37 protein-coding genes (1 of these 37 running past the window's edge) are annotated in these 57,671 nt (G+C 73.1%); 15 read left to right on the top strand and 22 right to left on the bottom strand.

Translation table 11 applies throughout. The annotated features are described in order from the left end of the window. The 5 genes in view from Q8791_RS25875 to Q8791_RS25855 are tightly spaced (each overlapping or abutting the next) and all read right to left on the bottom strand, a layout consistent with a single transcriptional unit that may run on beyond the window. A protein-coding gene (locus Q8791_RS25875) for a mannitol dehydrogenase family protein (protein WP_330094414.1) crosses the window boundary here: on the bottom strand, window positions 1–190 show its beginning. 1,268 nt of this gene lie to the left of the window's left edge; 190 of the gene's 1,458 nt are visible here — the first part of the coding sequence; it begins with the start codon at window positions 188–190; the stop codon falls past the left edge of the window. After that, complete coding sequence (locus Q8791_RS25870) at window positions 187–1,128, bottom strand: PfkB family carbohydrate kinase (RefSeq protein ID WP_330094413.1); 942 nt, start codon at window positions 1,126–1,128, stop codon at window positions 187–189. Before Q8791_RS25870 ends, Q8791_RS25875 begins: the two co-directional genes overlap by 4 nt. Beyond that, window positions 1,125–2,336, bottom strand: a complete 1,212-nt coding sequence (gene manD / locus Q8791_RS25865) for a D-mannonate dehydratase ManD (RefSeq protein WP_330094412.1) — start codon at window positions 2,334–2,336, stop codon at window positions 1,125–1,127. The genes Q8791_RS25870 and manD overlap by 4 nt, the downstream gene beginning before the upstream one ends. Then, entirely contained in the window at window positions 2,333–3,397 is a 1,065-nt protein-coding gene (locus Q8791_RS25860; protein WP_330094411.1) for an L-idonate 5-dehydrogenase, read from the bottom strand. Before Q8791_RS25860 ends, manD begins: the two co-directional genes overlap by 4 nt. Further along, window positions 3,394–4,779, bottom strand: coding sequence for an MFS transporter (locus tag Q8791_RS25855; RefSeq protein ID WP_330094410.1), 1,386 nt, complete (start codon window positions 4,777–4,779; stop codon window positions 3,394–3,396). The genes Q8791_RS25860 and Q8791_RS25855 overlap by 4 nt, the downstream gene beginning before the upstream one ends. Before the next feature lie 127 nt (window positions 4,780–4,906). On the opposite strand from Q8791_RS25855, the gene Q8791_RS25850 reads away from it, so the two are divergent. From Q8791_RS25850 to Q8791_RS25840, 3 genes are all read left to right on the top strand, one after another. Then, window positions 4,907–5,638 carry a GntR family transcriptional regulator gene (locus Q8791_RS25850; protein WP_330094409.1) on the top strand — a complete coding sequence of 244 codons (732 nt, stop codon included), beginning with the start codon at window positions 4,907–4,909 and terminating at the stop codon, window positions 5,636–5,638. A gap of 352 nt (window positions 5,639–5,990) precedes the next feature. Further along, window positions 5,991–6,920 carry an alpha/beta hydrolase gene (locus tag Q8791_RS25845; RefSeq protein ID WP_330094408.1) on the top strand — a complete coding sequence of 310 codons (930 nt, stop codon included), beginning with the start codon at window positions 5,991–5,993 and terminating at the stop codon, window positions 6,918–6,920. A 316-nt stretch (window positions 6,921–7,236) separates the two neighbouring features. Further along, entirely contained in the window at window positions 7,237–8,106 is an 870-nt protein-coding gene (locus Q8791_RS25840) for an NmrA family NAD(P)-binding protein (protein ID WP_330094407.1), read from the top strand. A 206-nt stretch (window positions 8,107–8,312) separates the two neighbouring features. Here Q8791_RS25840 and Q8791_RS25835 read toward each other — a convergent pair whose 3' ends face one another. Further along, a complete protein-coding gene (locus tag Q8791_RS25835; protein WP_330094406.1) occupies window positions 8,313–8,906 on the bottom strand; it encodes a GNAT family N-acetyltransferase in 594 nt (197 codons plus the stop codon). 215 nt (window positions 8,907–9,121) lie between these two features. Between Q8791_RS25835 and Q8791_RS25830 the strand changes: the two genes are divergently transcribed. Both Q8791_RS25830 and Q8791_RS25825 read left to right on the top strand, forming a co-directional pair. Beyond that, window positions 9,122–10,054 carry an AEC family transporter gene (locus Q8791_RS25830; RefSeq protein ID WP_330094405.1) on the top strand — a complete coding sequence of 311 codons (933 nt, stop codon included), beginning with the start codon at window positions 9,122–9,124 and terminating at the stop codon, window positions 10,052–10,054. Between the two features lie 115 nt (window positions 10,055–10,169). Further along, entirely contained in the window at window positions 10,170–10,775 is a 606-nt protein-coding gene (locus Q8791_RS25825) for a hypothetical protein (protein WP_330094404.1), read from the top strand. Window positions 10,776–10,872: 97 nt separating this feature from the next. Here the strand turns inward: Q8791_RS25825 and Q8791_RS25820 are convergent, their stop codons facing one another. Next, window positions 10,873–12,822 (bottom strand): FAD/NAD(P)-binding protein, encoded by a 1,950-nt coding sequence (locus tag Q8791_RS25820; RefSeq protein ID WP_330094403.1) that lies wholly within the window; start codon window positions 12,820–12,822, stop codon window positions 10,873–10,875. Between the two features lie 109 nt (window positions 12,823–12,931). Beyond that, the gene (locus Q8791_RS25815; protein WP_330094402.1) at window positions 12,932–14,248 is read right to left on the bottom strand and encodes a winged helix-turn-helix domain-containing protein; all 1,317 of its coding nucleotides are present in this window, start codon (window positions 14,246–14,248) and stop codon (window positions 12,932–12,934) included. 232 nt (window positions 14,249–14,480) lie between these two features. On the opposite strand from Q8791_RS25815, the gene Q8791_RS25810 reads away from it, so the two are divergent. Beyond that, complete coding sequence (locus tag Q8791_RS25810) at window positions 14,481–15,224, top strand: SDR family oxidoreductase (protein ID WP_330094401.1); 744 nt, start codon at window positions 14,481–14,483, stop codon at window positions 15,222–15,224. Here the strand turns inward: Q8791_RS25810 and Q8791_RS25805 are convergent. Both Q8791_RS25805 and Q8791_RS25800 read right to left on the bottom strand, forming a co-directional pair. Next, window positions 15,197–16,120: an RNA polymerase sigma-70 factor gene (locus tag Q8791_RS25805; RefSeq protein WP_330094400.1), complete on the bottom strand. Its 924-nt coding sequence runs from the start codon at window positions 16,118–16,120 to the stop codon at window positions 15,197–15,199. The two genes, Q8791_RS25810 and Q8791_RS25805, sit on opposite strands and share 28 nt — an antisense overlap. Window positions 16,121–16,185: 65 nt before the next feature. Further along, window positions 16,186–17,115, bottom strand: a complete 930-nt coding sequence (locus Q8791_RS25800; protein ID WP_330094399.1) for a LysR family transcriptional regulator — start codon at window positions 17,113–17,115, stop codon at window positions 16,186–16,188. Window positions 17,116–17,331: 216 nt separating this feature from the next. On the opposite strand from Q8791_RS25800, the gene Q8791_RS25795 reads away from it, so the two are divergent. The 8 genes from Q8791_RS25795 to Q8791_RS25760 all read left to right on the top strand — a co-directional run bounded on the left by Q8791_RS25795 (window position 17,332) and on the right by Q8791_RS25760 (window position 26,044). Beyond that, complete coding sequence (locus Q8791_RS25795) at window positions 17,332–18,120, top strand: enoyl-CoA hydratase/isomerase family protein (protein ID WP_330094398.1); 789 nt, start codon at window positions 17,332–17,334, stop codon at window positions 18,118–18,120. Window positions 18,121–18,171: 51 nt separating this feature from the next. Continuing rightward, window positions 18,172–19,923, top strand: coding sequence for an acyl-CoA synthetase (locus Q8791_RS25790; protein WP_330094397.1), 1,752 nt, complete (start codon window positions 18,172–18,174; stop codon window positions 19,921–19,923). A gap of 134 nt (window positions 19,924–20,057) precedes the next feature. Further along, entirely contained in the window at window positions 20,058–21,380 is a 1,323-nt protein-coding gene (locus Q8791_RS25785) for an MFS transporter (RefSeq protein WP_330094396.1), read from the top strand. Between the two features lie 101 nt (window positions 21,381–21,481). Then, a complete protein-coding gene (locus Q8791_RS25780) occupies window positions 21,482–22,246 on the top strand; it encodes a maleylpyruvate isomerase family mycothiol-dependent enzyme (RefSeq protein WP_330094395.1) in 765 nt (254 codons plus the stop codon). Between the two features lie 171 nt (window positions 22,247–22,417). Continuing rightward, complete coding sequence (locus Q8791_RS25775; protein WP_330094394.1) at window positions 22,418–23,593, top strand: sensor histidine kinase; 1,176 nt, start codon at window positions 22,418–22,420, stop codon at window positions 23,591–23,593. After that, the gene (locus tag Q8791_RS25770) at window positions 23,590–24,267 is read left to right on the top strand and encodes a response regulator transcription factor (protein WP_330094393.1); all 678 of its coding nucleotides are present in this window, start codon (window positions 23,590–23,592) and stop codon (window positions 24,265–24,267) included. Before Q8791_RS25775 ends, Q8791_RS25770 begins: the two co-directional genes overlap by 4 nt. A gap of 129 nt (window positions 24,268–24,396) precedes the next feature. Beyond that, entirely contained in the window at window positions 24,397–25,257 is an 861-nt protein-coding gene (locus Q8791_RS25765; RefSeq protein ID WP_330094392.1) for a CPBP family intramembrane glutamic endopeptidase, read from the top strand. 214 nt (window positions 25,258–25,471) lie between these two features. After that, entirely contained in the window at window positions 25,472–26,044 is a 573-nt protein-coding gene (locus Q8791_RS25760) for a suppressor of fused domain protein (RefSeq protein ID WP_330094391.1), read from the top strand. A gap of 210 nt (window positions 26,045–26,254) precedes the next feature. Here Q8791_RS25760 and Q8791_RS25755 read toward each other — a convergent pair whose 3' ends face one another. The 10 genes from Q8791_RS25755 to eccD all read right to left on the bottom strand — a co-directional run bounded on the left by Q8791_RS25755 (window position 26,255) and on the right by eccD (window position 41,414). Continuing rightward, window positions 26,255–29,566, bottom strand: coding sequence for a right-handed parallel beta-helix repeat-containing protein (locus Q8791_RS25755; RefSeq protein ID WP_330094390.1), 3,312 nt, complete (start codon window positions 29,564–29,566; stop codon window positions 26,255–26,257). Window positions 29,567–29,635: 69 nt separating this feature from the next. Beyond that, the gene (locus Q8791_RS25750; protein ID WP_330094389.1) at window positions 29,636–31,279 is read right to left on the bottom strand and encodes a hypothetical protein; all 1,644 of its coding nucleotides are present in this window, start codon (window positions 31,277–31,279) and stop codon (window positions 29,636–29,638) included. A gap of 74 nt (window positions 31,280–31,353) precedes the next feature. Further along, window positions 31,354–31,710 carry a hypothetical protein gene (locus tag Q8791_RS25745; RefSeq protein ID WP_330094388.1) on the bottom strand — a complete coding sequence of 119 codons (357 nt, stop codon included), beginning with the start codon at window positions 31,708–31,710 and terminating at the stop codon, window positions 31,354–31,356. A gap of 44 nt (window positions 31,711–31,754) precedes the next feature. After that, on the bottom strand, window positions 31,755–32,093 hold the full coding sequence (locus Q8791_RS25740; protein WP_407942058.1) for a YbaB/EbfC family nucleoid-associated protein: 339 nt from the start codon (window positions 32,091–32,093) through the stop codon (window positions 31,755–31,757). Further along, window positions 31,984–35,079 carry a YML083C domain-containing protein gene (locus Q8791_RS25735; RefSeq protein ID WP_330094387.1) on the bottom strand — a complete coding sequence of 1,032 codons (3,096 nt, stop codon included), beginning with the start codon at window positions 35,077–35,079 and terminating at the stop codon, window positions 31,984–31,986. Before Q8791_RS25735 ends, Q8791_RS25740 begins: the two co-directional genes overlap by 110 nt. Before the next feature lie 32 nt (window positions 35,080–35,111). After that, on the bottom strand, window positions 35,112–37,730 hold the full coding sequence (locus Q8791_RS25730) for an AAA family ATPase (RefSeq protein ID WP_330094386.1): 2,619 nt from the start codon (window positions 37,728–37,730) through the stop codon (window positions 35,112–35,114). Between the two features lie 114 nt (window positions 37,731–37,844). Then, a complete protein-coding gene (locus Q8791_RS25725) occupies window positions 37,845–38,147 on the bottom strand; it encodes a WXG100 family type VII secretion target (protein WP_330094385.1) in 303 nt (100 codons plus the stop codon). A gap of 52 nt (window positions 38,148–38,199) precedes the next feature. Beyond that, a complete protein-coding gene (locus Q8791_RS25720; protein ID WP_330094384.1) occupies window positions 38,200–38,526 on the bottom strand; it encodes a WXG100 family type VII secretion target in 327 nt (108 codons plus the stop codon). Between the two features lie 22 nt (window positions 38,527–38,548). Then, the gene (gene eccB / locus Q8791_RS25715; RefSeq protein ID WP_330094383.1) at window positions 38,549–39,994 is read right to left on the bottom strand and encodes a type VII secretion protein EccB; all 1,446 of its coding nucleotides are present in this window, start codon (window positions 39,992–39,994) and stop codon (window positions 38,549–38,551) included. Window position 39,995: 1 nt separating this feature from the next. Continuing rightward, window positions 39,996–41,414, bottom strand: coding sequence for a type VII secretion integral membrane protein EccD (gene eccD, locus Q8791_RS25710; protein ID WP_330094382.1), 1,419 nt, complete (start codon window positions 41,412–41,414; stop codon window positions 39,996–39,998). Window positions 41,415–41,631: 217 nt separating this feature from the next. On the opposite strand from eccD, the gene eccCa reads away from it, so the two are divergent. Further along, the gene (eccCa, locus tag Q8791_RS25705; protein WP_330094381.1) at window positions 41,632–45,609 is read left to right on the top strand and encodes a type VII secretion protein EccCa; all 3,978 of its coding nucleotides are present in this window, start codon (window positions 41,632–41,634) and stop codon (window positions 45,607–45,609) included. Between the two features lie 70 nt (window positions 45,610–45,679). Here eccCa and Q8791_RS25700 read toward each other — a convergent pair whose 3' ends face one another. Further along, entirely contained in the window at window positions 45,680–46,933 is a 1,254-nt protein-coding gene (locus Q8791_RS25700) for a S8 family serine peptidase (RefSeq protein ID WP_330094380.1), read from the bottom strand. 472 nt (window positions 46,934–47,405) lie between these two features. Continuing rightward, on the bottom strand, window positions 47,406–57,671 hold a 10,266-nt coding region (locus Q8791_RS25695; protein WP_330094379.1), incomplete at its 5' end, for a hypothetical protein.

Raw genomic sequence — 57,671 nt, 5'->3', positions numbered from 1 at the left:
GACCGGTCACCGCGCCGATCCCCCACGAGGTGTCCCCGGTGGCCAGCATGGCGTCCTCGGTGTACACGGCGGTGTGGGCGCGGAAGAACGCCCCCGCGCCGAGGTGGACCACCCCCGTGCGCAGAGCGTCCCGGTCCAGGGCGGGGGAGCGTCCCGAGCGGCCGAGGGAGGCCGGGTCCAGTCTGTTCATCGTTCCGCTCCCGTCCGCGCCGCGTGGGCGCGCGCCTGTTCCAGGGTGGGCAGCAGCCCCGTCCCGCCGCGTCCACCGACGTTGAGGCTGGCGACCGCGGCGGCGAGCCGGGCCGCCTGCTCGAATCCGTCCCCCAGGACCATGCGGGCGCTCAGGGTCCCCAGGAACGCGTCCCCCGCGCCCGTCTGGTCCACGACCAGGGGAGCCGGGACCGCGTCGACCCAGGTGCTCCCCTCGGCCGTGGCGAGGTGGACGCCGCGGGACCCGCACGTCACCGCGACGTGCCGGGCGCCCCCGTCCAGGAGGCGCTGTGCGGCCTCCGGCGGTGACGCGCTCCGGAGGAGGGACGAGGTCTCTCCAGGGTGGGAGGGGGTGACGAGGTGGGCGAGGGGCGCGAACTCGGCCAGGACCGCGGCCGCGGCCTCCCGCGTGGTCAGAGCCGGCCGGTGGTTGGGGTCGAACACGAACCTCCGGGCCAGGCGGGCCGCCGCCCTGACCGCCTCGTGCGCGCTCGCGGAGACGGCGCAGGCGATGCCCGACGCCACGACAGCGTTGGCGGCGGACAGGGCCTGCTCGTCCAGGTCGGTGGGGCACAGCGTCGATCCGACGCTCCCGCTGCGGGCGTAGGAGAACGCCCGCTCCCCCTCGGGGTCGCTGTGGACCAGGTAGACGCCCTGCTGCCCGGGGCGGAAGCGCAGCAGTGCCGTGGAGACGCCCAGTTCGGCGACGCGGTCGGCGATCGCCCGGCCCAGGGAGTCGTCGGTCAGGACCGCGGCCAGGCCGACCCGGGCGCCCGCCCGGGCAGCCGCCGCGGCGACGTTGAGGGCGTCGCCGGACACCCCGAGGCGGGCGGGAACCCCGTGGGCCACCGGTTCGTCGGTGGCCACCTCCAGGAGGACCTCGCCCAGGACGACGACGTCGAGTTCGTGAGCGGTCACCAGTCGTGCACCGTTCCGTCCAGGCGCCGGTTGACCGGCAGGTAGCGGGGGTCGTAGGGGTGGCGGGAGGCCGCCTCCTCGTCGAACTCCACGCCGAGGCCCGGCGCCTCGCCCGGGTGCATGTACCCGTCGGAGAAGGTGTAGCCGGTGCGGAACACCTCGTCGAAGGGGCCCGTGTGGCCCATGTACTCCTGGATGCCGAAGTTGGGGATGCTCAGGTCGACGTGCAGGGCCGCCGCCATGGCGATCGGGGACAGGTCCCCGGCACCGTGGGAGCCGGACCGCACCCCGTACAGGTCGGCGAGGGAGAACACGCGGCGCAGGTGGGTGATACCCCCGGTGTGGGACACCGACGTGCGGATGTAGTCGATGAGCCGTTCGGTGATCAGCTGCTGGCAGTCCCAGATCGAGTTGAACACCTCGCCCACCGCGACGGGGGTGGTGGTGTGCTGCCGGATCAGGCGGAAGGCCGACTGGTCCTCCGCCGGGGTCGGGTCCTCCATCCAGAACGGCCGGTAGGGTTCGAGCGCCGCGCCCAGGCGGCCCGCCTCGATCGGGCTGAGCCGGTGGTGGACGTCGTGGAGCACGTGCACGCCGTAGCCGAACTCCTCGCGGACGTGCCGGAGCATGGTCGGCGCGAAGTCGAGGTAGAGCGAGGTCTCCCAGGCGTCCTCCTGGGGACGGTTGCCGCTGGCGGGCTCGTACACCCGGCCGCCGGCGCCCGCGATGCCGTAGGTCTTGTCCAGGCCGGGCACCGCCGCCTGGACGCGGATCGCCTTGTACCCGAGGTCGAGGTGGCGCTGGAAGTCCGCGCCCAGGTCGTCGAGCGAGGAGCCGCTGGCATGCCCGTAGACCATGACGCCGTCCCGGGCGGCGCCGCCCAGCAGCTGGTAGACGGGCATCCCCGCGGCCTTGCCCTTGATGTCCCACAGGGCCACGTCCACGGCCGCGATCGCGGTCATCGTCACCGGGCCGCGGCGCCAGTACGCGCCCTTGTAGAGGTACTGCCAGGTGTCCTCGATACGGCGCGCGTCCCGGCCGATGAGGAGCGGGCACAGGTGGTCGCGCAGGTAGGAGGCGACCGACAGCTCGCGCCCGTTCAGCGTGGCGTCGCCGACGCCGGTGACGCCGTCCTCGGTCTCGATGACCAGGGTGACGTAGTTGCGGCCGGGGGACGAGACGACGACACGTGCGTCCGTGATCTTCACAGGGTGCCCTTTCCGGGGAGTACGGGGTGGTCGGGGGGACCGAACCGCAGCATGACCTTGCTGCTGCCCGAGGCGGGGTCGGCGGCCACGCGCATCGCCTCCTCGGCACGGTCCAGGGGGAAAGTGTGGGTCATCAGCGGGCCGACGTCGAGACCCTCGGCCATCGCGGTGAGGGCGCCGTCGATCTCGTCGACGAAGCGGTAGGAGCCCTTCCAGACGATCTCCCGGGTCACGAGGTCGCCCAGGACCGCGGCGGCCTCCGTCCCGGGGAGGTTGCCCACCTGCACGACGGTCCCTCCCCGGGCGGTCGAGCGCAGGACGGCGCCGAGCGCCCCCGGAGCGCCGGACGCCTCGATGACGATCTCGGCGTCCTCGGGCAGGGGCTCGCCCCGGGAGACGTCGCGGAGCTCGTCCGCGCCCATGGCCCCGGCGACCGCCAGCGACGCCGCGTCGATGTCGGCGACGGTGACCCGCCCGGCCCCGGCGTGTTTGAGGGCGGCCGCCACGAGCGAGCCGATGGGGCCGGCCCCGTTGACGGTCACGTCCCGGCCGGTGACGTCCCCGGCGCGGGACACGGCGTGCAGGGCCACGGCCAGCGGCTCCGCCAACGCGCCCTCGCGCGTGCCGACCCCGTCGGGGAGGGGGCGGAGCTGTTCGGCGCGCACGGCCCTGAACTCGCTGAAACCGCCGTCGGTGTGCGGGTGGAACGCCGCCGACCCGAAGTACCGCACCCGCGGGTACAGGTTGGTGCGCCCCGCCAGCCTCTCGGGCATGCGCCCGTCCCCGACCAGCTCCGCCGGGTGGACGGTGACGGGCAGGCCCTCCTCGACCCCGCTCACACCGGGGCCGACCCGGACGACGCGTCCGGCGATCTCGTGCCCCAGGACCAGGGGGTCGCGCAGGACGGCGGTGCCGGAGCGCCCGTGGCGCCAGTAGGCGATGTCGGATCCGCAGATGCCGCCCCACTCCACTGCGAGGACCACCTGCCCCTCGCCGGGCTCGGGTGCGGGGCGCTCGTCGACCCTCAGGTCTCCGGCCCCGTGTACGGTGACGGCCCTCATACGGCGTCCTCCAGTCGAACCAGGTCGCGTCCGCGCACCTCGGGCATGAAGTACGTGGAGACGAGGGTGATCAGGGAGTAGGTGATGATCATGGCGGCCAGGGGCCACCAGGACCCGGTCACCGCGGTGAGCGTCGCGGCCAGCACCGGGCCGATGGCGGTGGCGAGGACGCCCCCGATCTCCTTGGCCAGTGCCAGCTGGGTGAAGCGGGTGCGCGCCCCGAACAGCTCGGCCATGGTGACGCTCTCCACCGAGAACAGGCCGAGGACCGAGAGGTTGAGGCCGACGACCATCGCGACGGTCACGAGGACGACGTCGCCGGAGTTGATCATCAGCATCATGGGCACGGCGAAGAGCATGCTCGCGACCGTCAGGCAGAAGTAGAGGGGGCGGCGGCCGAAGCGGTCGCCGAGCACGCCGACGAGGGGCACGGTGACGAAGCCGAGCAGGGAGCCGTACACGATGGCGGACGTGCCGACCGAGCCGTCCATCAGCAGGGTGGCGCTGAGGTAGCCGACCAGGAACGTCTGGACGATGCCGGAGTTGCCCGCCTGGCCGAAGCGCAGGCCCAGGGCGATGAGGAAGGCGCGGCCCTTGCGCTGGTGGAGGGCGGCCTCCAGGGTGCTCGTGTCCTTCTCCACGGCGGTCGCGGCGAGCTCCTCGCGGGACATGGCCACACCGTCGACGATGTCCTCGCGCTGCTCGAAGACCGGGCTTTCCTTGACGGAGTGGCGGATCCACAGGGCCAGGAGCAGGAGCAGGGCGCTGGCCAGGAACGGGATGCGCCAGCCCCAGGCCAGCAGTTCGGCCTCGGAGAGGGCGAACACCAGGACCGCCCAGATCGCCGAGGCGCCCAGGGTCCCGGAGTTGGTCCCCAGGCACACCAGGGAGGCGATGAACCCGCGCCGCCTGGCGGGGGCGTACTCCGCCAGCATGACCGTGGCGCCCGCGATCTCGGCGCCCGCCCCGAAGCCCTGTGCCAGGCGCAGGCCCACGAGCATGATCGGGGCGAGGAGCCCCACCTGCTGGTAGGTCGGCAGGGCGCCGATCAGCGTGGTGGAGACGCCCATGAGCGCGACGGTGATGAACAGGACCTTCTTCGGCCCGAGCCGGTCGCCCATGCGGCCGAAGTAGACCGCTCCGGCGAGGCGGGCGACGTAGCCGACACCGTAGGTGCCCATCGCCGCGATCAGGCCGATCGCCGGGTTGAGGTCGGGGAAGAAGATCTGGTTGAAGACCAGGGCGGCGGCCAGGGAGTAGAGCTGGAAGTCCATGAACTCCATGGCGGTTCCGAGCCACCCGGAGACCGAGGCCTTCGTGAGGTCCCGTGTGCTGCGTTCGCCCTGTCCCGCGGGGGTCGGTGGTGGCGCCTGTTCGGTCATGGGAGGTTCCTTTGTCGGACGGCTTCTACCTGCGGTGACATCCCCGGGAAACCGGGTGTGAACGTCACGGCAACTGGTATACAAGCACTGGTATACCAGTGGCGTCAATGGCGGTAGACTTCCTGGTATGGCTGACGACACCCGCTCCGGGGGACCCCTGCTGTCCGCACGGGACCGCACCTTGGACACCATCCGTCGCGCGGTCATCACCCTGGAGCTCAAACCCGGGGCGCCGCTCTCCGAGAACGAACTCGCCGCGGAGCTCGCGGTGAGCCGCACCCCCGTGCGCGAGAGCCTCATCCTCCTGCGGGAGGAGGGGCTCGTGGAGGTCTACCCGCAGGTCGGGAGTTTCGTCTCCCTCGTGGACCCCGAGCGCGTGGGCCAGGCGCAGTTCATCCGGGAGGCGGTCGAGTGCACCTCCCTCGCCCAGGCCGAGCCCCCGTTCTCCCCCGCGCACGTGGCCGACCTGAGGGACAACCTCCGGGCGCAGCACGACGCCGAGGCCGCGGGGGACCACGACCGGTTCTTCGCGCTGGACGAGGAGTTCCACCGGGCCCTCCTGGCCCTGGCCGGGCACGAGAGCGCCTGGCGGACCGTCAACGCGGCCAAGGCCCACCTGGACCGCGCGCGGCGGCTGAGCCTGATCGACACGCGGCCGATGCGGGAGCTCGCCGAGCAGCACACGCAGGTGGTGGACGCGATCGAGGCGGGAGACCTCGACGACGCGGTCCGAGCGCTCCGCTCGCACCTGCGCGCCGTGTTCGAGGACGTGGAACGCATCCGGGCGGTCTCGCCCGAGTACTTCTCCGACGGGCAGCGGCGCCGCCCCGTCCGGCGGACCGTGACCTCGCTCAAGTAGGGCAGGGGTCCGCCCGCGCGGCGCCGAGGATCCCCACCGCCGCGTCCGCTCGCGCCGACGGCCCGCAGGCGTCCGGGGACGGCGGGCGACCGCCGCGAGGGCGGCCCGGCGCCGGCAGGGGAGCGTGCGCGCCGGGGGCCGCCCCCTCGGTCGGGGGCGGGCGCGAACCGGCCGCGTTCCGCCGGACGCCGCCGCCGTCGTGCCGCCGACCCCACCCGGGCGTGCCGACCCGCGCGCGACCCTGACCGGTCTCCGGTACGGGGCGACCGGTCGCGGGCCGGGCGGTCGCGGGCAGTAGGTTGGCGATGACGAGGCGGGGCCGTGCGAGGGCGGCCGTCGACAGGAGCGGACCATGGAACTGACGAGGGTGCACCCCGAACTGCGCCAGGCGGTGCGGAGGGTTCCCGTCCTGCCGCTGCACCGGCCGCGCGTGCGGCGGATGCTGAGAGCCGCCCAGCGCGGTCTCAGCAAGGACGCCGTGGTCGACGGCGTCCTGTTCCGCGACCTGTCCGAGGACGGCGTCGCCGTGCGCGTCTACGAGCCCGAGTCGGGTGCGTCCGGGGCCGGGCTGCTGTGGGTGCACGGCGGCGGCCTGGTCATCGGCCAGCCCTCGCAGGACGACCGCTTCTGCTCCACCGTGGCGCGCGACCTGGGCCTCGTCGTGGTCTCGGTCGACTACCGGCTCGCGCCGGAGGAGCCGTTCCCGGCCGCGGTCGACGACTGCGTCGCCGCCTGGGACTGGTTCCAGAGCTCGTGCGAACGGCTCGGGGTGGACCCCGCCCGGATCGTCGTCGGGGGGCAGAGCGCGGGCGGAGGCCTCGCCGCGTGCCTGGTGCACCGCATCCACGACCGCGGCGGGGTCCAACCCCGCGCGCAGCTCCTCGGCTGTCCCATGCTCGACGACCGGACGGCGGCCCGGACCGAGCTGGACGAAGAGCGGCACTGGGTCTGGAACAACCGCCTCAACCGGTTCGGCTGGAGCGCCTACCTGGGGCGGGAACCGGGCGGCGAGACCGAGCCCTACGCGGTGGCCGCCCGGCGCGACGACCTGCGCGGGCTGCCCCCGGCGTGGATCGGGGTGGGCGACATCGACCTGTTCTTCGACGAGGCCACCGGCTACGCGCGGCGACTGCGCGAGGCCGGAGTGGACTGCGAGCTGGAGATCGCGCCCGGCGCGCCCCACGGCTTCGAGGCGTGGGCGCCCGAAGCGCCCGTGGCGGAGGACTTCTCGCGCCGGAGCCGCGGGTGGCTCGCGCGGGCGGTCGCCTCCCCGGACGCCTAGGGAGTGTTTCAGGAGGCTTCCGGGTCGGCGAGCGGCCGTCCGGGCGATCTCTCGCACGACGATGTGCGACGTTCGGCCCGGTAGGGCTTGACGAGCGCAGAGGCGCGGCGAGAGGAAGCCTGGCGGACGCGAGCCCGGAAGGATGCGAAGAACACGACCTCGGACGCCCCTCCGCCTCCTCGGGCCGCACCGCGGGGACAGCCCTTCCGTCTCCGTCGGCGGACCGCTCCGTGTTGTGGCCGGAATCCGGCCACAACCCCTCGTAGCGTGCGAGACGAGCCGCCACGGAGCGGAACACGAACACGAGGAGACACCGATGCGCATCGCCGTGACCACCCCCACCGGCAACGTGGGCCGCCACGTCGTCACCGGCCTGATCCGGGCGGGTGTGCGCCCGCTGGTGCTCGTGCGCGACCCGGCGAGGCTCGACCCGGCGATCGCCGGCCTGGTGGACGCCGTCGCCGTCGACCAGGGCGACGGCGACGCGGTCGTGGCCGCGACCGCGGGTGTCGATTCCCTGTTCTGGGTCGACCCGCCGACCCCGTCCGACGACCCGGTCGCCGAGTACGCCCGGTTCGGCGCACACGCCGCCCGTGCCGTCACCGCCAACGGCATCCGCCGCGTCGTCTTCCTGAGCAGCGTCGGGGCGGAGCGCCGCTCCGGAGCCGGGGAGATCGACGGGCTGGCCCGCACCGAGCAGCTGCTCGACGACACCGGCGCGGACGTGGTGCACCTGCGCTGCGGGTTCTTCTTCAGCAACCTGGTGATGGAGCTGGACGCCATCCGCTCCGGCACCGTCCGGGTCGTGCTGCCGGTGGACCACCCGATGCCGTGGGTCGCGCCGCGCGACATCGCCGACACCGCCGTGGGACGCCTCCTCAACCAGGACTGGACCGGCAGGGTCGTCCAGGCCGTGCACGGCCCCGCCGACCTGACCTGGGAGCAGGCCGCGGCGGTCGTCTCGGACGTCACCGGCCACTCCGTGCGGGCCGAGCGCGTCCCCGACGAGCGGATGCGGGACGCCCTCGCGGGCGCGGGACTGGGGGCCGGGCTCGTCGAGGCGGTCATGGGCATGTCCACGGGGCTCCGGGACGGGTTCACCCCGGAGCAGTCCCGGACCGCGGAGACCACGACGCCGACCACCCTGGCCGCCTGGTGCCAGGACGAGCTGCGCCCCCTGCTCTGACGGGGCCGGGTGCGCCCCGAGGGCGGCCGGGGCGCGCCGACGTTCAGGACAGCGCGGCGCGCACGCGTCCTGGTCACGGAGGAACCGGCGCGGGGCGGGGTGCCGGGCGTGGGCGGAGAAGGCGCGGCGGGTTCCGTGCGGGTGCTCCTCCGTGCCCCGGAGCGTCCCGGGCCTGTGAGGGAGGAGCGTCGCGGGGCCGCCGGGCCTCAGCCCGCGGACGCCCAGCGCACCTCCCCGTCCTCGTCCACGCCCGGGGCGGGTGTCAGGCCCAGCCTCCTCGCGACCCCCGCCGAGGCGTCGTGCAGGGGGTGGATCGACGCCCTGAAGGCGCGGACGCCGTGGGCGGCCAGCCAGTCGCGCATCCCCAGCGCGGCCTCGGTGGCCAGCCCCCGGCCCTGGTGGGGCACACCGACCACCCATGCCAGGTCAGCGACCGGACCCGCGGGTCCGTGATCCACCGTGGCCTGCACGAACCCCGCGGGCAGGCCCTCGCCCCGCACGTACAGGATCCAGTTGAACCACGACCGGTCCCGGTCGGGGGACCCGGCCGACTGGAGCGTGTAGCGGCGCCTGAGCCCGTCCGGTGTCGGGGGCTCGCCTCCGGTGAACGCGTAGAGCGCCGGATCGCCCAGCACGGGGAGCATCGGCCCCGCGTGCCCGGGGGTGAGGGGTTCCAGCACCATCCGCGCGGTCGCGATCTCCTCCGGTTCGGGCCGGTCCCACGGTGAGGGCCCCCTCGTCCCGGCCCCGGTGCCCTCCGGCGGGCGGGGCGGGCCCGCCTCCGGTCGTGTCTCCGCCATGTCCGTCCTCCTGTCCGCGGCCCCCCGCGAGGCCGGCCGGGGATCCCCGACCGTGGGGGAGCTTCGTCCCCCGGGGCGGCCCCGGTCAACCCGCCCCGGGCGGGGGCACGGGCCGCCGCGCACGACGCCGTCGGTGTGACGTGGGCCGTGGCCGATGCGGACGACCTTCGATAGCGTGGCCCGTCTTCGGCCGCACGGTAGTTCGGGGGCGCACCTTGTCCGGGGTCATCGTGGGGTTCGGGGTCATCCTCAGTGTGGTCCTCACCGGCTACGTGCTCGGGCGGTTCTCCCTCCTGGGGGCGGGGGGCATGGAGGTCCTCAACAAGCTGGCGTTCTACGTGGCCAACCCCGCGCTGCTGTTCACCATCCTGTCCCGCACGGACATGTCCGTCCTGTTGTCGCCGCTGGCCGTGGTGAGTGTCCTGAGCGTGCTGCTCATGGCGCTGGTCTTCGTCGCGGTCGGACTCGTCCGGGGCTGGGGTGCGGGACGTACGACGATGGGGGCGCTCGGGTCCTCCTTCGTCAACGCGGGCAACCTCGGCATCCCCATCTCCGCCTACGTCCTCGGTGACGCCTCGCTGGTCGCCTCGATCATGCTGTTCCAGATGCTGGTGCTGACCCCGGTCTCCTTGACCGTGCTGGATCTGAGCAACGGGCGGGTGCGCGGGTTCTGGCCGGTTCTGCGCCGATCCGTGGGAACTCCGGTGCGCAACCCGGTGGTGATCGCGTCCCTGGCCGGGGTGGCGTCGTCGGTCTCGGGCCTGGTTCTGCCCGGACCGCTGATGGAGCCGTTCGACCTGGTCGCCGGGATGGCGGTCCCGGCGATGCTGCTGGCGTTCGGCATCTCCCTGTACGGCAGCCCGCTGCCCGGACGGGCCGGCCCCGATCAGGCGCCGGTGCTGGTGGCGGTGGCGTTGAAGTCGGTCGGCCACCCGCTGGCCGCCTGGGCGTTGGGAGCCCTGGTGTTCGGCATGGAGGGATCGGCCCTGTTCGCGGTGGTGGTGCTGGCCGCCCTGCCCACCGCCCAGAACGTGTTCAACTACGCCGCCCACTACCGGACCGGTGAGGTGCTCGCCCGTGAGGCGGTCATGCTGACCACCGCCCTGACCGTCCCGGTCCTGGTCACCGTCGCGTTCCTGCTCGGCTGACACGGCCCCGGCGCACTGGACCGGGTCTGGTCCGCGGGAGCGGCCGGTGCGGAACGGACTTTGGCGTCACTGTGTCACAATCTCGGTGAGAACTGAAGAAAGGGCGGTGGCCCCCGTGAGCCATGTGCAGGACGCACTCGTACTGAACCCCAGCCGTCGCAGGGTCTGGACCAGGCTGGCCTTCGCCTCGGTGCCCGCCGTGGTGGCGACCGTCGGCATCTGGGTGAGGCTCGCGCCCATGGCGGGCCTGATCACGGGCGCACTGTTCGCCGTCATGATCTCGCTGATGCTGTGGCACGCGCACCGTTCCAGCATCGTCCTGACCCCGTACGAGATCGTCGAGAAGGGGCTGGGCTTCCAACGGCGCCGGCCCAGGGTGCACATCGCCCGCCTGGTCCGAGCGGTCGTCGTCGTGCCCCGCGCGGGTTCCAACGAGACCCTGTACGTGCTCGACGCGAAGAACGACGTGATCATCAGGCTGTACGGCGCGAACTACACGACCCAGGACATGGACCTCCTGGTGGACGCACTCGCCGTGCCGTGCGAGGGACCCGACCGGCCGGTCACCTATGGCGAGTTGGCGCAGACCCACCCGCATGTCCTGTCGTGGACCGAGCGGCACCCCGTCCTGCTGGCCCTGGCGATCCTCGGCGTCCTGGTCCTGCTCGTCGCGGTGGCCGCCCTGCTCGTCGTCCTGCTGGACGCGCTGGGGTACCTGTAGGAGCCGCCCCGCGCGGGGACGTCCCCGCGCGGGCTCACGGCCGGTCGCACCCGGCGCCGGACCCGGCCCACCGCGCGCGGGGCGCGGGCCCGAGGCGTCACGGCCGGAGGCTGCCCAGGAGGGTGCGGGCGAGAGCGTCGTTCTGGCGGAAGAACCCCGCGTTGGTGTGCGGACGGGAGAACCCGCCCGCGCCCACGCCCCCCGCGACCAGCACGCCCGCGCCGAACCGCGAGGGGTGCGGCGTCCCGTCGGCCCGTGACAGCCGCTGGTCGGCCGGGTCGGCGTCGATGAGCCCGGTGCGGGGCCGTTCCCGGATCTCCCCGCGCGAGCGCAGGGCCAGCAGCAGCGGATCGGTGGTCCGCTCCAGCGACGGCGCGGGAAGCCTGGCCTCCAGCAGAGTCCTGGCCGCGACCGTCGCGTCCGTGCTGGACGACCTCGCGAGGAAGAAGCCCTCCGGGGTGTCGACCTCCATGTCGGCGCCGACGAACCGCAGTACCCCGGCCCGGGCGAGGGCCAGGACCTCCTCCAGGCGCGGGCCGGGCGGACCGCTGGCCAGGTAGCTGAAGAAGCCGGTGAACCCGGGCAGGTCCCGTGCCGCGGACTCCTGGGAGATCCGTTCGGCGCCGACCGCATCGGCGATCACCGCGAACACCGACAGCAGCGCGAAGAACACCGCCAGGTCCATGCTGTGCGCCGGGTCGCGCCGGCGCTCCAGGTCGGCGGAGACGTAGCCGTCCAGCCACGCGCCGAGCGCGTCGTGGTCGGCGAACCGGAGCCCCGCCAGGGGCCGGTCGATCCGCTCGACGTCGAACCGGTCCCCGTCCTCGCGCACCGCCTCGGCGACCAGCTCCTTGAGCTGGGCACCCGCCCAGTCCAGGGAGTCCAGCCGTTCGACGAACTCGTCCGCGCCGATCGCCAGCCGTTCGGGGTGCGACAGCGCCAGCTCCCGGTAGTGGGCGTGGGACAGCTCGCGCACGACCAGTGGCCACACGTCGTCCCGCAGGTCCAGGGGGTCGGGCCCGAGCGCGTCCAGGGCGTGCGCGCTCACGTGCCGGGGCAGCTCCGGGCGCGGTCCGGGCAGGTCGTAGTGGAGTTTGGAGTGGTAGGGCACCCCGCGCCGCGAACCGGCGTACAGGAGGGGTTCGTCCCCGGACGGGGAGTAGCGCAGGGTCCCGTCCGGGGTGCGGTGGAAGGTGCCGCCCCGACCGGAGGTCAGGAGCACGACGGTGTCCACGAACGCGAGCCCCATGCCCCGCAGGAGGGCGGGCTCGCCGGGCGGCACCGCGTCGAGGGAGATGTCGGCGGTGGAGGCGGTCGGCACGTGGACGAGGCCGTGCGCGGCGGCGTGCCGGGCGAGCCGACGCTCCTCGTCCGTGGGGTCGGTGCCGGTGCTGCCCTGCGCCAGCACGACGACGTCCGCGTCCAGGGTGTCCGCCCGGCCGGGTGCGGATCGGCCGTCCGGGTGTTCCGTGTCGGCGGCCCCCGGGTCCGGCGCAGGACCCCGGTCGAGGAACAGGCGCTGGCGCCCGTCGGGCAGGTCGCGCAGGTCCACCACGCGGGCGGTCACCGGGCGGACGGCCATCCGCGCCGGGGAGCGCTCCGCCACGTGGTGGAACACCCAGGACAGGTACCGGCTCTGGAACCTGCGGGTGGCGAACCAGCCGGGGTGAACCCGGCGTGCCTCGGCGAGGTCGGCCTCGTCCGACGTGAACCCGGGCGGTCTGCTCAGGCGGTCCGCGGCGAGGTCCCGGGCCCACTCGGTCAGGGTGGGGCCCGGGGCCAGCGGGCCCGCGCACACCACCGACGCGTCGGTGAACATCGTGCAGTCGTTCGCCGTCGTGTTCATCCACAGCCACGGCGACTGCGCGTGCCGCCAGATCCGGCCTCCGCCGGGCGGGTGCGGATCGACGACGAAGACCTCCAGGTCGTCGTCGGGGAGGAGTTCGGGGATGTTGGCGGCGATCCGTTCCAGGAGGGAGGTGGCCCGGGGACCGGCGCCGACGAGCGCGATGCGGAGCGGACGCCGGGGGCACGCTGTGGTGGTCACCCCACGAGGCTAATGCATACTAAATCGGTAGTAAATATCGGGAAAGAGGAAGGGGCGGCCCGCCGCCCCCGACCTGGGCGGACCCGGTCGGGGAAGGGGCGGGTGCGGCTCAGGGGACGGGCGCGGCCTCGACCCGCCGCAGCGCCTCACGCCAGGGCGCGGGCACCGCGCCGGAACAGGTGACCCTCCCCGCCCCCAGGAACCCGGCCAGGTCGGCGACCGCGCCCGCGACGCCCTCCGCGGCGTCCGCGACCTCCTCGGCGGCGGCCCCGGCCGGCGCGGGCACGGTCCCGCCCGTCCCCGTCCCCGTTCCCGGGGCGGAGCCGGGCTCGGCGTACACGTTCTCCAGGTCCAGGACGCCGCTCCGCCGGTCGAACCTGGCCGCGATCCGGCCGACCAGCAGGTCGCCGTGCAGGACGGGCAGCACGTAGTAGCCGAACTCCCTCCTGGCCCTGGGCACGTACATCTCGGTGCGGAAGCGGAAACCCCACAGCAGCTCGGTCCGCTCCCGGTCGCAGAGCAGGTTGTCGAACGGCGACAGCAGGACCGTCCTGGGCCCCCAGGAACCGCCGTCGACCGCCTCCAGCAGGGGCAGGACGTCCGCGTGCACGAACCACGGCTCCTCCGGATCGGCGCCCTCCACCCGGGCCCGCACCACCCGGCCGTCCGCCTCCAACCGGTCGAGCACCTCCGCCAGGCCGTCGTACCGGCCCCGGACGAAGTGCCTCACGACGTCCCTCGCGCGTCCGGCTCCCAGGGCCCGCAGGGCGTGCTCGGCCGACAGCGACACGATGTCCGCGTCGGCCAACTCGGTCCGGTCGGTCCACGCGGGCAGGCACCGGTCGGCCAGGTCCCACAGGCGTCTGCGTCCCTCGCGGCCGGCCACCATCACCCGTCCCTGGGTCCACAACAGGTCGAGCATGCGCTCCACGTTGCGCCCCCCGGTCCATCCGCTGGACTCCCAGGCGAGGGCGGAGCGGTCCTCGAACCCGCCGACGGGCAGGGGACCCTCGTCCTCCAGGCGCTGGAGGACGTGCTCCCGCAGTTCCGCGTTGGCCTCGGTCCAGGCCACCAGGCGCCGACCGTACGGGGAGGCGCCCGCCGGGTAGCGGCGCATCAGCCCCCGGTGCAGCGCGCGGTCCTCGGTCAGCACGATCGACGCCGCGTGGGCCCAGTACTCGAACAGCCACCGCTCGTCCCACATCAGCGTGTCCAGGTCGGCCTCGTCGAAGTGCCCCACCCTGCTCCACAGCACCAGGAGGTGGCTCCGGGCGACCACGCCGACGGGGTCCAGCTGGAGGCAGCGCAGGGCGCGCAGGACCTCCCGCAGCCCGTCGGGGCCGGCGGTCGGACGGGGCCCGGCCAGGCGCTGGCGGGTGACCGCCAGGCGGCGGACGGTTCGGCGGTCCAGGTCGAGGGGGCGCACGGTGACTCCTGGGGCAGGCGCGGGTGCGGGGGCAGGGGCACACAGGGCGGGTGGGCGACACATCCGCCCCAGCGAACCGCGCGCCGCCGACGTTCCGCCGCCCGGCACCGGGCGCGGCCTGTCACGGACCGGGGGCCGCGCGCGGTCCTCGGTGCAGACACGTCCGCACGGGCCGTGTCGCGGAGCGGGCGCCCTCGGGCGCACCCCGCGGGGCCACGACGAGAGGAACCACATGACCGGCTACCTGGTGACCGGAGCGACCGGGCAACTGGGCCGACCCACCGCAGCCGCCCTGCGCGCGGACGGGCACGACGTGCGCGGGCTGACGAGCAGCGGAAGGGAGGGCACGGCGGCCGCGGACCTGGTCACGGGAGAGGGCGTGGACACCGCCCTCGAAGGGATCGACACCGTCGTCCACCTCGCCACGGCGAACGGCCGGCGGGACCTGGAGATGGCCCGCACCCTCGCCCGCGCGGCACGGCGCTCGGGGGTCGGACACCTGGTGCTGGTGTCCATCGTCGGTGTCGACCGCATACCGCTGTCGTTCTACCGGGACCGCCTGCGGATCGAGGAGATCGTCGCGGGCTCCGGGGTCCCGTCGACGGTCCAGCGCGCGACGCAGTTCCACTCCCTCGTGGCGGGACTGTTCGCCGCACAGCGGTTCGTCCCGGCGGTCGTGGCGCCCGCCTGGAGGTTCCAGCCGGTGGCGGCCGAGGAGGTCGCCGTCCGCCTCGCCGAGCTCGCGGTCGGGGAACCGAGGGGACGGGTCCCCGACATCGGCGGCCCGGAACAGCGCGACCTCCGCGACCTGCACGCGGCGTGGAAGCGGGCCTCGGGCGACCGGCGCCCGCTCCTGCCCGTCCGGCTCCCCGGGAAGCTGTTCGCCGCCTACGAGGGGGGAGCCGCCCTGGTGCGGGGCGAGCCCTTCGGGAGGCGTGTCTTCGAGGACTACCTGCGGGAGCGGTACGGCGCCTGAGCCGGTCCGGGCCCCGGGTGGAACCGGGTCAGCTTGGCCGGGTTCACGACCATGAACACCCGCTCCACCCCGGCGGGGGAGGCGTCGACCGTGCACAGGGCGATCGCCTCCCCGCCACGGACCAGCAGGGCGGCGTCGCGGTTGTTCGACTCCACGAACCGCACCGTGAGGTCCTGGCCGAACCGCGTGGACACCCCGGCCAGGAACCGGGCCACGCGGGAGCGGCCGAACACCGGAACCCGCGCGGAGCCGACGGCCCCGCCGCCGTCGGAGTAGGAGACCGCGCCCTCGGTGAGCAGGCCCTCCAGCCGGGAGAGGTCCCCGGCACGGGCCGCGGCCAGGAACGCGCGCAGCAGGCGCCCGTGCTCCTCGCGGCCCACCGGGGCGGGGCGCTCCTCGGTGACGTGGGCGCGGGCGCGCCGCGCGATCTGGCGGGCGTTGGCCTCCGACACCTCCAAGACCTCGGCGATCCGCCGGTACGGGTAGTCGAAGGCCTCGCGCAGCACGTAGACGGCGCGTTCGTTCGGCGTCAGGCGCTCCAGCAGCAGGAGGACCGCCAGCTCCACCGCCTCTCCCCGTTCGGCACCCAGGGCGGGGTCGGCGGAGAGGTCGACCGGCTCTGGCAGCCACGGACCCGGGTAGGTCTCCCGGCGGGCCCTGGCCGAGGTGGCGGTGGTGAGGGCGAGCCGGGTGGCCGTGGTCGCGAGGAACGCCCTCGGGTCGCGGACCACCGACCGGTCGGTGCGCTGCCAGCGGATCCACGCCTCCTGGACGACGTCCTCGGCGTCGGCGACCGCGCCGAGCATCCGGTAGGCGATGCCGAAGAGGACGGGGCGCACCCCGTCGAACGTCGCCGCGGCCTCCGCGAGCTCGGGACCGCCCTCGGGATCAGTCATCCGCCGTCCGGTTCCGTCGCGGGTCGGGTGGGGGCGGAACCGCGCCCGGTCCGCCGCCGGCCACCCTACCGCGCGGCGTTCCCCGGTTCCGGGTGGGGCTGGACCACGTGGCCGGCCGCCTCCAGCCCCGCCGTGGCGGCCGCGACGAACACCGGCACGCTCGCGTGGCGGCGCCGGGGCGGCCACACCACCGACGTGCGCCAGGCCAGCGGATTCCCCTCCAGCGGCGACCACACCAGCCCCTCGGGCAGCCCGCCCAGGGGCCTCTCGTTGAAGTGCACGCCCCTCCCGGCCAGCACCAGCCCGTTGACGAACAGCGGGTTGCGCGCGTGCCGGATCGCCCCCGGCCGGAACCCCTCCGAACTGCACGCGGACATGACCTGGTCGTAGAGCATCGGCGCCATCGCCCGGGGGAAGACCACCAGCGGCATCCCGTTGAGGTCGCGCAGGCGCACCGGGCCGCCTGCCGACAGCGGGTGCTCGGCGGGAAGCAGGACCCCCAGGGGCCGGTGGGCCACCGGGCCCGACTCCAGGCCCGTGGTGTCCGAGGGATGGCGGACCACCCCGACGTCCAGGTCCCCCTCGCGCAGCGCCCGCAGCTGCTCGTCCGTGGTGAGCTCGTGCAGGTCCACCAGCACGTCCGGGGCGTTCGCCGACAGCTCCGCGACCAGGGTGCGCAGTGTGACCGGCATGGTGTCCGGCGGGATGCCGGCCCGCAGGATCCCGCTCTCCCCGGGGCGGATGCGGCGCATGGCCTCCAGCGCCGACTCGGTGCTCTCCAGCACCGGACGGGCGTGCTCCAGCAGCAGGGCCCCGGCCTCGGTCAGCCGCACCTGGTTGCGGCCGCGGTCGAACAGCCGCACGCCCAGTTCGCGCTCCAGGTCGCGGATGCGCTGGGACAGCGGCGGCTGGGCCATGTGCAGGCGGGCGGCGGCCCGGCCGAAGTGCAGCTCCTCGGCCAGCACCGTGAAGTAGCGCAGGTGGCGCAGTTCCATGCGGTGACCCTATCGGCCATATCACTGCGATATCGCGTGAGGTCGCAACTGGTGTTGGACGCCCGCGGCGGTGAGCTGTTGTGATGGCGTTCATAGGGCGGAGGGTCCGGGGTCGACCGGAGTCCACCGGGGCGTACCGACCCCCGCCCGACCATCCGGCGTGCACGAAGGCGTCCGCCGCGCACCCCTGCTTGTGAACTCGTGAAAGGCATCGGCATGTCACCGAACGACGACCTCGTCCTGGCGCACCGCGAACCCCTCGCCGAGGGGCACGCCACCGTCATCACCCTCAACCGCCCCCGCAAGCTCAACGCGTGGACCAGCGCCATGCGCACCCGCCTGGTCGAGCTGTTCGAGGAGGCGGGCGCCGACGCCGACTGCCGCGCCGTCGTGCTGACCGGCGCCGGCGACGCCTTCTGCGCCGGACAGGACCTCGCCGAGACCCAGGCCATCGACCCGACCGACCACGTCGCCGCCGAGGCCTGGATCGACGACTTCGACGTGCTCTACCGGGCGCTGCGGGGCATCGACAAGCCCACCATCGCGGCCGTCAACGGCGTCGCCGCCGGATCCGGGTTCCAGTTCGCGCTCCTCGCGGACCTGCGCGTCGGCCACCCCGGCGTCCGCATGGGCCAGCCCGAGGTCCGCTCCGGCATCCCCAGCGTCACCGGCATCTGGGCGATGTGGGACATCCTCGGCAAGGCCCGCACCATCGAGTTCACCCTCACCGGCGACCTGGTCGACGGCGACGAGGCCCACCGGCTCGGCCTGCTCACCCGCATCGTCCCCGACCAGGAGGGTGTGCTCCCCGCCGCCCTCGCCCTCGCGGGCTCCCTCGCCTCCCTGCCCCCCGGCGCCGTCGCCCTCACCAAGGCCCGCCTGCGCGAGATCGACGACGACGCGCTCACCGACTCCATCACCGCCGCCAAGAGGGTCCACACCCAGGCCTACGCCAGCGGTGAGCCCCAGCGCGAGATGGAGCGGTTCCTGGCCAAGCGCCGCTGAACCGCCCGTTCCACCACCGACGCCACAGCTGGAAACAGGGGAGACCACCCGATGACCACCACCGGAACCGAGGACGGCACGCACTCCGGAGCCGGGGCCACCGCCCCCGACCCGGGCACCGCCCCGGACGCCGCCGCGCACCCGGCCCTCGCCGTCCCCACCCCGGACGCGCTCGCCGAGGGGGACCGCCTCTACCGGCTCCTGTGCGACGAACAGGGCTGGGAGGTGCCCGAGCGCTACAACATGGCGGTCGACGTCGCCGACCACCACCCCGGCGACCGCGTCGCCCTCGTCTTCGAGGACCACAGCGGCCACCGCGAGGAGGTCACCTGGGACCGGATCCGCGACCGGGCGGCCCGCGTCGCCGCCCACCTGCACGCCCTGGGCGTGCGCCAGGGGGACCGGGTGGCCGTCCTGCTGCCCCAGCGGCCCGACACCCCCGCCACCTACCTGGGCGTCCTGCGCACCGGCGCCGTCCTGGTCACGATGTCCCCGCTGTGGGCCGACGACCCCATCGCCTACCGGCTCGCCGACTCCGGCAGCACCGTCCTCGTCACCGAGAACGCCTCCCTGGGGCGGGCGGCCGACGCCGTCGCGGCGATCGCCTCGGTCGACACCGGCACGGTTCCCGGCGGGCAGGGTGACGGGGCCCGACCCGCCCCGGCCGACGTGCGGATCGTGGACGTGGACGACCCGGCGATCGCCGCACGCGAACCCCGGCACGAGGCGGCCGACACCGCCGCCGACGACCCGGCGCTCATCTTCTACACCTCCGGGACGACCGGCCCCGCCAAGGGCATCGTGCACGCCCACCGCACGCTCCTCGGCCACAACGAGTTCCGGTACTGCCACGACCTGCGCCCCGGCGACGTGTTCTACGGGGCGGGCGACTGGGCGTGGTCCATGGCCAAGCTCATGGGCCCCCTGCGCGCCGGAGCCACCCACCTGGTCTACCGCCCGCGGGCGGGGTTCGACCCCGAGGGCCTGCTCGCCGCCATGTCCCGCAACCGGGTGACCACCGCCCTGGTCAACCCCACCCTCCTGCGCAAGCTCCGCGCCGACGTCCCCGACGCCGGACGGCGCCACCCCCAGGCCCTGCGCGTGGTGTGCTGCTCCAACGAGCCCCTCACCACCGACCTCATCGCCTGGTTCCGGGAGCAGTTCGGAGTGACCCCGCTCGACTACTACGGGTCCACCGAGTCCTACCCGCTGCTGGGCAACCTGCCCGGCGTACCCGTCAAGCCGGGCTCCGTGGGCCGCCCCCTCCCCGGATGGGAGGTCGCCCTCCTCGACGACGAGGGCAACGAGGTCCCCGACGGGGAACCCGGGGAGATCTGCCTGCGCACCCGCAGCAACCCCCAGTTCCCCCTCGGGTACTGGAAGCGGCCCGACGCCTCCGCCGAGAGCTTCGGCGGCGCCTGGTACCGCACCAAGGACCAGGCCACCCGCGACGCCGACGGCTACTACTGGTTCCTGGGCCGCACCGACGACGTCATCAAGACCTCCGGGTACCGGGTCGGCCCCTACGAGGTCGAGGCCGCCCTGCGCGAACACCCGGCGGTCGCCGACGCGGGGGTGGTCGGACTGCCCGACCCGCTGCGCGGACAGGTCGTCAAGGCGTGGATCGAACTCGCCGACGGGCACCGCCCCGGCGACGACCTCGCCGACGAGATCCGCGCCTTCGCCCGCGAACACTACTCGCGCTTCGCCTACCCGCGCCTGATCGCCTTCGAGGAACGCCTTCCCCGTTCCGCCACAGGCAAGGTCCAGCGCGCCGAGCTGCGACGACGCGACACGGTCTGAGACCGGTGCGGCGGCGGCCCCCGCCGCCGCACCCGGCCGCGCCAGGCCACCCCGGCGGGCCGCCCCGTCTCTTGTCCCCCCTAACATCGATCCCGGGCCAGGCCCGGGCAATGAGAACGAGGAGTTCGGGTACGGTGCTGAACGATCAGGAAGTCCCCGCGACGCCACCCCAGGACATGGGCCGCGTCCGCCGCCGCGTCACCGTGGCCACCGCCATCGGCAACTTCGTGGAGTGGTTCGACTCCGGCGCCTACGCCGTCATGTCGGCCACCATCGCGGTGCTGTTCTTCCCCAACTACGACCCCGCCGCGGCGCTGCTCGCGACCTGGGCGATCTTCGCCGCCGGGTTCATCGCCCGGCCGCTGGGCGCCCTGTTCTTCGGCCACTACGGCGACCGCATCGGCCGCAACCGCGCCCTCGCCCTGAGCGTGCTGTGCATGAGCGGCGCCACGCTCGCGATCGGCCTGCTGCCCACCTACGCGGCGATCGGCCTGGGAGCCCCGCTCCTGCTCCTGCTCATGCGCACCGTCCAGGGCTTCTCCACCGGCGGCGAGTACACCGGCGCGTCCTCCTTCATCATGGAGTACGCCCCCGAGGGGAGCCGCGCTCGTTACGCCAGCGCCGTCCCCATCACCGTCGGCGTGGCCGCGGTCGTCGGTTCCGGTGTGGGCGTGCTGCTCACCGGCACCCTCAGCGAGGAGGCCCTGATGTCGTGGGGCTGGAGGATCCCGTTCCTGATCGCGGGTCCGCTCGGCGCCATCGGCCTGTACCTGCGCTCCCGCCTCGACGACACCCCGGTCTTCCGCGAGATGGCCAAGCAGGAGAACACCACGAAGAGCCCGCTGCGTCAGGCCTTCAAGGTCTCCGGCCGACAGATGTTCACGCTGTTCGGCTACAGCATCACGAACGCGGTCGGCTACTACTTCATGAGCTCCTACATGATCAGCTACATGTCGGAGTCGCTGGACTACACCAAGACGCAGGCGCTCATGACCAGCGTGGTGGCGATGCTCGCGTACACGGCCGCGTGTCCGTTCATGGCGAGGGCCAGCGACCGCTTCGGCCGACGACCCATGCTGATGATCGCCTGCGGCGGGTTCGTCCTGCTCACGTACCCCGCGTTCCAGCTGATGTCCACGGGCCTGGCCGGGGCGCTGGTGGGGACCTCGGCCCTGGCCGTGCTGGTCTCCGTGATCGGCACGTCCAACGTCCCGATGATGGTGGAGATGTTCCCCGCGCAGCTGCGCGCCAGCGGCTCGGCGGTCGGCTACACCGCCGCGTACGTGCTGTTCGGCGGTACCGCCCCGTTCGTGGCGACCTGGCTGGTCAACAGCACGGGCAGCGCCCTCACCCCGGCGTTCTACCTGGTCGGGGTGGCCGCGATCAGCCTCCTGGTGGTGCTGACCCTGGTGCGGGAGACCAAGGACCTCTCCCTCACCCGCACCACGCTGCGCTGACGGCGGGCCGCGCGGTCGGCGGCCCACGGCCCGTGAGACCCCGAGGTTCGTCCGCTCGAATGCGTGTGCGAATACTCGGGGTCCCGTGTAGCGTCCTCGGCATGGAGACCCCCGACCACATCGCCGTCCTGCGCGGGAGCGGAGCCGTCCTCGCCGACGCGGCCCGGGGCCACCTCGACCGCCCGGTCCCCGCCTGTCCGGACTGGACGGTCGCCGACCTCGTCCGGCACGTCGGCGTGACCCACCACTTCTGGCGGAGCATCGTCACCGGCGAGGCCGCCGGCCCCCGGGACCACGCCGCCCCCCGGCCCCCGGACGGCGACGCCCTCCTCACCTGGTACCGGGAGGGGCTGGCGGAGACCGTGCGGATCCTGGCCGACGCCGACCCCGCCGAGCCCCGCTGGACGTGGGCGCCGCGCAAGGACGTCGCCTTCATCCGGCGGCGGGTGGCCCAGGAGACGCTCGTGCACGCCTGGGACGCCCAGGACTCCCGGGGCGGCCCCGAGGACCTGCCGTCCGGGGCGGCGGCCGACGGGATCGACGAGTTCCTGGAGGTCATCCTGCCCCTGGGCGGCGCCCCGCGGGGCGCGCCGGGGGAGGAGCGGACGACGCTGCGCCTGCGCGCCGTCGACACCGGCGACGTGTGGACGGTCGGCCGGGGCGCGGGCGCCTGGCGGGTGCGCCGCTCCGTGTCGGAGGGAGGATGGACGGTGTCCCCGGACCCGTCGCCCGACACGGTCGCGGTGGAGGGCTTCGCCTCCGACCTGCTGCTCGTGCTCTGGCGCAGGGCGGACACCTTCCCGACGCGGGTCGCCGGGGACCGGGAGGCGTTCGCGCGCTTCCTGGAGGAGGCGGAGACGGCGTAGGCCTGGCCCGGACCCCGGACCCCGGTCCCCGCCTGTCCGTCTCCGGTGGGGTGCGGTGCCAGGACCGGGGCAGCGGCCCCACGGTGCGAGGACGCCGCCCCGGCACCGGTTCGCGACCACCGAGCGACGCGCTCCGACCGCCACCGCGGCGGCGCGGGATAGTCTGCTCGGGTGTTCGAGACAACAGCGTGGACGGAGCGCATGCTCCGCCCCCTGCGAAGAGCGGGAGCCACCGACGCCCTGCTCCCCGCGGCCCTCGTGGCCCTGTCCTTCGTCCCGGGAATCGCTCAGCAGGGACTCGACCTCGCGGAACTGCCGGACGACCGGACCCTGGACGGCCTGGGCCTGGTCCTCATCGGCGCCCAGGCCGCGCCTCTCGCCCTGCGGCGTCGGTTCCCCGTCACCTGCCTGATCGCGGTCGCCGCCGCGTTCACCGCCTTCCAACTGCTGCGCTACCCCAACGCCTTCGCCTCCCTCGCGCTGGTCGTGGCCCTGTACACCGTCGGCGCACACCCGCCGCGCCGTCCCGTGTGGGTGGCCGCGGGGGCCGTCGCCGCCTACGCACTCGTCTGCTGCTCCCTTCACCTCGCGGGCTCCCGTGCCACCGTGGCCGACTACCTCACCTTCGGCCTCGTCCTGGCTGTGTTCTGCGCCCTCGGCGGGTGGGTGCGTGCCCGGGCCCTGGACGCCGAGGAGCGGCGCCGCCGCGCGGAGGCGGACGCCGCTGCCGCCGAACGGGCCCGTCTCGCCCGCGACCTGCACGACGTCGTCACACACCACGTCACCTCGATGGTGGTCCAGGCCGACACGGCGGGTTATCTTCTGGAGCGGTCCGACCGGGTGGGAACCACCCTGACCAGCATCGGGGAGACCGGTCGGCGCGCCCTGGACGACCTCAGACACCTGCTCGGCGTCCTGGACGGACGCGGGGACCGGACCGGTCCCTCGCTCGGAGAACTCGCCGACCTCGTCGACCGCTCCCGAGACGCTGGGCAGAGCGTGGACCTGGTCGAGGCCGGCGAGCCCCGACCGATGCGCCCCCAGGAGGAGGAAGCCCTGTACCGCGTCGTCCAGGAGTCCGTCACGAACGCGCTCAAGCACGCGCCCGACAGGCACGTCGTCGTCCGCATCGACCACGGGAACGAGGCGGTCGGCGCCCGGATCACGACCGGGGGCGGCGCGCCTCCGGACCAGGGGGCCAGCTCGCCCCGGCCCCGCCTCGGCGGCGGTCGCGGCCTGACGGGCCTGCGGGAGAGGGTCGGCGCCGTCGGTGGGGAGCTGCGCGCAGGCCCCTCCGACGACGGGGGATTCACGGTGCACGCCAGTATCCCCAGGGGGAAGACGTGAACGGCTCGCCCATCCGAGTCGTGGTCTGCGAGGACGACGAGCTGGTGCGCGCCGGGTACGCCGCGGTGCTCGACGCCCAGCCGGACATGGTGGTGGTGGGGCAGGCCGGCGACGGCGCCGAGGCCTTGAGCGTCATCCGCGACCTGCGGCCCGACGTCGCGGTGATGGACATCCACATGCCCCGTCTGAGCGGCATCGAGGTGACCGCCCGCCTGGCGGAGCCGACGGACCCCCACCCGGTGCGGGTCCTGGTGGTGACGACCTTCCATCTGGACGAATACGTCTACGATGCGCTGCGGGCCGGAGCGAGCGGGTTCCTGTTGAAGGACGCCCCGTTGCACGAGCTGATCGCGGGCGTGCGCACGGTCGCCCGGGGAGAGGCCCTGCTGGCGCCGGCGGTGACCCGGCGGCTCATCGGCGAGTACGCCCTGCGGATCCGCCCCGCCGATCCCACCCCTCCCGCAGTTCACCCCGAGCCGCTGACCGAGCGCGAGCACGAGGTACTGCTCCTCATGGCGGAGGGGCTGTCCAACGGGGAGATCGCCGAGCGGATGACGATCGCGCACGAGACCGTCAAGACCCACGTGTCGCGGATCCTCGCCAAACTCCGATTGCGCGACCGGGTCCAGGCTGTCGTCTTCGCCTACCGCTCGGGGCTGGTGCGGCAGGGGTGAGAGCCGGGTCCCCCTCGAGAGCTACTCAAGTGCGCTCGCGCGGGTGATGTGGCCGACAGGGCCCCTTTCCTAGCCTGGGAACCGGTCGGAGCGCCCCCCGCGCCCCGCGTTCCAGGAAGTGGTCCCGACATGCCCCACGACGGCGCACCCGCGTCCACCCCCCGCAGGTCCCGGCGCACGGCCGCGCGCTCGGCGCTCCTCCTGCTCCTGTTCGGCGCCCTGGCCGCGCTCCTCCCGGGCGTGACGGGCGCGGTGGGCGCGTCGGTGTGGGCCCTGCCCCTCGGCGTCGCGGCGGCGGCCCTCGGCCTGTGGGCCTACCGGCTCGCGATCCGCCGGATCGAGGGGAGGGAGCCGCTGGAACTCTCCCGCGAGGGGGCGGCCCGCGGCCTCGGGTGGGGCACATCGGCCGGGATCGGTGTGTTCACCGTGACCATCACCGCCATCGCCCTTCTCGGAGGCTACCGAGTCACCGGCTGGGGGTCGTTCGAGGCGTTCCTGGCCGTGTGCGGACTGATGTGCGCGGTCGCGGTCGCCGAGGAGCTCCTGTTCCGCGGGGTCCTCTTCCGAATCGTGGAAGAGGTCGTCGGAACCTGGGGCGCGCTCGCCGTCAGTTCCGCGCTCTTCGGTGGGCTGCACCTGGTGAACCCGAACGCGACCCTGTGGGGTGCGCTGGCCATTGCCCTGGAGGCCGGTCTCATGCTCGGCGCCGCCTACGCGGCCACGCGATCCCTGTGGCTGCCGATCGGCCTGCACCTGGGCTGGAACACGGCGCAGGCCGGGATCTTCGGCACCGCCGTCTCCGGCAGTGAGGAGGCGTTCGCCGGGCTGTTGACCGGGGAGACGAGCGGGCCCGCGGCGATCAGTGGGGGCGCCTTCGGCCCCGAGGGCAGCGTCTTCGCGGTGCTGTTCTGCGGCGCGGTCACGGTGTGCCTGCTGCGCGTGGCCCACCGCAGGGGCCACATCGTCCCCCGCGCCGCCCGTCGGGCCTGAGCGGGACGCCGGTCGGAGCGCACGAGGGACCGGAACGCCGTAGGCGCGTTATCCAAGGATCACCGCCTCGATCCGCCGGCGCGACCACGGACCGGCGGCCCCCGGTCCCGGCCGTGGAGGGGAGGTCGTAGTCTGGCCGTTCCACATGTCCGTATGGCGGCCGTTTCGGGGCATTGTCCCCGGCGGCCGGAGGCACAGCGGGGGGTCGGGTTCCTTGGCGACCGGGGAGGACGCGCGGATCTTCGCGCTCGAACGGCATGTGCGGGAGTTCTGGCAGGGGCACGCCGTGGAGCCCACCACCTGGGAACACGCCCCGCTCCTGGACCGGGTCCCGGGTTTCGCCACCTACCGGGTGGCGCCCAGGAACGCGGGCGAGGGCTGGGTCCACGTCACGGTCGGCTCCTCCGTCCACGAGGAGCGGGGCGGCACCGAGTTCTTCCTCATGGCGCCGACAGGGGCGCAGGCCCACGCCGAGACCCTGGCCATGGTCAGCCACCTGCACTCCTTCGAGGAGTACCGGATCGGCGCCGGTTCGGTGATCGACGTGGGCGGCCCGTGGACGGAGGGCTCGCGCATGGACCACCTCCTGGTGAGCCCGCCCTACCCCTACGGCCCCGCACTGGAGTGGGCGCCCGCCGAGACCGGGGGAGCGAGGTTCCTGTGGCTGCTCCCGGTCCACCGGAGCGAGGCCGCCTTCGTCGCGGCCGAGTCGCTCGACGCCTTCGAGGAGGTCCTGGAGGCGGAGGGCGTCAACGTCCTGGACACCGACCGGGCCCCTCTGGTGTGAGTGCCTCGGCGCTGCCCCGGACGTCCGCGAACTCTCCGTCGCCTCCTGCCCTCCCGGGACCGGCCCCTCCCGGAGGACGCCGTGAGGGCCGTCCTCCGGGAGGGGCCTCACGGCCGTACCGCCGCACGGGACGTCCACCGAGCGGCACGCACCGCCGGGGCCGCACACCGCCTGCCCCGCACCGCCGCCCGCTCGGGCCGGGGCCGGCCGTCAGCGGGCCGGGATGTCCTCGGGCAGCAGGGTGGTGAAGTCCTCCCTGGTGGCGTTCTGGACGCCGTTGACCAGGCGGCCCGCCTGCCGGGTGATCATCCGCTCCAGTACCTGGCGCGCGTAGCGGGCGTTGCCGAAGTTCACGTCGCGGACCACCCCCGAGAAGTGCTCGTGCAGGGCAGCCGTCGTCTGCTCACCGCAGGTGTACCCCGATCCCTTCGCCATGCGCTCGACGATGGTGACCAGCTCGTCGTCGCTGTAGTCGGGGAACTCCACCTGGTGGTTGAACCGGGAGGCCAGACCGGGGTTGGAGTCGAGGAAGCGCTGCATCTCGTTGGTGTACCCGGCGACGATGACCACCGCCTCGTCGCGGTGGTCCTCCATGAGCTTGACCAGGGTGTCGATGGCCTCCTGGCCGAAGTCGTTGCCCGACCCCCGAGGCGCCAGCGAGTAGGCCTCGTCCACGAACAGCACGCCGCCCTTGGCCCGCTCGAACACCTCGGCGGTCAGCTGGGCGGTGTGCCCGACGTAGCGCCCCACCAGGTCGGAGCGCGCCGCCTCCACCACGTGGTCGCCGCGCAGCACCCCCAGCGCGTGCAGGAGCTTGCCGTACAGGCGGGCCACGGTCGTCTTACCGGTACCGGGGGGACCGGCGAACACCAGGTGGTGGCTCATCGCCGCCACCTGGAGCCCCATGGCGCGCCGCTGCTGCGACATCAGCAGGAGGTTGGCCAGGTCGTTGACCGTCTCCTTGACGCTCGCCAGGCCCACCATCGCGTCGAGCTCCTCGCGCAGGGCCGCGATCCCGTCCGCCGTGCCGCCGAGCTGCTCCTCCTCGGCCGCCTCCCCGAGGTCCTCGGGCAGCAGGAGGGTGAGCGAGTCCGGGCTGTCGGGGATGGTCCCGCCCAGCCGGAACGCCTGGCGGTCGATCATCTCCTCGAAGAGCTTGCGGGCCTCGCGGCCGTTACCGAACGCCGGGCCCTTGGGCACGCGCTCGAAGTGGGCGAGCAGGGCCGCCTCGGTCTCCTCCGCCATCCGGTAGCTGTGGGAGACGCACAGCTTGCGCACGATCTCCGTCAGTTCCTCGGCCTCGTAGTTGGTGAACTCGATGGTCCGGCTGAACCGGGAGGCCAGACCGGGGTTGGTGTCGAGGAAGCTCTGCATCTGCTCGGTGTAGCCGGCGACGATCACCACGACCTCGTCGCGGTGGTCCTCCATGAGCTTGACCAGGGTGTCGATGGCCTCCCGGCCGAAGTCGGGGCCGCTGCCGCCCCCGCCCTCGCTGCCGCTCGCCAGAGTGTAGGCCTCGTCGACGAACAGCACGCCGCCCTTGGCGCGCTCGAACACCTCGGTGGTCTTGATCGCCGTGCCGCCCACGTACTGCGACACGAGGTCGGCGCGGGCCACCTCGACCACGTGCCCGTAGCGCAGCACGTCCAGCTCGGCGAGGATCTGCCCGTACAGCCGCGCCACCGTGGTCTTACCCGTACCGGGAGCGCCGCCGAAGACCAGGTGGCGGCTCATGGGCGGAGTGGGCAGGCCCATCTCGGCCCTGCGCTGGGCCATCTGGTTGCGGGTGACGAGCGTTTTGACCTCGTGCTTGACCCCGGCCAGGCCCACCAGCGCGTCCAGTTCCTTGAGGGGGCCGACCTCCTCGGCGTCCTCGTCCTCCTGTACGGGGACGGGGGCCTCCGGCATCTGGACGGGCGCGCCCGCCAGGTCGCCGAACGCGTCCGGCGCCCCGTTGCCGCGGCTGAGCAGCTCCTCCGTGCGCATGCTCTGGCTGGCGACGGTCTGTCGCAGACCGGAGCGGCCGTTGTCGCGCACCGAGCAGTCCTCCACCGCCACGTCCTCGGCGGAGTGCACGAGGATGCCGTCGGCGCCGTTGCCGAACACCTCGCACCGCCGCAGCGTGGCGCTCGCCTTCGCCGCGACCAGTACGCCGTTGCGGCGGCCGTTGTACACCCGGGTGCGCAGCACCGTCGCCCGGCCTCCGGCCCGCACGGAGACACCGTCGCCCGTGCACTCCGACACGTCGCAGTCGCGCACGTCGGCGGACCCGCCCGCGCCCACCGAGATCCCGGCGTCGCGGCTCCCGGAGATCTGCACTCCGGTCAGCAGCGGAGCGCCGCCCTCCTCCACGGACACGGCGCTCTTACCGGTGCGGTCCAGCGTCACGTCCTCCAGGCGTCCGCGTCCGCCCTTGCCGAACACCACGCCCTGGCCCCGCGTCCCGGTGACCGCGGTCGCGCGCAGGAACGGGGCGCACTCCTCGATCACCACGCCGGGGCCGGCGGTCCCGCTGACCAGCCCGCGGTCGAACTCGACGACGCTGTCGCCGACCAGGCTCACCCCCTGTCCGCCGAGCACGACCAGGCCGAGGAAGGTGGTGGAGGCGCGCTCCTCGGCGCGCACGGCGTCACCGCCCGACTCCTCCACCTCGCAGTCGGTGAAGGTACCGCGCGCCCGGCCCGACAGGTGGATGGACACGCCCTTGGCGCGCGCCACGCGCACCCGCGTCACCTGGGGGTCCGAACCGTTGTGCACGACGATGCCGCGCCCGCCCACGTCCTCGAACACGCAGCCCTCCACCACCGGGCGCGACCGGCTGGACACCGTCAGCGCGTCGCCCTCGGTGTCGTGCACACGTGTGTCCAGCAGCGAGGTGGCGGAGCCCTCCTCCAGCGCGACCGCGGGCTTCTTGGTCCCCGAGATCTCACAGTCCCGGATCGTGCCCCCGGACTGTCCGCTGGCGTACACGCCGTTGCCCCCCGCGTCCCGCAGCACGCAGGAGCGGACCGTGGGACGGGCCTGCTCGCCGATGACCACGGCGCTGGTGTCGACCTCCTCGACCACGCAGTCCTCGATGACGCTCGGCCCGGAGGAGGTGATCACCACTCCCGCGCCCGCCGAGCACGTGACGCGGCTGTCGCGCATGGCGAGCGCGCCGTCGCCGCGCACCGACACCGCGGTCCACGAGGCCCCCTCCACCTCGCAGTCGGCCATCTCCAGCTGTCCGAGGGGGATGTCCACCGCGGGGTAGTCGGCGTGCCGGCCGCGCAGGACCAGCCCCGACAGCTTGACCGCCTCGGCGCCCGAGACCACGGCGCAGCCGGAACCGGTGGTGATCTCCACGCTGCCCAGGCCGTCGCGGGCCATCAGGGTGACCACGTCGCGCAGGACGAGGCTCTCCTCGTAGCGGCCGGGGGCAATGGTGATGAGGGCGCCGCTGTCAGCGGCCTCGACCGCCTCGGTGATCGTCGCGTGCCCGTCCTGCGCGGCGGCGTCGACGGTGAGGAGCTGCCTGGTCATCGGTGTCTTCCTAATTCGGGGGAGGGGAGGGGAGCCGGCGGGGCGGCCTGGACCGCCCCGCCGGGTGGGTCAGGAGCAGGACGCGCGCAGCGCCGAGGCGGCCACGTGCGAGCTGGTGTGCTCCTGGTCCGCGAGGGCGTCGGCCCCCGCGTTGGTGAGCTTGACGGTGAACTCCTCCGTGGGGGAGGTGAACCCGGTCACCTGGACCCAGCCGCCCCGGATCCCCGCCTGGTCGATTCCGAAGACCGCCACGGGCGACCCCTCGGCCGAGGGGCCGGAGAAGAGCTGGTATCCGGCCTCCTCGGGGGAGATCCACAGCGGGCTCTCGTCGTCGGGCACGTGGACGTAGAGCTCGCACACGACCCCCGCCTCTCCGGGGGTGAACGTCCAGGTGGCGTACTGGCCGTTGCCCCGTTCCGGGTCGCCCGAGACGGGAAGGGCCTCGTAGTTGCCGTCGCAGCCCTCCTGAGCGTACCCGCCGGGCCGGGTGGCCCAGCTGGCGGTGCCCTCGGCGCTGTCCCAGCGCCCCTCGTTCGCGTAGGAGGCGCCGGGGGAGGCCTGGCAACCGGGCCCCGCGACGGCGAGGAAGGGCTCCGGTTCCGAGCCCCCCGTCAACGCGACCGAGTCCTCCAGGACGGAGCCCCCGCCCTCCGAGGGCGGCGCCTCGGCGGACGTCCCGCCACCGGTGGCGTCGCCGTTCCCGGCGGCCCCGTTCTCGCGGGCGGCGTCGCCGGTGTCGGCGAAGGGAGCGCTCATCTCCTCCCCGGCAGCGCCGTTCCCCGCGTCCCCGGTGTCGGCGTTCCCGTTCCCGGCGCCCTCGCCGGGCGCTCCCTCGTTCGTACCCTCCCCGGAGGTCCCTGCCCCCTCGTTGCCCTCGGTCGCCGCGCCTTCTCCGGCCGCGCCGTCCTCCCCGGAGGAGGGACCGGCGGCCGTGTCACCGCCTTCGGCCGCACCGCCCTCGGCCGCACCGCCTTCGGTCCCCGGCTCCCCGGCGGCCGCTGTGTCCCCGGCACCCGGCGCACCGGCGGCGGTCATCTCGCCCCCGCCGTTCCCCGACTCCGGGGCGCCGGTCGCGCCCGGGTTCTCCTGTGCGGCGGGGGCGGCCTCGACGGGGTTCTCCCCGCCGGTGGCGCCGGTGCCCGGGTCGGGCATCGTCGGGGTCCCGGACCCGTCTCCGCTCACTTCGGGGACGTAGCCGGTCTCCTGGGGCGCGGCGGCCTGTTGGGGCGCGGACGCCGAGCCCGGGTCCGCCTGAGCCGCGACGCCCCCGGACTCACCGCCGGACGAGGCGCCCGCCTCGGCGGAGCCCGAGGACTGGCCGTCGGCACCGCCCGCGCCCGAGGAGAGCGGAGTCGCCTCCAGGGTCACCCCGGGCACCCCCACCGTCATGGCGAAGGGGGCGGCGACCAGCAGCAGGCCCGCGATGGCGGCACCCGCCAGGGCGGGCCGGCCCGGGCGGTCCAGCGCGACCTCCGGGGCCTGTGGGGCAGCGGGTTCGTGCAGGGCGCCGGTGATCCGAGGGCCGGGAACGGCCTCGGCCGCCCCCGCGTCCCCGGCAGTGTGGGCGGGGAGGGCGGGAGCGTCGGGCGCCGCGGAGCCGGCGGTCCCGCCGGAGACCGTGCCGTCGGCTCCTCCGGAGAGCGCCGTCCGGAACTCGGATCCCGGCGTGGGACTGCCCTCCGCCGTGCCGCGCGCCTGCGCGTTCTCAGACATCGCAACTCCTTCTCGGGGGCCCGGGCGGCCGCTCACTCGGCCGCCCGGGGACGTGGGGGTGGGGGTGGCGGGGGTCACCGTCGTCCTCCTCCGGGCCCGTCCGGGGTGTTGATGTCCGGGACGGTGTTCACATTGTCCTCTTCCCCGCGGCCGAACTTCTCCTTGCTGCCGCCGAGGATGGCACTCGTGTCCCCCACCGCGACGACGATGAAGCCCAGGTACTCGTCGATGGAGGTCTCGAGTAGGCCCAGGGTCTTCTGCATGTCCCTGGCGAACTTGTCGCCCTCGCCGTAGAGGGGCTTCAGGGGCGCCAGCGAGTCCTGCTTCCACAGATGGAGCTCATTGGCGTACTCGGCCGCGTCGTTGACGCTCCAGCTGTTCCTGGCCATGCCCTCGAGGTCGGCGAAGAAGCTGTCGCTGCGGTCCGTCATGTCCGTTTCCTCTCTCGGTCCTCAGCCGCGTGTGCGGCGGACGCTCACTGCCGCGGGTCGTCGGAGGGGATGCCCAGGCGGTCGAGCAGCTTGAGCGGGTCGAGGTCGCCGCTCATGACCTCCTGGGCGCCTGCCACGTCCGGCATGAAGGGGCTGTAGGCCTCCGAGACGCGCTCGGCCATCTGGCTCCGCGCCTTGTTGACCACCTCGGTGATGGCGGCGGCCAGTTCGGTGGGGGCCATGTCCCGGTAGGCCTGGGTGTGGAACTTCAGCTCAACCAGTTCCCCCGTCGCGTCCACCTTCGCGCCCACGAGCCTGTTCTTCGCCACGACCTCTTCGGTTGCTGACTCCAGGCTTGCGTTTGCGTCCGCCAGTCGGTCCATCGTCTTGTGAAGCTGTGCCAGTTCCTCTTCCATCTGGCGCTGCATCTGCGAGCTCATGCCGGGATGTTCCCTTCTTGTTCTGACCCGGGACCGGACGTCCCAGCGCGGATTTCTGCCCGTCGGCCGTGGTTCCCCAGACCTTCTCGTCCTCGGAGAGCCAGGTGGAGCGCTGCCGGTCGCGGTTGTTGTCACCGCCACCGCCCATGCCGCCGCCCATGCCGCCGCCCATCATGGGGGGCATCATCGGCATGCCGCCCATGCCCCCCATACCGCCGGCTCCGGCGCCTGCGCCTCCGGAGCCGGGCTGACCGCTCAGCCCGCCCGCGCCGCCGAGGCCGCCGCCTGCGCCGCCGAGGCCGCCGCCAGCGTTGCCCTGGCCGCCGGGGGCCCCGTTGGGGCCGCCCGCCGCGTAGTTGGTGCCGTCGGGGTTGGTGAACAGGGAGGAGCGGTCGGAGCCGTCCGGAGAACCGGGACCGTCGCTGCCGTAGGGACTGGGGTCGAGGCCTCCGTAGTTGAGGCCCCTGTCGTCGGGTGCCAGCGGCGGCGGAAGCACGTCCGGGATCGGCCCGTCCGAGTTGCCGCCGTCCATGATCGGCTCCCCGGTCTCGGGGTTGATCGGGTAGGGCTGCCCGGTGAGCGGGTCGATGAGGTACGGCTCGCCGGTGACCGGGTTGATCGGTACGTCGTCCCCGGTGCCGGGGCCGTTGAGTCCCAGGTCCGTCGGCGGGGGTGGCGGCTGCAGTCCGAAGTCGCCGTCGTCCCCGGTCCCGGGGCCGTTGAGGCCGAGGTCGTTCGGGGGCGTGGGCGCGTTGGCGCCGTAGTCGGTCGGCAGCCCGGTCTCGGGGTCGATGCCGACGGGTTGGCCGGTGACGGGGTCGATGGGCAGGACCTGCCCGGTCTCGGGGTCGTAGTTGATGGGCAGCCCGGTCTCGGGGTTGAAGGGCAGCCCGGTCTCGGGGTCGACGGGGAAGGGCTCGCCGGTTTCGGGGTTGAGGGGGAGCCCCGTCGCCGGATCGAACTCCAGGGAGCTGCCGGTCTCCCCGCCGGGGACCGGTTGGCCGGTGACGGGGTCGATGGGCAGGACCTGCCCGGTCCCGGGGTCGAAGTTGATGGGCAGCCCGGTCTCGGGGTTGAAGGGCAGTCCGCTCTCGGGGTCGATGGGGAAGGGCTCGCCGGTCTGGGGGTTGAGCGGGAGTCCCGTCGCCGGATCGCGCTCCAGGGATCCGTTGTAGCCTCCCGGGCCGCGACCGCTTCCCGGGCCGTTGAGCCCGAGGTTGGGGGGCGGCGGCGGGGGGAGGAAGGGCCCGTTCATGCCGGGGTCGTTGCCGCCGCCCTGCCCGGGGCCGTTGAGTCCGAGGTCGTTCGGGGGCGGTGGCGGGGGCGGGGGCATGAGGGAACCGTTGTTGCCTCCCTCGCCGAAGCCGGGGCCGTTGAGTCCGAGGTTCGGAGGAGGCGGGGGAAGCGTGACAGGGCCGCCCTGCCCCGGGCCGCCGAGACCCTCGGGCCCGCCGTTGCCCGGACCGCCGTCGCCCGGGCCGTTGAGTCCGAGATCCGGCGTGAACGGCGGCGGGCCGCCCAGACCTTCGGGGCCGCCCTGACCGGGGCCGTTGAGTCCGAGGTCCGGCGGGGGAGGCGGCGGGGGCAGGATCTCGTTGCCGCCGGGGCCGTCCTCCCCGGTGCCGGGGCCGTTGTACGGGAGCTGCGGCGGCGGAGGCGGCGGCGGCGGGGGTGGCGGCGGCGGGCCGCCGCCTGGATTTTCCTCGTCCCAGCCGTCGAAGGGGTTGTCGATCTCCCAGTCCTTGAAGGGGTTGTCGATCTCCCAGTCCTCGAAGGGGTTTTCGGGGCCGCCGCCACCGCCGCCACCGCCGCCACCACCGGGGCCTGGGCCCGGCCCGGTGGGTGTCTCCGTCGGGAGCGAGGTGGGAACGGTGATGCGGGGCAGGTTGTCATGGGCCCTGTTGTAGTAGACCGCCATGTGGTCGCGCAGGTCGTTGACGGTCTCGTAGACACCCTTGTAGTGTTCCCGGAACCTGTGGTAAAGGGTGCCGTTGATGTTGTCCTGGGTGATCGGATCGCCGGGGATGCCGGTCACCGGACTGTTGCCGTCCGCCCCGTAGTTGATCACGATCTGGAACTGGTCCCGGTCCGCGTTGAAGTGCTCCGTCCCCCCGGAGGTGTGGAAGTACCAGTTGTCGAGCACGCCCTTGATGGTGCCGCCATCACCTTCGAGGGCCTTGCTCACCGCCTCGGCGAGTCCGCTGGTGCCGGGCTGTAGGTTCGTCCTGAGATCCCCCAGCTGCTTCGTGTAGTCGGGGATCTTGTCGTAGACCGCGGTCATCCTGTACGCCAGGTCCTTGAGGCGGTACTGGTACGCCGACGCGGCCGAGCCCTGCATGGGCCCGTCCGGGGTGTCGATCTCCTTCCAGAGTTTGTTCAGGCTGCCGCCGCCGTCCCCATCGATATAGGGGGCCAGCCTTGTACGCAGATCGTTCAGGTGGTCGATGGTGTTCTGCAACCGGGTGAGGTCCCAGTTGTCGGAGACCAGCTTGTTCGCCTCGTAGTTGGCGAGGTGCGCCAGGTCGCTCAGCTGCTGCCGGAACGTGTCCTGCGGAGGGGTTCCCTCCTCGTGCAGGGTCTCCTTGTCATCGCTGAGGGTCTTCTCACCCCACAGGTGCTTTTGCATGGTGTAGCCGGCGTAGTCGATGCCGTAGGTCTCATAGGCGTAGCCGTTGATGTACGTGGTGTACGGGTCCTTGTAGCTCCACCAGCGGTCCATCTCGTGGCCGCCGTAATCCCATGAGAACCCGGTGATCTTGGTGTCCTCGTGGAAGTGGTAGCGCCCGTCGGCGACCCAGGGGTCCTTGGTGACAGTGTCGATGCCGGGCATCGGCGGATAGGAGCCGCCGTCTTCGGTGTCAGCGAAGATGTTCATGAGCTGGTGCAGCGGCTTGTCCGGAAGGTCTTCGAGTTCTCTTTCCGGTGGCATGTTCCCCTCCTTCTGTGGATCGCGCCTCGGGGTCAGGCCTCGCTACTGTCCTCGTCCTCGTCCTGGTCGTCGCCGGAGCCGTTCCCGTTACCGCCGCCGTTACCGCCGCCGTTACCGCCGCCGTTACCGCCGCCGTTACCGCCCGAACCGCTCGGGCTCGAGTACATCAGGTTGTAGACCTCCTGGGCGGTGAGACTCTGCTCGTCCTCGAGGTTGGCGAAGACGATGAGGTTCTCCGAGAGCCTGTCCTCGATCTGGACCAGTTCAGTCTCCAGACCGTCGAGGAACTGGTAGATGTTCCTCATCGAGCTGTCGATCCTCGCGCCGAGGGTCCCGGCCTCCGTGAGGATCGCGGGGTTTCCGATCCTCTGGTAACTCTCTTCGCCTCCGTACACGGAGAAATCGGTGACCAGATAGGCGATCTCGTCCTGGAGAGGGGACACGATCTTGGAGCGGAAATCCTTGATCCGCTGGAGGTCGATCTTGGTGCCGTTCTTACCGTTGTCGCCCCTGGTGGAGTCACCGTCGTCCTCTCCGGTGCCCTCGGTGTCGCCCTCTTCCTCTTCTTCCTCGCCCTCTTCTTCGCCCTCCTCGTCTTCCTCCTCGTCTTCTTCCTCGTCTTCCTCCTCGTCTTCTTCCTCGTCTTCTTCCTCGTCTTCTTCCTCCTCCTCCTCTTCTTCTTCCTCCTCTTCTTCCTCCTCTTCTTCCTCCTCTTCCTCTTCTTCGTCTTCTCCCCCGGCACCGTTCCCGCTGCCCTCCCCGGGCGTTTCGGAGGTGTCCGCGACAGGGGGTTCGGTGATGTAGGCCGGGTCCAGCGGTCTCGTGTCCTCGCCTTCCCCGCCCGGGCCTTCGCCCTCGTCTTCTCCTCCGGCGCCGTTCCCGCTGCCCTCGCCCCCGGTGCCCTCCTCGGGCGTTTCGGAGGTGTCCGCGACAGGGGGTTCGGTGATGTAGGCCGGGTCCAGCGGTCTCGTGTCCTCGCCTTCCCCGCCCGGGCCTTCGTCCTCGTTGTCGTCGCCGAGGATTTCGCCTTGGTCTCGTACGAGCGCTTCCCGGTCTTCCTCGCCGCCGTCGCCCTCTTCGCCGCCGTGGTCGGAGGTGCCCTCGGCGGGGGGCGGGGTGCCCTCACCCGGCGGAGGGGCGGGGGTCTCTCCGGGGGTGTCCGAGCTTTCGTCCGGGGTGGGCTCGGTCTCGTCCTGAGGGGTTCCCCCCGTGACCGGAGGCGTGGTGCTGCCCACGGGAACGCCGGGCGCCCCGCCGCCGCCCGGGTCGGTCGAGCCGGGGCGTTGGCTCCCCACGTGATCGGGGGTTTCTTCCTCGCCGGGACGGTCCCCGCCCGGACGGTCCCCGCCGGGGGTTTCCTCTTCGCCGGGCCTGTCGCCGCCCGGTCGGTCGTTTCCGGGGGTTTCTTCCTCGCCGGGGCCGTCGCCGCCCGGACGGTCCCCGTCGGGGGTTTCCTCTTCGCCGGGGCCGTCGCCGCCGGGCCTGCCCTCCCCCTCTTCGCCGTCCCCCTCTTCGCCCTCTTCGTCCTCGTCCTTCTCGGAGATGGTGATCAGGCCGGTCTCGGGGTCGACCTCCACGTTCCCGTCACCGGGGTCGAAGGTCACCTCGCCGGTCTCCGGGTCGAGGGTGAGCTTCAGGTCGCCGATCTCGATCGTCGTCGGCAGAGCCTCGTCGCCGTCGCCCGCGCGGGTCGTCTCGATCTCGACGGTGCCCTCGGCCGGATCGATGGTCAGGCCCAGGTTCCCGGTCTCGATCGTGACCGGAGCCGCCTCGGGGTCGAGGGGCACGTCCCTGTCGCCGGGCTCGATGCTGATCGTGTTGGTGTCCGGGTCCAGGACGAACTTCAGCTCGCCCACCTCGACGGTCGTGACGGCCGTCTCGGGGTCGAGGGTCACGACCGGGGCCCCGGGGATCTCGTCGCCGTTCTCGCCGAAGGCGGGGTCGCCGGCGTCGGCGGAGATGGGCTCCACACCGGTGATCGCGTCCTCGGCCGGGGTCCAGTCCGCCTCCCGCAGCTCCCCCAGTTCCTGCTGCTGGACGTCGCTGAAGGGGACGGCGGTTTCCTGAAGCGGCTCCGCGGGGATCTGCGGGGTCGCCGCCTCGAAGGAACGGGGCTCCATCGGCGCCAGCGCCTCCGTCGCCTCCACGCGCTGCATGGGCTCCGCGAGGATCGCGGGCTCCAACGGCACGGACTCGGGGGCCGTCGTCACGCCTTCGAGGGCGGACACCTCCTCGGCGGGGACGCTCGCGGAGACCGCCTCCATCGGAACGCCCGGTTCGGGGGGGAGGCCCTCGGACCCGGGGGCGGACACGGCGACGACGTGCTCGGTGTCCTGCCCGGGGAACACGTGCGGGGAGGCGGTGTCCCCGGCCCGCTGCGCGCCGAACAGCATCACGCCGTCGTCGGCGACGGTCACCCGGGACTCGCCCGGGTCGAGGACCGCCTCCTGGGTGGCGGTGTCCACCTCGACCGAGGAGCCGGCGTGCCTCAGCAGAAGCAGACCGCTGGTCAGGTCCACGCTGATCGGGGCGGACTCCGACCGGTTCGCGGGCGTGCCTTGTTCTTGGAGGGTGGTGGCCTCCTCGGTCTCGGTCGGGTCCGGCTCCTCTCCGGAGAGGGCAGCACGGAAGTCGAAGAGGGGCGGCTCCACGTCAGGACCTCCTCACCGCCCGCAGGGCGGTCGTTCATGTGGTTTGTCAGGGGGTGGGGGCGGGGCGGGCGACCCGAGGGGAGTGGTGGGCCGCCCGCCCTGGGGGGGAGCGGACTAGAGCAGCGCCTGCCAGTTCATGGCCTCGCGCCCGTCCGTGGAGGAGTAGTTGTTGCGGATCTCGTTCAGAGCGGCTTCGGCCTTGCTCAGCAGGAGCTGCATGTCGGCGACGTTGGCCCGCCAGGACGCGACCTTGCGGTCGTACTCCGTGGCCATGGCGCCGTCGAGTTCTGCCTTGACCGTCTGCATCTGGGCGTCGAGCGCCTCGATCTGGTTCTGTACGGCCTGCGTCTGTGTGCGCAGCTCGTTGGTGGCCTCGTCGACGTAGGCGTAGCTGACGTCGAAACCGTTGATGCTCATGGTCTCGCCTTCCGGAGAGGGTCTCGTGCGGGGGTGGGAGCGGCTACCGGTGTCAGCCGGACTGGTTCGGGTTGAGCTCGTTCATCCACCGCGAACCGGTGATGACGGCCGCGTCCTCCGTGGCGTGCATGGCGTGGACGGTACCGCCGAAGGTGCCGATCATCTGGTTCATGTCGTTGGTGATGAGCCGCAGCTCCTCCAGCCAGCCGACGACCGCCTCGCTGTACTTGTTGGAGGCCGCGCCCTGCCAGGACATGCGCAGCTTGTCACGCGTGCTGTCCACGTTGGTGTAGATGGTGTTGCAGTTGCTGTGGGCCTCGGTCATCGCCTCCTGGGCGATGCGCTCGGCCTCGTCGGTAGTCCTTGTCCTCTGGTTCACAGACTCTCCTCGGTTCGTTCCATCAGGGACATCCTGCGTCCTCCACCATCGACGAGGACGCAAGGGGGAGTGCGGCAGCCTCCGGGTCGAGTACCGGACCGGAGGGCAGCAGTCTCAGGAGGGAGGTCGGGACAGGGACGGACTGGGCCGTCTCGTACCCGAGAGCGGTCAGGGCGTTCTCGTCGACCACCGGGTACTTCGCCGCGCTGTCGGTGACGAGGTAGTGGGTGGTGGCGACTCCGCTGCCTCCCACGGGCTGGGCGGCGGCGAGCGTGCCCCGGCCGGAGGCGATGCCCACCAGGTCGGGGGTCGGGCACCCGGGAGCGATCCCGGGCCGCTCCTGCACCGGCCACGCGTCCACCCCGGCGGGGTCGTCCATGGTCAGCGACAGCGAGCCCTCGGGGGTCAGCCGCAGGCACGGCACGCTCGCGCCGACCCCCACCAGTTCAGGCGGGGCGCCGGGGTGGAGTTCCTCGCGCGGGGCCGGGCCGTCGGAGAGCCGGGCGTGCGCCTCGCCCGCGGGCAGGGGCAGCGCCTCGGCGGGGGAGTCGGGGTAGGCGGCGCCCGAGACGTCCGGGGCGGCCAGCAGCAGCAGTGCCTGCGTCATGGAGAGCGGCACCAGGCCGTCTCCGGTGAGCAGGTAGTGCTGGTCCCCCTGCCCGGGGGTGGACACCGCGAACACCTGCCCCACGCGCCGGGGCTCGCCCGCCAGATCGCCCCCGTCGTCACCGGCGCCCGGGACGTCGATCGCGGTCAGGTCCGGGCCGGTGGGCACGGTGTTGAGGAACGCCGAGGTGACGGGCAGGACGCTGCTCGTCCCGTAGCCGAGGGCCTGGACGGCGCCGCGCTCCTCGTCCAGGCGCAGGCGGGTGCCGTTCCACAGCAGGTGCTGGGCGCTGTCCGGACCGGCCACCAGGACCCCCTGTCCCGCGGAGGGCGAGACGGGCTCCTGGGCGTCGCCGACGACCAGGGCCGTACGGCCGATCTCACCATCCTCGTCCTGGGGCGAGAGAGCGCACACCCGCCAGACCGACTCCTCCAGCCCCGCTTCCGTGGGGAGGGAGTCGGGCGCGGCGGCGATGCCGACGGGGCCGCCCACGGGCACGCCCTCCAGGGACCTGGCCGAGACCAGGCTCACAGCGGCGTCGGCGCCCTGGACCAGGCGGGCCGAGGCGCCGTTGGCGACGGGGCGCAGCACCCCGGCCGAGTACATGTAGGTGGCCCCCGTGTCGCGGTCCACGATCAGCCGCCCCTCCTGGCGCCAGCTGGTGGCGCCTCCGGGGAAGATGAGGCCGAACACGAGGAAGCCGATGCACAGCACAGCGCCGATCGCGATGCCGATGTAGGTGCCGGTGCGGGTGCGGCGCATGGGGGCGTCGACCGCGTCGGGGTCGCCCTCCAGCATGGCTGTGCCCAGTCGGCCCACGGTGAAGTTGTGGGCCATCACCCTGTCGCGACGTGACTGCATGTCAGCCGCCGATTCCGCGCAGGAGCGAGAACACGCCGAAGATCGCCAGGACCAGGGGCACGATGGCCACCGTCAGGAGGGACTGGATGATCTCGGCGGCCCTGCCCCAGTGGGGCAGCGGCCGTGTGCCCGGCAGGTTCCACGACACCACTGCCAGGATCGCGGAGGCGGCGAACAGGCCCACCAGGGCGAGGGTGCGGGGCAGGGGGTCGGCCGTCCACACCAGGACCAGGACCAGGGCGGTGAGTCCGATCCAGGGCGGCGCGACCACGAAGGCCCGCTGCCAGGCGCTGGCCAGACCGCGTGACTGGAGGAGCATCACCAGGGACACGATCACGCACAGGGTGATCGGCACCCACCCGGGGGAGGCGCCGAGCACGACCAGGCAGACGCCCAGGATGCCGCCGGTGGACGCGTACAGGGCGGTCTGGAACCGGTCGGCCAGCTCGGTGCGGTCCAGGACCCCGCGCGCGGGGTAGGGCTCGATGCCCTCCTGGAGCTGGTCGGGGTTGGAGGGCAGCGGTGGCAGCTTCAGGCCGGAGAGGCGGAAGGCCAGTTGGGGGGCGAACGTGCTCAGCAGCAGTGCGATGAGCGCGACCAGCGCCGCCACGGCCGGGACCGTGGCGCCGGGGATGAACATCAGGGAGAGCGCGCCCAGCGCGCACAGCACCTCGGCGGTGAACAGGCCGGCGAAGAAGGGCACGGAGCCGGCGACGGCCGCCAGACCGAGCACGCTGGCCCCGGCGGCGGTCACCGCCCCGGTCAGGACCCGGGCTCCGGTCAGCGCGGTGCCGGGGTCGCCCGAGGGCACGGACGCGCCGGCCACCGCCATGTACAGGGTGGCCGCCGCGGCCAGGCCGGTGGCGGCGGCCAGGTCGCCCATGGCGCGCGACGCAGCCCAGGCCGACAGCAGCATGAGCAGCGACGAGCAGGCCGCCGACACCGCGGTCAGGAAGCCGGGGCCGCCGCTGACCAGGACGGCCAGTCCGGTGAACAGCACGACCAGGCCCAGTGCCTGGAGCAGGACGCGTGTGGACTCGGGGCGCCACCGGTCGGAGCGCTCGCCCATGCCGGTCGCGACGCCGTCGGTCAGGTCGTCGAAGTGCACCGGCGGCAGCTGGTCGCGGCGGGGGCGCAGGTAGAGGGTCTCGCCGTGGCAGAGTCCAAGGGAACGGAGGGTCTCGTCCTCCTCCAGGGGCTCGTCGCCCAGTTGCTGGAGGACCCATCCGTCATGCTCCAGTCCGCTCTCGTCCAAGTCCTCGCCGTTGTCACCCTCGGCGTAGAGCACGAGGGTGGGCAGGATCTCGGAGAGGGGGACCTCTGTGGGCGCCGCGATCTCGAAGGAGCGCTCGGGGGCGCGGATCAGCAGTCGGCACAGGTCCGGGGAGGCGACATCGTTCATCCGGTGGGGGCCCATCATGAGGCGGGGTCGTGACAGGGGTGGAAGTGACGGTAACACTCCGACGACCCATTTTGGAGGTGTGTTGTTTTAAATTTTGGTGTCTGTCACTTTAGTTGGCAACGATAGTGTTCTGCTGTTGTCGTCCGGTTCCGGACGCCGGTTACGGTCCCGTTCCGGTCCTGGTTCCGGTTCCGGACCGCCCCCCGTTGTTCCCTTCAAGGGAGGACCCCGTCCTGTGAGTACGATCCTCGTCCGCCGCCCCCCGCGGCGCCCCGGGCCGGACCTGCCCTCGGGCGAGGTCAGCCTCCAGGAGCCACCGGAGCTGTCCGAACCTCAGAGCAGCGCCTCCTCGGTGTTCACCTACCTGCCGATGGCCATGACCTCCTTGGCGATGATGATGATGATCATCCGCCCCGGGAGCATGATGGGCGGCGGGGGAGGGGGCAGTAGCATCATGCCCTATCTGGCGGGCGGCATGATGCTCACGGGCGCCGTGGTCATGCTCGGCGGCCAGTACCTGCGCACCATGATGGAGCGCCGCCGCCAGCTCAACGACGACCGCCGCGACTACCTGCGCTACCTCAAGCAGATGCGCACCCGCCTGCGGGGAGTGGTCACCGAGCAGCGCGACGCGATGCTCTGGCGGGCGCCCCACCCCGACGCCCTGTGGTCGATCGTGCGCACCTCCCGGCTGTGGGAGCGCAGGGGCACCGACGACGACTTCGCCGAGGCGCGCATGGCCGTGGGCGAGCAGGCGCTGTCCATGACCATCTCCCCCGTCTCCTCCAAACCGGTGGAGGACCTCGAACCCCTCAGCGCCCACGCGCTGCGCCGCTTCATCCGCGCCTACGGAACCGTCGAGGACCAACCGGTCCAGATCTACCTGCGCGGGTACTCCCGCATCACCATGCGCGGCGACCTCGACGCCAGCCGAGGCCTCGTCCGCGCCCTCATCGGCCAGCTCACCGTGTTCCACGCCCACGACGAGCTGCGCGTGGCCGTGTGCTGCTCCGACGAGTCCCTGCCCCTGTGGTCGTGGGCCAAGTGGCTGCCCCACACCCAGCACCCCACCGCCCGCGACGGCGCGGGTCAGAGCAGGCTGCTGTGCACGGACGCGATGGAGCTCGAACAGCTCGTCCCGGACCTGGCCGACCGACCCCGCTTCGACCCCACCGCCGCCCCCAGCCGCGAGGAGCCCTTCACCGTCATCGTCGTGGACGGCGGGCGCATCCCGCCGGGGTCGCGCATGCTGGGCGGCGGCTACCGCAACGCCGTCGTCGTCGACGTCGCCGACCCGATGCCCCCCGAGGACGACCCCTACACCCTGGCCCTGCGGGTGGAGCCCGAGCGCCTGGTGATGCTCTCCCGCGACAACAGCGGGCGCGACACCGAGGAGGTGCTGGGCCGGCCCGACTCCCTGAGCCTGCCCCGCGCCACCTCCCTGGCCCGCCTCCTCTCGCCCTACCGCATCGGCATGGTCGTCGAGGTCACCGAGCCGCTCACCACCGACTTCGAGCTGACCACGCTCCTGGGCATCTCCGACCTGCACCGGCACGACACCGAGCGCATGTGGAGCGAGCTGCACGAGAAGGACCGGCTGCGCGTGCCCATCGGCATGAACTCCGACGGCGCACCGCTGGAGCTGGACCTCAAGGAGTCGGCGCTGGGCGGCATGGGCCCGCACGGCATGCTCATCGGCGCCACCGGTTCGGGCAAGAGCGAGCTGCTGCGCACCCTGGTGCTCGGCCTGGCCCTGACCCACTCCTCGGAGACCCTCAACTTCGTGCTCGTCGACTTCAAGGGCGGCGCCACCTTCATCGGCCTCGACCAGCTCCAGCACACCTCCGCGCTCATCACCAACCTCGCCGACGAGGCCATCCTGGTGAGCCGCATGCAGGACGCCCTGCACGGCGAGCTCGTCCGCCGCCAGGAGCAGCTGCGCGCCGCGGGCAACTACAGCTCCGCGCTGGAGTACGAGAGGGCCCGCGAGACCAACCCCGACATGGAGCCGATGCCCACGCTGTTCGTGGTCGTCGACGAGTTCAGCGAGCTGCTGGCCGCCCACCGCGACTTCATGGACCTGTTCGTCATGATCGGTCGCCTGGGACGCAGCCTCGGCGTCCACCTGCTGCTGGCCTCCCAGCGCCTGGACGAGGGCCGCATGCACCAGCTGGAGGGCCACCTGTCCTACCGGGTGGCGCTGCGCACCTTCTCCGCCATCGAGAGCCGCGGCGTGCTCGGCGTCCCCGACGCCCACCAGCTCCCCTCGGCCCCCGGCAACGGCTACCTCAAGACCGACACCGAGACCCTCACCCGCTTCAAGGCCGCCTACGTCTCCGGCCCCTACCGGGTCAAGCGCCGCGCAGCCCGCAGGAACACGGTCGGCGGTGAGGTGGTGCTCTTCGCCGACACCCCGGTGGCCGCGGCCGCTCCCGAACCCGAGGCGCCCCAGGTCCAAGAGGAGGAGGAGACCAGCGAGTCCCTCCTGGCGACCGCGCTGGAGCGGATGGACGAACTCGGCCCGGCGGCCCGCGAGGTGTGGCTGCCCCCGCTGGAGGTGCCGCCGCTCGTGGACGAGCTGCTCGCCATGATCGGCACCCGCCTGCCCGAGGGGGGCCTGGCCTGGAAGAAGCACACGACCCTGAGCGTGCCGCTGGGCATCATCGACCGGCCCTTCGAGCACAAGCGCCTGCCCCTGGTGGCGGACCTGTCGGGGGCCGGAGGACACGTCGGCATCGCGGGCGGTCCCCAGAGCGGCAAGAGCACCATGCTGGCCACGTTCATCCTCACCCTGGCCGTGTGCAACACCCCCGCCCAGGTCCAGTTCTACGGGATCGACTGCGGCGGCGGCGTGCTGAACTCGCTCAGGGACCTGCCGCACGTGGGCAGCGTCGTCACACGCACCGACGAGCGGCGCATCACCCGCACCATCATGGAGATGAACGAGATCCTCACCAAGCGTGAGGTCTTCTTCAGCGAGCACGGCATCGACTCGATGGGCACCTACCGCAGGCGCCGCGCCGCCGGCGAGTTCGCCGACGAGCCCTACGGCGACGTCTTCTTCGTCATCGACGGCTGGGGCACCATCCGCCAGGACTACGCCGACCTGGTGGGACCCATCGTCCAGCTCGTGCAGCGCGGCCTCAACTACGGCGTGCACGTCGTGGTCGCCTCCCCCCGCTGGGCCGACTTCCACACCGCGGTCCGCGACCTCATGGGCACCCGCTTCGAACTGCGCATGGGCGATCCCGTGGACTCCCTGGTCCACATGCGGGCCGCCCAGACCGTGCCCCGCGTGCCCGGCCGCGGCATCACCGAAACCAAGCACCACCTGCTCACCGGCCTGCCCCGCGCCGACGGCAACGCCGACTCGGTCTCGCTGTCCGAGGGCATGACCGAACTCGTCGAGCGCGTGCGCGTGGCCTGGGACGGGCCGCCCGCCCCGCCGGTGCGCACCCTGCCCCCGATCCTGCACGCCCGCGAACTGCCCGGTTCCGAACTCACCGCGATGGGCGGCCTCAAGGTGCCCATGGGGTTGGAGAGCCGCCGGATGCAGCCGTTCTGGCACGACTTCGGCGTCACCCCCCACATGCTCGTGGTCGGCGACACCGAGACCGGCAAGACCACGCTGCTGCGCCACATCACCAACGCGATCCGCAGCCACTACGGCCCGACCACTGCCCGGGTCGTGCTCGCCGACCAGCGCCGCCAGCTCTACGACGCCGTGCCCAAGGAGATGCAGCTGGGCTACGCGGTGTCGGGCGACAACGTCAAGGAGATGATGGCCGCCGCCGCGCAGGCGATGAAGGCGCGGCTGCCCGGACCCGACATCACACCCGACCGCATCCGCAAGCGGGACTGGTGGACCGGCCCCGAGCTGTTCATCCTCATCGACGACTTCGAGATGGTCTCCGGAAGCGGCCCGAACCCGCTGGCCCCACTCCTGCCGATGCTCAGCCAGGGCGCCGAGATCGGCATGCACGTGGTCCTCGTGCACGCCGCGGGCGGTTTCAGCCGGGCCTCCGGCGATCCCGTCATCCGGGCGCTCATCGACTCCAACACGCCCAGCATCATGCTGTCCGCCCCGCCCTCGGAGGGCATGCTGTTCGGCAACATCCGTGCGCGGACGATGGCTCCCGGCCGCGCCCTGTGGATCGCGCGTCGCGACCCGGTGGAGGTGCAGCTGGCCATCGCGGAGGGCGCCGAGGGCTGAGCTCCCCGCGACGGGAGCGGGCGGGGCCCGGGGGGCGCACCGGGTGGTGCGCCCCACGGGCCCCGGCGCGTCAGCGCACCGGCTCGCCGGTGGGGACCGGTTCGCCGGCAGCGGCGGGACGCCAACCGCGTGCGCGCCCGAGCCTGATCACCGCGCCGCCCAGGCCGCACAGCACGATGAGCAGGAGGGCGACGGACACGACGGCGGCCGTCGGCGGAGCGTCCACCGAACCGTAGGGGGAGGGGTCGGGGACGAACCCCTCGCCCGCCACCCCGGCGGGGGTGCCGCCCGGGGCGATGGCCATCGCCGCCAGCGGGTCGACCCTGCCGTGCCCCGACAGCGGGTCCGAACCCCCGCGAGGGGAGGCGTAGGCCGTGGTGGCCAGCCGCTCGCGCACCTGGGCGGCGCTCAGGTCCGGCTCCCGCGCCATGAGCAGGGCGGCGGTGCCCGCCACGAAGGCCGCCGCCACGCCGTCGCCGGCCGTGGCCACGTGGCCGCCGCCCGGGCCGGTCCCCACCACCCGGTCGCCCGGCGCGATCAGGTCCACACGGGCCAGGTCGCCGCTGGGAAGGACCAGCGGGCCCTGGGCCAGGGGGACCCCCTCCACGTCGTGTGCGGCCACGCTCAGCACCGACGCGTGCTGGGCCGGCTGGCCAGGCATCGCCCCTCGGGACGTGGGGACCGTCGCCGGGGCCACGACCAGGGCGTCGGCCTCCTCGGCGGCGGCCACCGCGGCCTCCAGGGCCGGGGACGCCTCCCACGTGCTCGTGCCCACCAGGACCACGCGGGCCCCCGAGTCCACCCCGCTCTCGATCCCGGCGGCGATGTCCTCGGCGGAGGCCAGGCCGGTCTGGGGACTGCCCGTGGCCACGGCCGTCACGGACGCGCCCGGGGCCACCCCGAGCAGGCCGTTGTCCTCCACGGGCCGGGCGGCGACCACCCCGGCCAGGGACGTGCCGAACCCGAGGCAGTCGCCGGACTGCCCGCCCTCCACGGCGTCGGCCAGTTCGGGGGCGCCGCCGTCCACCTCCGGGGCGAGCAGCGCCACGCCCACCCCCTCGCCTGTGCTCAGGTCGTGGGCCCGCGACAGGCCGAGGAAGTGGTGCGTCCAGGGGGTCTGCTCCACGACGTCCCCGCCGGTGGCCGCACACGGCTGGTTGTCGCTCTTGAACGGGTGGACCTGCGTGAGCGAGACGGGGTCCTGGGGCGTCTCGGCCGCCGCCGGAGCCGCGGGGAGGGGGGCGAGGAGTCCCAGGGCCAGCGCCGCTGCGGCGGTGCGGCGGCGCCGGGACCGGGCGGTCCCCGGATCGGTGTGTGCGGTCACCTGGTGTGTGCTCCAGACTGTCTGGGGGTGTCCTCCGGGGCCCTGCGCCCCATGGGGGCGGCCCGGACGGGGCGCGGGGGTCCTCCCGACCGGAGACCGTGCGCGGGGGAGAGGGGCGCGGGGGAGGCCCCGCCCCTACGCTAGCCTCCCCGCGGCGCACCGGACGCGGTGGCCGGTACCGCGGGGGCACTTCAGCGCTGCGCCGTCGGGGCCCGTCCGCGTGCGGAGCGGGGCTGCGGCCGTCGCCGTGGGAAGGACCGCCGTCCGTGCGGGCGGGACCTCGGGGAGGAGGGTCGACTGCGGTAGCGTACTCGGTTTCCCGTGTACGTTCCATGGGCGTCCGGTGACCGTTCCGCGTCGCTTCCCACCGGGGAGGGCCCGACGGAGGAAGCACGACGGCTCCGCGGCTCCGGCGCGGGGGCGTCACGGCTCTCAGGGCCGGGGCGCGGGGCGCTGTTCGCCGGCGCCGGGGTCAGGGCCGGTCCTGTGGCGGGGCGCCGGGGGAGTCGTTCGGGAACATGTCGTCGCCGGGGACCGGATCCGGAACCGAGCCCGTGTCCGAGCCGCGCTGGTCCTGGTCGCCACTGTCGTGGGTCCCGTGGTCGCCCGGGTCGTCCTCGCGCGAGGAGTGGCCGTCGGCCTCGTCCGTTCCCCGGTCCTCACCGTCGCCCTCGGAGCCGCGCCCGGTGTCGGACCGGTCCCCGCCCCGCTCGTTGCCGTCGCCTCCGGACCGGTCCCCGCCGGAGCTGCTGCCGCCGCCGGTGCCGTCCTCGGCTTCGTACTTGTCCTCCGCCGGCTCACCGTCCTCCTCCCGGGTCGGGTCGGACCCTGATTCGCCGGGGGCCGCTGCGGGGGTCGGGGTCTGCCGCGCCGCGTCGTCGACGGTCGGAACGGGCGCGGCCGTCGTCTCCTCGACGGAGGAGGTGCCCGCGGTCTCCTGCGCGGGGGACTCCCGGAGGGGGGTGTTGTGTGTCTGCTCGTGGCGGGGAGGTGTGCCGCGCCTGTCCTCGCCGCCGGGAGCCTTCTCCTCCGGTGAGGGAGTCTTCTCCTCCGGCGCGGGCCGGTTCTCCTCGGGGGCGGGCGGGGTGGTGCGCGAGTCGGGGGAGTTGTCGGCGGGGGCCTTTCTCTCCGGTGCGGGGGCGACGGGCCGGGGCACCTTCTCGGACCCGGTGCTCCGCTGTCCGGTGACGGGGCTCGGCGGTGCGGGCCGGTGCCGGTCGGTCTCCTCGGGGCGCGGGTCCGTCCGGTCCTGGTCGGAGCGCTGGTCGCGGGTGGTCGTGGCGGGCGCGGGAGCCGGGGTGGTGGTGTCGGTGTTCTGTCCGGAGCCGCCTCCTCCCTGGTGCATGGAGCCGTTCAGGGCGTGGTCGAAGAGCGCCGCCAGGTCGAACGCGGGGTCGGAGAGCGGCGACGGCTGTTCCTCCCGGGGCGGGGGCCCCTCGTGCTGGGGGGCTCTCCCTTCGTGCGGGGGCCCCTCGTTCCCGGAGCGGGGGTTCTCCTGCGGGGTGGCGTTCCCGTCGTCCTGGGACAGGGGACGGGGAACCCCCTCCCGGGGCAGGGGCAGGGGCGGGGAGCCCTCCTCGTCCTCGTTCCGGGGGAGCGGCTGTGGTCCCGTGCCGGACGTCTCCTCGGAGGCCGGCGGGGACGGCTGCGTGTGTGTCCCACCCCGCGGGAGGCCGTCGCGGTCGGGGCCGGCCCCGACCGGGGCCGTGAAGTCCTGTTCTCCCTGAGCGATCGCCGGGTCCGCGCCGGTCGGGGGCGGCCCGTCCCCGTCCGAGGGGGACGGACTCGTCGACATCAACCGTTCCAGCCGGAGCCGCATCTCCCTGAGGTCGTCCGAGGTGATCGAGGACGTCTCCGAGCCGGTCTCCTGGGGCAGTCGCAGGTCCGGGCCGTAGTAGTCCGGTTCCCACTCCTCGGAACCGGGGAACCGCTGTTCCCCGAAGTCGAACACCGCGTCCTCGGCCGTGAAGGGGCCGGGCCGGTGACCCGTCTCCGACCGCTGGAAGGAGTGCTCTTCCGGGCGGTGGACGATCAGGTCGGTGTCGTACCGGGAGGATCCGCCGGTTTCCGAGACGGGCGGGCCGAGCGACGTCATCTGATCCAGACGCCACCGTGCCAGCCGGAGCTTCTCGGCCTTGCTCGGAGCAGGCGCTTCCTCCTCCCCGGCCTCCCGCGGCCGGATGTCGAGATCCGAGCCGAGAGTGTCCAGCAGGCCCGGTGCGGGGTTCTGCCGCCCGGTGTTCCCCTCGGGGGCCCGGTCGCCGCCCCCGGGCGGTCGGTTGCCGCGCTCGGGCAGTTCGATGGCCTCGGGGTCGGCGGCGGGGTCCGGGGCATTCGTCTGCGGGGGCGGCGGCTCCTCCTGGATGGTGTCGAGGGAGGGCGGGCTCACGGTCCGCGGCCGGGGCAGGGACGAGGGGGCGTTCAGGCCGTCGCGCAGCTCCCGGAGCGCCGTCTCCCAGGCGTGCTCCGCTGCGTTGAGGTCCTCCAAACGGTCCTCGTAGGTGGTCTCCAGATCGGTGTAGCGCTGCCGGACGCGAGGGTCGTCGGGGGAGGTGATCCGTTCGGTGGTCGCTCCGTCCAGCGGCAGGCGGGCTTCGAGGTAGGCCTTCTCGGCGTCGCCGAGCTGTTTCTGGATGTCGGCGAACCGCGTGGTCAGGGGCGCGATCCGGTCGGCGACGTCGGGCGTGATGATGCCCAGTCGCACCGCGTCGCCGTGGGAGACCCACGTGGTGATCTTCGCGGAGGTCTCGCCCCTCTGCCACCGGGCGGGGCGGGACGGCTCGGCGGCGGGTGCGCGCCGGTCGCCGAACACGCCGCGCACCTTGGCCACGGTGTACCTGCCCGCGGCCGCGGTCGTGTCCCCGACGTAGCGCGCCGAGCGCTTGTACCAGGGACCGCGCAGCTCGGACCTGACACCGATGGCCCAGTCGGTGTCGATCTCCACCAGGTAGGCGGGTCCGGTGCGGACGCGGTCGGAGTGGGGCGGCTCCTTCGGCTTGCTTCCCCGTGCGGTGTCGCCCCCGGACGTGGACGATCCCGTGTTGTCGGCCGAACCGTAGTGGGTGGCCGTCGTCGGCAGCCCCGTTCCGGTGCGCCCGGAGGGGCGCGCGTCGAATCCCATGGTCGTCGTGGACGACTCGCTGTGGAACGGGGAGAACGTCGTGCTCGACTCCGAGGAGTCGGTCAGCCGCACGCTCGGGTTGAAGTCGAGGATGCGCGCCGACTCCGGCCGTGGCGCGGCGCGCACCCCCCAGGTGGTCCGGCCCATCTCGATCAGTTCGGCGCCCGACTCCGCGTTGGCCTCGGAGAAGAGGGCTTTGAGGGCGATCGCGTTGAGGGACTGGTCGATGGCGTTGTTGCGGGAGTTGAGGCCCAGCTTGCCCGCGGCGTACTCGGCCGCCTGCCTGACGGCCCGCGGAGTGTAGTTCCCGTCGCTGACGGAGTTCGCGGGAGGGTTCCAGCCCAGCGACTTGGCCACGACGACGTGCCCCAGGTCGCGGACGTCCTTGCCGTTGTTCTCGACGGCCGCGGGCATGACCACCGCGTCCCTGAAGTCGCTCCGCCCCCCGGGGTCCTTGGTCTGCGACCAGGTGCGCATCATGTCGGGTAGCGAGGCGTGGTGGTCGTTGGAGGGGTTCTCCGGAGAGGGCCGGCCCTCCGTCCGCCGGGCGTCGCCGGTCGTTCGGGGGTCGCTGCCGCCTGTGGTCCCGGTGGTGCTGTGGTCGGCGGGGGTGTCGGCGCCGGTGGTTCGAGGGTTGCTGCCGCCGGTCGGCCCGGTCGTGGTGGTTCCGCCGGTGCCGGTCCCGTCCGTGGTCGGCCTGGTGGTGCCGCCTCCCTCGCCGGTTGTCGCGGTGGTGTCGGTCCTGTCGGCGGTGCTTCCGCTCTCCGTCAGGTCGAGGTAGGGGGTCGGGTACAGCGCCTCCACCCGGCCGGAGTCCCCCGCGCCCGTGAAGTCGCGCCGTCCGCCCGAGCCCGGGGTCTCTGCCGTCAGGGTGTTGGCCACCCCCTGCTTGTCGGAGATGTGCAGGTCGATCGTCAGCCGCGTGTCCGACGACACCCGCGCGTAGGGCGTCTCCATGGTCAGCCCGACCGAGCGCTTGTCCGTGTTCCGGGAGGTCCCGCCGCCGCCGTGCGCGTTCGCCGCGGAGGCGTTGCCGTACGTGCCCATCAGGTAGGGCCGGCTCGACGGGGTGGCGCCCCCGGGCTGGTCGCCCCCGGACCGGGGCAGCGGTGTCAGGAGCGAACCCTGGACCCCCGCGGACGAGGAGCCCTCGCTGCCCTGCTGGAACTTGTCCCCGTCCTCCCAGCCCTGGCGCTGCCGGTACTCCGTCTTGCCGCCCAGGTACGCGACCTCCGTGTCACCCCTGTCGAGCCGCAGGTTCACGGTGGCGTCCAGGGACAGCGGAGCGGTCGTCGGGGCGTTGAGGTTGCCGATCGAGTGGTCGATGGGGCTGACCTTCACCGTCACCGGCGTTCCGGTGTTGGGGTTGAGCCCGGTGTGGGAGTTGAGGGCGTGCAGGATGGTCTCCCTGCTGTCCTTGGTCAGCTGCCACCCCTGGGAGGCCAGGTCGTCGGCGAGGCTCTGGAGGGCCTCGTCCGGGTCGGACGGGCGGATCATCTTGCCGGCGTCCTCGAAACCCGGACGCGGTCTCACGGACGCGGGCCGGTCGGGCTCGGGCTGGGGGACGCGGACCAGTCCGCCGTCGGTCTCCTCGACCTTGTCCTCGACCAGGCCCGACTGGTGGGCGTCGCGGATGTGGACCAGCCCGGTGACCAGGTCGCGTACGTGGGCCTGCCAGCCCCGGTAGCGGGCGGCGCGGGGGATCGTCGGCCCGATGCTCCAGTTCTTGGCGAACTCCACCGCCTGCGTCACTCGCCCAGAGGCGGAGAAGGAGTACGACATCGGGATCTTGGGATGGAACTCGACCGTCTCGGAGAACTTCGATGTGGGCCTGGTGTTGGTGTAGCGGTCGAACAGGCTCTTTCCCGCGGAGGGGCCGAGCTGGATCAGGGGGGCGCCCGCGGAGTCGGGCGCGCGCTCGGCGCCGCCGGAGGGCTGACCGGCCGACTGGACGGGGTTGGGGTTGAACCGGCCCCCGCCCGTGGCCAGGAGGGTCACGTCGGTCCTCCTGCCCTCCCTGGTGAACACCTCCAGGGTGTTCTTGTCCTTCCAGACGATCGCGCCGTCGGACTGCTCGAAGCGGTCGACCGAGTCGATGTCGAACTGGGTGGCCGTCGTCGCGCGGACGTGGTGCGGGGAGAGCAGTCCGCCGCTCATCTCGGTGCGCGTGCGCGCACCGCCGGAGGACTGCAACGCCGGGTTCCCCGCGAGGTTCTCCGGGGAGAGGGCGTTCTCGTAGAACTGCCTGCTGCCCTGACCGCGGACCAGGAAGTGCCGCAGCTTGCGCTCGAACCCGAACCTTCCGGGGGTGCGCTGGACGCCGTCGCCCCTCTCCCACCGGGGGACGGAGGAGAAGTTCTCGTAGGAGGCGTCGAGCAGGCTGCCCACCCGGTTGTCGTCGTCGGTGGTGAACCGGGTGTTGACGTGTTCGACGGTGGGACCCAGGTTGCGGATCAGTGCGGCCCGGCGCTGCTCGGGGGTGCGGTTGTCGGGGGTGTTCCCGGTGGTGTCCCGTTGTCCGGTCGTGTTGTGGGTGGTGGTCGTGTTCGGGGGCGGGGCGGTCTCGGTGTTCTGCCGGCCGGTGGCGCCGGTGGTTTCCGTGGTCGGCGGGGTGCGGATGTCACCGGTCCGGGACCCGGTGTCCTGCTGTCCGGAGGTGTTCTGGGTGGTGTTCGGGGGCGGGGCGGCCTCGGTGTTCTGCTGCCCGTTGGTGCCGGTGTTGTCGGTGGTTTCTGTCGTCGGCGGGGTGCGGACGTCGCCGGTCGTCTCCTGCCGGTCGGGCGCCGGCACGGGGGCCCGTCCGGCCGGGGGCCGCCGTTCCTGACCCCCGCCGAACCACCTCGTGACCGTCCCGGTCACGTCGCGACGCTTGCGGACGCTGTTCGGTGTCGGTGCCGTGTGGCCGTCGATCATCTCCTTGGCCTGAGCGACCGGGATCGGCCGGATGCGGGTGGCCTGGGGGGCGGCGCCGTTCCTGTCGCCGGTTTCCCCGCCCGGGGTCGCCTTGGCCGTGTCCATCGTGGCCAGGGCCTGGACCGGTGCGTCGAGCAGGTCGTGCCCGCGGTCGGCCCGTGTCCTGTCGTCGCCCAGGACCATGCCGAGGTCGTCGTTCTCGTAGAGCTTCGCCGAGAACCTGACCGTGGAGTTCCAGACGCTGGAGTCCTCCGCGTACTGGACGATCTCGTCGCTCTGGCTCTTGACGCCCAGGCCCCGCCCGCTTCCCCGGGTGGTGTTCAGCTGTCCGGAGACCGAGAACACGCCGCCGTCGCTCGGGTTGTCGGCCGCGTCGACGGTGTCGATCCGGCGGACGTAGGCGCCACTGGTGACCCGCACCGTCTTGCGCGTCTGCGATCCGTCTCCGGTGGTGCGCTCCGACGCCCCCGAGTACTCGCCTCCGGTACCCCTCGTGGTCTCTCCCACGTGCCGGAGCGACGAGAAGTCCGCGGTGACGCGTACCGCGACGAACGGGGGGCGCAGCACGTCCTTGCCCGGCTTGAAGAGCGCACTGGGGTCGAACCGCCCCGTCTCGATCAGGTGAATGGGCTGGCCGTGCAGTGTCAGGTCGTCTGTACCGCTCTTGAACGCGGATGCGGAGATCGCGTCCATGACCCTGTGGGTGTTGAAGACGGCGACGTCGTGGTCGCGCCGGAAGGGACGGTGCTCGCGCGCGGAACCGGTGAACGGGCCCGTGGCCTCGTGACCGGGCCGCCGCGCGAAGTTCTTGGGGTCGCGCGCCAGTTCGGGCAGGACCAGGCCCGGCCGCTTGGCGGCCAGGCCGGTCAGCACCTCGTGCGCGATCTGCTGGTAGATACTGCGCTGCTGCCCGTCGACGTCGCGGTACTGGTTGCCGTCGGGCCAGGTGAAGTCGCGTGGCACGGATCCGTGGAGGGCGACCGGCTGGTCCTCGGCGAGGTTCGGGCGAGGGGGCCGGGGAGCTCCGGCCCCCTCGTTCCGGGAGCGCTGTTCCCCGGATCGGTCCCCCCGGGGCCGGCCGCCCTCGGTCCGCCCTTCCGTGTTCCTTCCGTTCTCGCCCCCTTCGTTCTCTGTCCGCTGGTCCCCGGTGGTGTCGGGGGCGGTCCCGGGAGTGTTCACCGCCGGAGGCGCCGTCGTGTTCCCCTCGGTCCGGACGGGGGCGGGAGGTACGGGCACCTTGTCCGAGGCCTCGTCCCCGTTCAGGATGCGGGCCTCCTGGACGGTGAGGATCTCGACGGTGTCCCCCTGGAACCGGTACACGGTGGGCTCACCGTCGAAGTGCACGTAGTAGTTGCGCTGGACGTCGTAGGCGGACGACTCGGTCTTGCCGTAGTTGATCCTGTTGGCCGATCCCGACGACGACCGCGTGCTCTCCTCGGTCGCCCGGCCCCGCATGCCTCCTTCCACGGCTATCGCGTCGACGCGGACCTTGTGGGTGCCGCCCGGCGTCCCGGCGTCGGCGCTGACACCCGCGCCCAGGGTTGCGCCGAGGAAGTCGTGGTGGCGGAGCGAGGTCCCGACCTCGCGTTCGGCCTTGTTGCCCTTGATGTACTTGGCGGGCTGGATGGTGTGCGGCTTGGCGTCGTAGGAGGTGGGCACCGACTGGATGCTCACCAGGCGGGGTGTGCCCGAGGGGTCGGTGACGGTGAAGACCGCGGGCGCCGAGGTCATCTTCGGCAGGTTGTTGCGGACGGACCTCTCCGAGAAGGTCTCACCGACCTGGTCGTGGAAGGCGTCCAGCTTCTGCTGCCTGCGCTTGTCGACGAACCCGGGCGTCACCTTGTCGACCACGGGCCTCCACCATCCGCGATCACGCTCGGGGGACCAGAGGTGGTCGGCGACCCAGTCGGTGAAGGGCTTGTCGGAGGACCCGTCGCTCGGACGGATGTCGCCCACCCACACGGGGTGCCCCTTGTCCGTGTGCGGACCCGCGGGCCTGGCGTCGTCCCTGCCGCGCTGGTGGTCCTCGGTCGCGAAGGGGTCGCGCAGGCGGATCGCCTCCGGGCCGGCGTTGGCCACGACCTCGCCGGGAAGGACCAGGACCACCCCGTCGGGGGACTCGGACCGGGCGTTCACGCCCCGGTCCGCCGGGGCGTCGTCGTTCGCCGGGGGGGTGCCGTCCGTCGAGGTGTTGCCGTCCGAGGGCCCGTTGTCGCCTGCGGGCCCGCTGTCGCGGGCGGGTGCGTCCCCGGGGCCGGGGAGGGGGGTCAGGTCGAAGGACATGGACAGGTCGGAGGCGTAGACCTCGGGCTTGCCCTTGATCTCGTAGCTGGTGTAGCCGTCGTGGATACGGGCCGTCGTCTCACCGGTCTGCCGCTGGCGGGTTCCGCCCGAGAAGCTGACGGTGAAGCGGGGGCCGAGGTCGGTTCCGCTCACGGTGCCGAGGAGTAGCGGGGAGACCTGGAACCCCGCCCCGACGAACTTGCTGCCGCCGTGGTTGCCCCCGCCCTCCGCCGGGTTGGCCTCCCCGGCCTCGTCCACCAGCTTCAACTCGGTGGATGATCCCCGCTCCGGCTGTGTGGGCGCGTGGTGGAAGCCGTCGGGGGAGGCGTTCAGCCGCACGTCCGCCTGCCACCTGGAGCCGTCCGCTCCGGTGACCGTCGTGGAGAACCCCTCCGGTCGGAAGAACACGCCCATCTGCTTGCGCGCCTGTTCGTCCACCTGCTCCCTCACGGCGTCGCGCGCCGCGGCGTCGACGCGTCCGGCGTTGTCGGTGAGGGTGTCGTTCACGAACGAACGCAGGTGCTCGGCATGGATCATGCTGGAGTTCACCAGGCTGGACGTCAGCAGGTAGCCGATGTCGTAGGGGGCGCCCGCCCGGTCCGGCGTCACGGAGCCCGGGTAGACACGGGGCGGGGGCTCCTCCTGTCGCTGCGTGGTGCCGGTGACGGTGGGAGGGGCGGTGTTCTGCGGCTGCGGCAGAGACTGTGGCTGTGGAAGCGCGGGAGGGCTGTCCGTTTCCGTGGTCGCCGTGGTGTCCGTGGTGGCGTCAGGGGTCTGCGGTGGGGGAGGCGGATGCTCCGCGTCCGCGGCATCGGTGTCCGCGGGTGCTTCCGCCGGTTCCACGGCGTACTCATCGGTCAGAACCGGGTCGGAGGGCGGGGGAGGCGCGCTCTCCTCCCGGTCCCTGTCCTCGGACCGCGTCTCCTCCGTGAGTACGGGCGTCTCGGACCCGGTCGTCACGGCAGTGCGTACCACCTCCGCCGACTCCTCGTCGGACGGTCGATCCGGTGTCGACTCCCGTCCCTGCGGGACGCTGGTCCCGGCAGGGGCGTTCTCGGGGGTCTCCTCACCGTTCTGCTCCTGGCGGTCCCCCTCGCCGTCGGAGTCCTCCTCGCGCACGGACTCGGCGTCGTCGTCCGTGGGTCGGCCCTCCCCGTCGTTCTCGCGGCCGGACGCGGCGTCGTCCTCGTCCCCGGAGCGGCGTTCCCTGTCGTCGCCCGGGCCTTTCTCGTCTCCGGAGCGGTCGCCGCTCTGCTCACCCGACCGGTCCCTGCCGTCGCCGGACGGGTCCTTGTCGCTCTCCTGGGAGCCGTCGCCGTCCCGGGAGGTGGCCTCGTCCCGCCCGTCGGGCTGTTCGCGGTCGTGTTCGGGCGGATTGTGTCCGGTGTCCTCCGCGTCCTGAGACGGCCCGCTCCCGGTCGTGGGATCGGCGACGTGCCGGTCGCCGCCGCTCTCGGTGACGGGCGGCGGGGGCGGCGGGGTGCCGATCGGCTGGGGCGGCGGCTCGTGGGGGCGTGCGGTGTCGGGGTCGGCCTGCTGGTCGTCGGTCGGGCGGCTCGGGGTGTCCTGTCCGGTGGTGTTGCCGGTGGTCGGGTTGTTCGGTGCGGTCGCGGGTGGTTGTGGGCCCGTGGGTGGCGGGGTCGCCTGGCTGAGCGGGGGTGCCACGGTGAGGGGGGCCGTGGTGTCCTGCTGCTGCGGTTCGGGGGCGGTGCGGTCGACCGGGTTCGTGTTGGCGGGGTTGTCGTTGTGGTTGTCGCCTGTGTTGGGTGTGGTCTGGTCGGTGCCCGGGGGCGGGGTTGCCAGTGGGTTGTCGGGGACGATGGCGTTGAGGAAGTTGACGGTGAGGGGTCCGTCGTTCATCCCGGGCAGGTAGGGGTCGTTGTCGAGGCCGGGGGGTTTGGTGTCCGCTGCCTCGAAGGGGGCCTTGTCGGTGTCGGGGGTGCGGGTGTCTGCGTCGTCGTGGACGCGGACGGTGTCGTCGGGGGTCGGGTCGGGGTCGCCGAAGTCGAAGTCGGTGTCGCTGCCCGTGTCGCTGCCGGTGTCGCTGACCAGGTCGGGGACGTCGTCGATATCGGAGAAGTCGTCGTGGTCGCCGGTGCCGTCCGTTGCGGTGGCCGGGGGGACGTCGGGTCGCCCGGTGTCCTCGCGGTCGCGTCCGGCACCGGGGTTCTCCCGGTCCTCCTGGTTCTCTCCGCCCCGGTTGTCCCGGTCGGGTCCGTCGTCCCATCGTTCGGATCCGCTCTCGGAGGGAGGCCGCCCGTTCCCGTTCCAGGGAGCTTCGGTCCCTCTTGCCGTGGAGGAATCACTCTCGGTCCGAGGCGGAGGAGTGGCCAGGTCAGGCGTGTCCTTGTTGTTGAACAGGTCGAGGCCGTGCAGGGCGCCGTCGGTGGCGCCCTGTTGGATGCCTGCTTGGGAGGCGCC

This window comes from Nocardiopsis codii (genome assembly GCF_036327455.1).
GTDB classification, from domain to species: domain Bacteria; phylum Actinomycetota; class Actinomycetes; order Streptosporangiales; family Streptosporangiaceae; genus Nocardiopsis; species Nocardiopsis codii.
This window is presented reverse-complemented; position numbering and strand designations above follow the sequence as displayed.

Excerpts from the sequence above, each read along its gene's own strand:
- Q8791_RS25740 (WP_407942058.1), bottom strand. The coding sequence starts at position 32,093 with ATGGACCGACTGGCGGACGCAAACGCAAGCCTGGAGTCAGCAACCGAA.
- eccB (WP_330094383.1), bottom strand. The coding sequence starts at position 39,994 with ATGCAGTCACGTCGCGACAGGGTGATGGCCCACAACTTCACCGTGGGC.
- Q8791_RS25805 (WP_330094400.1), bottom strand. The coding sequence starts at position 16,120 with ATGACTGATCCCGAGGGCGGTCCCGAGCTCGCGGAGGCCGCGGCGACG.
- Q8791_RS25840 (WP_330094407.1), top strand. The coding sequence starts at position 7,237 with ATGCGCATCGCCGTGACCACCCCCACCGGCAACGTGGGCCGCCACGTC.
- Q8791_RS25755 (WP_330094390.1), bottom strand. The coding sequence starts at position 29,566 with ATGACCAGGCAGCTCCTCACCGTCGACGCCGCCGCGCAGGACGGGCAC.
- Q8791_RS25800 (WP_330094399.1), bottom strand. The coding sequence starts at position 17,115 with ATGGAACTGCGCCACCTGCGCTACTTCACGGTGCTGGCCGAGGAGCTG.
- Q8791_RS25790 (WP_330094397.1), top strand. The coding sequence starts at position 18,172 with ATGACCACCACCGGAACCGAGGACGGCACGCACTCCGGAGCCGGGGCC.
- Q8791_RS25855 (WP_330094410.1), bottom strand. The coding sequence starts at position 4,779 with ATGACCGAACAGGCGCCACCACCGACCCCCGCGGGACAGGGCGAACGC.
- Q8791_RS25850 (WP_330094409.1), top strand. The coding sequence starts at position 4,907 with ATGGCTGACGACACCCGCTCCGGGGGACCCCTGCTGTCCGCACGGGAC.
- Q8791_RS25835 (WP_330094406.1), bottom strand. The coding sequence starts at position 8,906 with ATGGCGGAGACACGACCGGAGGCGGGCCCGCCCCGCCCGCCGGAGGGC.
- Q8791_RS25780 (WP_330094395.1), top strand. The coding sequence starts at position 21,482 with ATGGAGACCCCCGACCACATCGCCGTCCTGCGCGGGAGCGGAGCCGTC.
- Q8791_RS25750 (WP_330094389.1), bottom strand. The coding sequence starts at position 31,279 with ATGTCTGAGAACGCGCAGGCGCGCGGCACGGCGGAGGGCAGTCCCACG.
- Q8791_RS25735 (WP_330094387.1), bottom strand. The coding sequence starts at position 35,079 with ATGCCACCGGAAAGAGAACTCGAAGACCTTCCGGACAAGCCGCTGCAC.
- Q8791_RS25810 (WP_330094401.1), top strand. The coding sequence starts at position 14,481 with ATGACCGGCTACCTGGTGACCGGAGCGACCGGGCAACTGGGCCGACCC.
- Q8791_RS25795 (WP_330094398.1), top strand. The coding sequence starts at position 17,332 with ATGTCACCGAACGACGACCTCGTCCTGGCGCACCGCGAACCCCTCGCC.
- Q8791_RS25725 (WP_330094385.1), bottom strand. The coding sequence starts at position 38,147 with ATGAGCATCAACGGTTTCGACGTCAGCTACGCCTACGTCGACGAGGCC.
- Q8791_RS25745 (WP_330094388.1), bottom strand. The coding sequence starts at position 31,710 with ATGACGGACCGCAGCGACAGCTTCTTCGCCGACCTCGAGGGCATGGCC.
- Q8791_RS25765 (WP_330094392.1), top strand. The coding sequence starts at position 24,397 with ATGCCCCACGACGGCGCACCCGCGTCCACCCCCCGCAGGTCCCGGCGC.
- Q8791_RS25860 (WP_330094411.1), bottom strand. The coding sequence starts at position 3,397 with ATGAGGGCCGTCACCGTACACGGGGCCGGAGACCTGAGGGTCGACGAG.
- Q8791_RS25845 (WP_330094408.1), top strand. The coding sequence starts at position 5,991 with ATGGAACTGACGAGGGTGCACCCCGAACTGCGCCAGGCGGTGCGGAGG.
- eccD (WP_330094382.1), bottom strand. The coding sequence starts at position 41,414 with ATGATGGGCCCCCACCGGATGAACGATGTCGCCTCCCCGGACCTGTGC.